The sequence below is a fragment of the Pseudanabaena sp. UWO311 genome, from assembly GCF_006937785.1.
Taxonomy (GTDB): domain Bacteria; phylum Cyanobacteriota; class Cyanobacteriia; order Pseudanabaenales; family Pseudanabaenaceae; genus Pseudanabaena.
On the sequence record NZ_SJEE01000011.1, the window covers coordinates 1 to 57,671 of the forward strand.

55 protein-coding genes and 1 pseudogene (1 of these 56 running past the window's edge) are annotated in these 57,671 nt (G+C 41.9%); 31 read left to right on the forward strand and 25 right to left on the reverse strand.

Annotated features, from left to right (window positions below; all coding sequences use genetic code 11):
• Positions 1 to 268 precede the first annotated feature (268 nt).
• From PseudUWO311_RS10275 to PseudUWO311_RS10310, 8 genes are all read right to left on the reverse strand, one after another.
• Complete coding sequence (locus PseudUWO311_RS10275; RefSeq protein WP_142655162.1) at positions 269 to 757, reverse strand: hypothetical protein; 489 nt, start codon at positions 755 to 757, stop codon at positions 269 to 271.
• Positions 758 to 860: 103 nt separating this feature from the next.
• A complete protein-coding gene (locus PseudUWO311_RS10280) occupies positions 861 to 1,085 on the reverse strand; it encodes a DUF1816 domain-containing protein (RefSeq protein ID WP_142655163.1) in 225 nt (74 codons plus the stop codon).
• 216 nt (positions 1,086 to 1,301) lie between these two features.
• Complete coding sequence (locus PseudUWO311_RS10285) at positions 1,302 to 1,691, reverse strand: response regulator (protein ID WP_142655164.1); 390 nt, start codon at positions 1,689 to 1,691, stop codon at positions 1,302 to 1,304.
• Positions 1,692 to 1,768: 77 nt separating this feature from the next.
• Positions 1,769 to 2,143: a response regulator gene (locus PseudUWO311_RS10290; RefSeq protein WP_142655165.1), complete on the reverse strand. Its 375-nt coding sequence runs from the start codon at positions 2,141 to 2,143 to the stop codon at positions 1,769 to 1,771.
• Positions 2,144 to 2,247: 104 nt separating this feature from the next.
• On the reverse strand, positions 2,248 to 4,719 hold the full coding sequence (locus PseudUWO311_RS10295; protein WP_142655166.1) for an ATP-binding protein: 2,472 nt from the start codon (positions 4,717 to 4,719) through the stop codon (positions 2,248 to 2,250).
• Between the two features lie 4 nt (positions 4,720 to 4,723).
• Positions 4,724 to 6,271, reverse strand: a complete 1,548-nt coding sequence (locus PseudUWO311_RS10300; RefSeq protein ID WP_317843011.1) for a response regulator — start codon at positions 6,269 to 6,271, stop codon at positions 4,724 to 4,726.
• Between the two features lie 66 nt (positions 6,272 to 6,337).
• Complete coding sequence (locus PseudUWO311_RS10305; RefSeq protein ID WP_223807528.1) at positions 6,338 to 6,919, reverse strand: Uma2 family endonuclease; 582 nt, start codon at positions 6,917 to 6,919, stop codon at positions 6,338 to 6,340.
• Between the two features lie 75 nt (positions 6,920 to 6,994).
• A complete protein-coding gene (locus PseudUWO311_RS10310) occupies positions 6,995 to 7,201 on the reverse strand; it encodes a hypothetical protein (RefSeq protein WP_142655168.1) in 207 nt (68 codons plus the stop codon).
• Between the two features lie 97 nt (positions 7,202 to 7,298).
• Between PseudUWO311_RS10310 and leuS the strand changes: the two genes are divergently transcribed.
• The 5 genes from leuS (at position 7,299) to PseudUWO311_RS10335 (ending at position 12,637) form a co-directional block, all read left to right on the forward strand.
• Positions 7,299 to 9,878, forward strand: coding sequence for a leucine--tRNA ligase (gene leuS / locus PseudUWO311_RS10315; protein ID WP_142655169.1), 2,580 nt, complete (start codon positions 7,299 to 7,301; stop codon positions 9,876 to 9,878).
• 143 nt (positions 9,879 to 10,021) lie between these two features.
• A complete protein-coding gene (locus PseudUWO311_RS10320; RefSeq protein WP_223807529.1) occupies positions 10,022 to 10,270 on the forward strand; it encodes a CopG family ribbon-helix-helix protein in 249 nt (82 codons plus the stop codon).
• The gene (locus PseudUWO311_RS10325; protein ID WP_142655171.1) at positions 10,260 to 10,532 is read left to right on the forward strand and encodes a type II toxin-antitoxin system RelE/ParE family toxin; all 273 of its coding nucleotides are present in this window, start codon (positions 10,260 to 10,262) and stop codon (positions 10,530 to 10,532) included. Before PseudUWO311_RS10320 ends, PseudUWO311_RS10325 begins: the two co-directional genes overlap by 11 nt.
• A 135-nt stretch (positions 10,533 to 10,667) precedes the next feature.
• Positions 10,668 to 11,951, forward strand: a complete 1,284-nt coding sequence (locus tag PseudUWO311_RS10330) for an AAA family ATPase (RefSeq protein WP_142655172.1) — start codon at positions 10,668 to 10,670, stop codon at positions 11,949 to 11,951.
• Complete coding sequence (locus PseudUWO311_RS10335; RefSeq protein ID WP_142655173.1) at positions 11,948 to 12,637, forward strand: retron system putative HNH endonuclease; 690 nt, start codon at positions 11,948 to 11,950, stop codon at positions 12,635 to 12,637. The genes PseudUWO311_RS10330 and PseudUWO311_RS10335 overlap by 4 nt, the downstream gene beginning before the upstream one ends.
• A gap of 46 nt (positions 12,638 to 12,683) precedes the next feature.
• Here PseudUWO311_RS10335 and PseudUWO311_RS10340 read toward each other — a convergent pair whose 3' ends face one another.
• Complete coding sequence (locus PseudUWO311_RS10340; RefSeq protein ID WP_223807530.1) at positions 12,684 to 13,388, reverse strand: Uma2 family endonuclease; 705 nt, start codon at positions 13,386 to 13,388, stop codon at positions 12,684 to 12,686.
• 320 nt (positions 13,389 to 13,708) lie between these two features.
• Here PseudUWO311_RS10340 and PseudUWO311_RS10345 point away from each other — a divergent pair, with 320 nt between their 5' ends.
• From PseudUWO311_RS10345 to PseudUWO311_RS10355, 3 genes are all read left to right on the forward strand, one after another.
• The gene (locus PseudUWO311_RS10345) at positions 13,709 to 16,459 is read left to right on the forward strand and encodes a phycobilisome rod-core linker polypeptide (RefSeq protein ID WP_142655174.1); all 2,751 of its coding nucleotides are present in this window, start codon (positions 13,709 to 13,711) and stop codon (positions 16,457 to 16,459) included.
• Between the two features lie 205 nt (positions 16,460 to 16,664).
• Positions 16,665 to 17,678, forward strand: a complete 1,014-nt coding sequence (locus PseudUWO311_RS10350; RefSeq protein ID WP_142655175.1) for a type I glyceraldehyde-3-phosphate dehydrogenase — start codon at positions 16,665 to 16,667, stop codon at positions 17,676 to 17,678.
• Between the two features lie 125 nt (positions 17,679 to 17,803).
• A complete protein-coding gene (locus PseudUWO311_RS10355; RefSeq protein WP_142655176.1) occupies positions 17,804 to 19,771 on the forward strand; it encodes a CHASE2 domain-containing protein in 1,968 nt (655 codons plus the stop codon).
• Between the two features lie 27 nt (positions 19,772 to 19,798).
• Here PseudUWO311_RS10355 and PseudUWO311_RS10360 read toward each other — a convergent pair whose 3' ends face one another.
• Complete coding sequence (locus PseudUWO311_RS10360) at positions 19,799 to 21,667, reverse strand: hypothetical protein (protein ID WP_142655177.1); 1,869 nt, start codon at positions 21,665 to 21,667, stop codon at positions 19,799 to 19,801.
• A gap of 177 nt (positions 21,668 to 21,844) precedes the next feature.
• Between PseudUWO311_RS10360 and trpC the strand changes: the two genes are divergently transcribed.
• The 6 genes from trpC (at position 21,845) to PseudUWO311_RS10390 (ending at position 25,987) form a co-directional block, all read left to right on the forward strand.
• Positions 21,845 to 22,714: an indole-3-glycerol phosphate synthase TrpC gene (gene trpC, locus PseudUWO311_RS10365; RefSeq protein ID WP_142655178.1), complete on the forward strand. Its 870-nt coding sequence runs from the start codon at positions 21,845 to 21,847 to the stop codon at positions 22,712 to 22,714.
• A 27-nt stretch (positions 22,715 to 22,741) separates the two neighbouring features.
• Positions 22,742 to 23,395, forward strand: coding sequence for a type I restriction endonuclease subunit R (locus tag PseudUWO311_RS10370; RefSeq protein WP_142655179.1), 654 nt, complete (start codon positions 22,742 to 22,744; stop codon positions 23,393 to 23,395).
• Positions 23,396 to 23,397: 2 nt separating this feature from the next.
• The gene (locus PseudUWO311_RS10375; RefSeq protein ID WP_142655180.1) at positions 23,398 to 24,276 is read left to right on the forward strand and encodes an alpha/beta hydrolase; all 879 of its coding nucleotides are present in this window, start codon (positions 23,398 to 23,400) and stop codon (positions 24,274 to 24,276) included.
• A gap of 102 nt (positions 24,277 to 24,378) precedes the next feature.
• A complete protein-coding gene (gene ruvX, locus PseudUWO311_RS10380) occupies positions 24,379 to 24,780 on the forward strand; it encodes a Holliday junction resolvase RuvX (RefSeq protein ID WP_142655181.1) in 402 nt (133 codons plus the stop codon).
• A 244-nt stretch (positions 24,781 to 25,024) separates the two neighbouring features.
• Positions 25,025 to 25,468, forward strand: a complete 444-nt coding sequence (locus PseudUWO311_RS10385) for a photosystem I reaction center subunit II PsaD (protein ID WP_103669609.1) — start codon at positions 25,025 to 25,027, stop codon at positions 25,466 to 25,468.
• A gap of 372 nt (positions 25,469 to 25,840) precedes the next feature.
• Positions 25,841 to 25,987, forward strand: a complete 147-nt coding sequence (locus PseudUWO311_RS10390) for a chlorophyll a/b-binding protein (RefSeq protein ID WP_142655182.1) — start codon at positions 25,841 to 25,843, stop codon at positions 25,985 to 25,987.
• Positions 25,988 to 26,041: 54 nt separating this feature from the next.
• On the opposite strand, the gene PseudUWO311_RS10395 is transcribed toward PseudUWO311_RS10390, so the two are convergent.
• From PseudUWO311_RS10395 to PseudUWO311_RS10435, 9 genes and pseudogenes are all read right to left on the reverse strand, one after another.
• A complete protein-coding gene (locus tag PseudUWO311_RS10395) occupies positions 26,042 to 26,878 on the reverse strand; it encodes a RimK family alpha-L-glutamate ligase (protein WP_142655183.1) in 837 nt (278 codons plus the stop codon).
• A gap of 58 nt (positions 26,879 to 26,936) precedes the next feature.
• A complete protein-coding gene (gene alaS / locus PseudUWO311_RS10400) occupies positions 26,937 to 29,573 on the reverse strand; it encodes an alanine--tRNA ligase (RefSeq protein WP_142655184.1) in 2,637 nt (878 codons plus the stop codon).
• Positions 29,574 to 29,999: 426 nt separating this feature from the next.
• The gene (locus PseudUWO311_RS10405; RefSeq protein ID WP_190303459.1) at positions 30,000 to 30,845 is read right to left on the reverse strand and encodes an AAA family ATPase; all 846 of its coding nucleotides are present in this window, start codon (positions 30,843 to 30,845) and stop codon (positions 30,000 to 30,002) included.
• Positions 30,846 to 31,421: a Uma2 family endonuclease gene (locus tag PseudUWO311_RS10410; RefSeq protein ID WP_142655185.1), complete on the reverse strand. Its 576-nt coding sequence runs from the start codon at positions 31,419 to 31,421 to the stop codon at positions 30,846 to 30,848. It lies immediately after the preceding gene.
• A gap of 490 nt (positions 31,422 to 31,911) precedes the next feature.
• A pseudogene (gene minE / locus PseudUWO311_RS24870) lies at positions 31,912 to 32,169 on the reverse strand (cell division topological specificity factor MinE); the annotation flags it as partial.
• A gap of 8 nt (positions 32,170 to 32,177) precedes the next feature.
• A complete protein-coding gene (minD, locus tag PseudUWO311_RS10420) occupies positions 32,178 to 32,981 on the reverse strand; it encodes a septum site-determining protein MinD (RefSeq protein ID WP_103669614.1) in 804 nt (267 codons plus the stop codon).
• Positions 32,982 to 32,983: 2 nt separating this feature from the next.
• Positions 32,984 to 34,069 (reverse strand): septum site-determining protein MinC, encoded by a 1,086-nt coding sequence (gene minC, locus PseudUWO311_RS10425; RefSeq protein WP_190303460.1) that lies wholly within the window; start codon positions 34,067 to 34,069, stop codon positions 32,984 to 32,986.
• A gap of 91 nt (positions 34,070 to 34,160) precedes the next feature.
• Positions 34,161 to 36,650 (reverse strand): ATP-dependent Clp protease ATP-binding subunit, encoded by a 2,490-nt coding sequence (locus PseudUWO311_RS10430; RefSeq protein WP_103669616.1) that lies wholly within the window; start codon positions 36,648 to 36,650, stop codon positions 34,161 to 34,163.
• Positions 36,651 to 37,049: 399 nt separating this feature from the next.
• Complete coding sequence (locus PseudUWO311_RS10435) at positions 37,050 to 38,012, reverse strand: sulfite exporter TauE/SafE family protein (protein WP_223807531.1); 963 nt, start codon at positions 38,010 to 38,012, stop codon at positions 37,050 to 37,052.
• A gap of 33 nt (positions 38,013 to 38,045) precedes the next feature.
• On the opposite strand from PseudUWO311_RS10435, the gene rimI reads away from it, so the two are divergent.
• From rimI to PseudUWO311_RS10450, 3 genes are all read left to right on the forward strand, one after another.
• On the forward strand, positions 38,046 to 38,585 hold the full coding sequence (gene rimI / locus PseudUWO311_RS10440; protein WP_142655188.1) for a ribosomal protein S18-alanine N-acetyltransferase: 540 nt from the start codon (positions 38,046 to 38,048) through the stop codon (positions 38,583 to 38,585).
• Positions 38,586 to 38,728: 143 nt separating this feature from the next.
• Positions 38,729 to 39,331, forward strand: a complete 603-nt coding sequence (locus tag PseudUWO311_RS10445) for a hypothetical protein (RefSeq protein ID WP_142655189.1) — start codon at positions 38,729 to 38,731, stop codon at positions 39,329 to 39,331.
• An 18-nt stretch (positions 39,332 to 39,349) separates the two neighbouring features.
• A complete protein-coding gene (locus PseudUWO311_RS10450) occupies positions 39,350 to 40,615 on the forward strand; it encodes a peptidoglycan-binding domain-containing protein (RefSeq protein ID WP_142655190.1) in 1,266 nt (421 codons plus the stop codon).
• A 75-nt stretch (positions 40,616 to 40,690) separates the two neighbouring features.
• Here the strand turns inward: PseudUWO311_RS10450 and PseudUWO311_RS10455 are convergent, their stop codons facing one another.
• Both PseudUWO311_RS10455 and PseudUWO311_RS10460 read right to left on the reverse strand, forming a co-directional pair.
• The gene (locus PseudUWO311_RS10455) at positions 40,691 to 41,269 is read right to left on the reverse strand and encodes an L-threonylcarbamoyladenylate synthase (protein WP_142655191.1); all 579 of its coding nucleotides are present in this window, start codon (positions 41,267 to 41,269) and stop codon (positions 40,691 to 40,693) included.
• 77 nt (positions 41,270 to 41,346) lie between these two features.
• Positions 41,347 to 41,922, reverse strand: coding sequence for a DUF2854 domain-containing protein (locus PseudUWO311_RS10460; protein ID WP_142655192.1), 576 nt, complete (start codon positions 41,920 to 41,922; stop codon positions 41,347 to 41,349).
• A 583-nt stretch (positions 41,923 to 42,505) separates the two neighbouring features.
• On the opposite strand from PseudUWO311_RS10460, the gene rpoD reads away from it, so the two are divergent.
• The 7 genes from rpoD to PseudUWO311_RS10495 all read left to right on the forward strand — a co-directional run bounded on the left by rpoD (position 42,506) and on the right by PseudUWO311_RS10495 (position 47,406).
• A complete protein-coding gene (gene rpoD / locus PseudUWO311_RS10465) occupies positions 42,506 to 43,693 on the forward strand; it encodes an RNA polymerase sigma factor RpoD (protein ID WP_142655193.1) in 1,188 nt (395 codons plus the stop codon).
• A gap of 241 nt (positions 43,694 to 43,934) precedes the next feature.
• Positions 43,935 to 44,075 (forward strand): 50S ribosomal protein L34, encoded by a 141-nt coding sequence (rpmH, locus tag PseudUWO311_RS10470; protein ID WP_103669622.1) that lies wholly within the window; start codon positions 43,935 to 43,937, stop codon positions 44,073 to 44,075.
• 85 nt (positions 44,076 to 44,160) lie between these two features.
• Entirely contained in the window at positions 44,161 to 44,511 is a 351-nt protein-coding gene (gene rnpA / locus PseudUWO311_RS10475; RefSeq protein ID WP_142655194.1) for a ribonuclease P protein component, read from the forward strand.
• Complete coding sequence (locus tag PseudUWO311_RS10480; protein ID WP_142655195.1) at positions 44,501 to 44,899, forward strand: PH domain-containing protein; 399 nt, start codon at positions 44,501 to 44,503, stop codon at positions 44,897 to 44,899. Before rnpA ends, PseudUWO311_RS10480 begins: the two co-directional genes overlap by 11 nt.
• 102 nt (positions 44,900 to 45,001) lie before the next feature.
• The gene (gene yidC, locus PseudUWO311_RS10485; protein WP_142655196.1) at positions 45,002 to 46,303 is read left to right on the forward strand and encodes a membrane protein insertase YidC; all 1,302 of its coding nucleotides are present in this window, start codon (positions 45,002 to 45,004) and stop codon (positions 46,301 to 46,303) included.
• A gap of 81 nt (positions 46,304 to 46,384) precedes the next feature.
• Positions 46,385 to 46,903 (forward strand): protein jag, encoded by a 519-nt coding sequence (locus PseudUWO311_RS10490; RefSeq protein WP_142655197.1) that lies wholly within the window; start codon positions 46,385 to 46,387, stop codon positions 46,901 to 46,903.
• A complete protein-coding gene (locus PseudUWO311_RS10495) occupies positions 46,903 to 47,406 on the forward strand; it encodes a YceD family protein (protein WP_142655198.1) in 504 nt (167 codons plus the stop codon). Before PseudUWO311_RS10490 ends, PseudUWO311_RS10495 begins: the two co-directional genes overlap by 1 nt.
• Before the next feature lie 110 nt (positions 47,407 to 47,516).
• Here PseudUWO311_RS10495 and PseudUWO311_RS10500 read toward each other — a convergent pair whose 3' ends face one another.
• Positions 47,517 to 49,046: a tetratricopeptide repeat protein gene (locus PseudUWO311_RS10500; protein ID WP_142655199.1), complete on the reverse strand. Its 1,530-nt coding sequence runs from the start codon at positions 49,044 to 49,046 to the stop codon at positions 47,517 to 47,519.
• Positions 49,047 to 49,376: 330 nt separating this feature from the next.
• Between PseudUWO311_RS10500 and PseudUWO311_RS10505 the strand changes: the two genes are divergently transcribed.
• The gene (locus PseudUWO311_RS10505; RefSeq protein WP_094534911.1) at positions 49,377 to 49,529 is read left to right on the forward strand and encodes a chlorophyll A-B binding protein; all 153 of its coding nucleotides are present in this window, start codon (positions 49,377 to 49,379) and stop codon (positions 49,527 to 49,529) included.
• Positions 49,530 to 49,606: 77 nt separating this feature from the next.
• On the opposite strand, the gene rpsF is transcribed toward PseudUWO311_RS10505, so the two are convergent.
• Positions 49,607 to 50,005 (reverse strand): 30S ribosomal protein S6, encoded by a 399-nt coding sequence (rpsF, locus tag PseudUWO311_RS10510; RefSeq protein ID WP_142655200.1) that lies wholly within the window; start codon positions 50,003 to 50,005, stop codon positions 49,607 to 49,609.
• Positions 50,006 to 50,789: 784 nt separating this feature from the next.
• Here rpsF and PseudUWO311_RS10515 point away from each other — a divergent pair.
• Positions 50,790 to 51,926, forward strand: a complete 1,137-nt coding sequence (locus PseudUWO311_RS10515) for an ATP-binding protein (RefSeq protein ID WP_142655201.1) — start codon at positions 50,790 to 50,792, stop codon at positions 51,924 to 51,926.
• Positions 51,927 to 52,804: 878 nt separating this feature from the next.
• A complete protein-coding gene (locus PseudUWO311_RS10520) occupies positions 52,805 to 53,578 on the forward strand; it encodes an SDR family NAD(P)-dependent oxidoreductase (protein WP_142655202.1) in 774 nt (257 codons plus the stop codon).
• A gap of 182 nt (positions 53,579 to 53,760) precedes the next feature.
• On the opposite strand, the gene PseudUWO311_RS10525 is transcribed toward PseudUWO311_RS10520, so the two are convergent.
• The gene (locus PseudUWO311_RS10525; protein WP_142655203.1) at positions 53,761 to 56,193 is read right to left on the reverse strand and encodes a GUN4 domain-containing protein; all 2,433 of its coding nucleotides are present in this window, start codon (positions 56,191 to 56,193) and stop codon (positions 53,761 to 53,763) included.
• Between the two features lie 16 nt (positions 56,194 to 56,209).
• Between PseudUWO311_RS10525 and PseudUWO311_RS10530 the strand changes: the two genes are divergently transcribed.
• From PseudUWO311_RS10530 to PseudUWO311_RS10545, 4 genes are all read left to right on the forward strand, one after another.
• On the forward strand, positions 56,210 to 56,434 hold the full coding sequence (locus tag PseudUWO311_RS10530; protein ID WP_142655204.1) for a DUF433 domain-containing protein: 225 nt from the start codon (positions 56,210 to 56,212) through the stop codon (positions 56,432 to 56,434).
• Positions 56,431 to 56,763: a DUF5615 family PIN-like protein gene (locus tag PseudUWO311_RS10535; RefSeq protein ID WP_142655205.1), complete on the forward strand. Its 333-nt coding sequence runs from the start codon at positions 56,431 to 56,433 to the stop codon at positions 56,761 to 56,763. The genes PseudUWO311_RS10530 and PseudUWO311_RS10535 overlap by 4 nt, the downstream gene beginning before the upstream one ends.
• 122 nt (positions 56,764 to 56,885) lie before the next feature.
• A complete protein-coding gene (locus tag PseudUWO311_RS10540) occupies positions 56,886 to 57,104 on the forward strand; it encodes a hypothetical protein (RefSeq protein WP_142655206.1) in 219 nt (72 codons plus the stop codon).
• Complete coding sequence (locus PseudUWO311_RS10545) at positions 57,097 to 57,366, forward strand: type II toxin-antitoxin system YafQ family toxin (RefSeq protein WP_142655207.1); 270 nt, start codon at positions 57,097 to 57,099, stop codon at positions 57,364 to 57,366. The genes PseudUWO311_RS10540 and PseudUWO311_RS10545 overlap by 8 nt, the downstream gene beginning before the upstream one ends.
• Before the next feature lie 57 nt (positions 57,367 to 57,423).
• On the opposite strand, the gene PseudUWO311_RS10550 is transcribed toward PseudUWO311_RS10545, so the two are convergent.
• On the reverse strand, positions 57,424 to 57,671 hold the final stretch of the coding sequence (locus PseudUWO311_RS10550) for a Uma2 family endonuclease (protein ID WP_142655208.1). Its footprint extends 328 nt past the window's final position; only the last 248 of its 576 coding nucleotides appear in the window; the start codon falls outside the window, past its right edge; its stop codon occupies positions 57,424 to 57,426.

Genomic DNA, 57,671 nt, shown 5'->3' on the forward strand with positions numbered 1-57,671 from the left:
TTGTTTTTTTTTATATAGGACGCGGCGCCCCGAATGTACTACACGAAGGGGGTCGGCGGCAGCTTCAGATGTTAAAAAGAAACAGATCCCCCCCCTGAGATTTACCGCCGAGATCAAATATTAACAGATGAGATTTTTCTTGATTTGGCAGTGACATCAGAGCATTTTTTTGTGAAGGCAGGATTTTAGCCCGTTTAGTGATTAAAACAAAAAGGGGGTGGCGGTGCTTTGCACCGCCACTCTCTTTTGGTTTGCAATTATTTTGCAATTATACAGAGAGATAGTGTGGTGTGGAATCTTTTAGTTCTTGCAAATAGGAATTTTTTTGTAGAAGTCGCGAATGGTTTGTGAATAAATGGATTTTGTTCCAAGAGTCGCTATAGTCGGTATCTGCGATTAAGGAATCAACTAGCTCATTGGAGATCGCTTGCCAATGTGGGTTAGTGGCGATGATCGCTTGTTTCCATTGAAATGTGACCTCACTATACTCTGAGCAAATTTGTCTGCTGGCATAGTTAGGGTCATGCTCAATCCAAGTTAGGCGATTAGGATTAAGCTGAAAATCCTGAATAATCTGTGTGGCAAGCTTTTCAATCTGAGATGGAATAAACCAACCAATTTCACAGTTTTGGGGTGAGACGATCACGACTTGCTGTCCAAACTGTTGATAGATAATGCGTAAATGGCATTGCAGTTGCCAAATTGCAGAATCCTGACCAGTAACGTGACATTGATAAAAGAGATTGATTTTTTTCATAAAGTTAAAATGTGTGACCTAAGCTGCAATATCAATCAACAGAGCTTGATTTAAATCGGAATGAGGCAGGTTTTTCGATGAGAGAAAGTGCGATCGCAGATCGTCATCTTTTCAAAGTTAATTGGCTAGGTTGACAAAATCGAATATTAGCCGAAAGAATTGTGGCGCTCTCTAAAAGAAGATCTTCAATAAATCCTGCTTTTAGTTGTTGGACTTCTTGATGGCTTGTAAATGCGCCAAAGTAATATAGGCACAGAGGCTGTGCAGTCAATATTTCAATGCACCAACCTAATTCAGAGCCTGAGCTATTTAGTTGAATTTGATTCATGCTTTTGGTGATTTATTTCAATAGCTAGAAAAGGCTTTTTGCCCACTCAGTCAGTCCAAGTTTTTCAAGATGTGCCCGCACTACCGCTTTAAAGATTAAAAATAAAAAATGAGGAAATTCTGTAGGTAGTGAAATATTTTCTGAAAATGCTTTGTGCTGAAATAAAAATCAATATTTTTGGAAAAAGTATTGCCATGCGATTTATAGCCAATGCTACTACCAGCCTAAAATCTTGGTGATTTGACCGACGAGCTTAATCGCACTAAAGGGTTTGGCGATCGCGCCTTTGACTCCCAGTTGAGAGAGTTTTTGGGTTTCAAGCAGATCTAAACGAGCGGTAATAAGTACTATAGGGATATCAGCAAGTTGAGGATCGGCTTTTAAATTTTTGAGGAAGGTAAACCCATCCATATTTGGCATCATCATATCCAGCAAAATTGCATCAGGTTTAGCCTTAGCTACTGCTGCTAATCCTTCATCGCCAGAAGCTGCGAGTGCTGGTCGCCAATTGCTGAAATTTTCTATACAAGCCTCTACAATTTGGAGAATGTAATCTTCATCATCAATCAATAAAATCGTTTTACTAGATGCCTGTTGCGTTTCCATGTTGAAGCCAATGTTGTCTTCTAATTACTAATCTCTAGTGTAAAAAATAAAAATGAGGACAATCTGAGAGAGCGTAATTACCAACCGAGCATCTCGGCAATTTGATCAGAAATTTTGAGCGGCTCAAAGGGCTTCGCAATTGTCCCTGCTACGCCTAATTGGGCAAAACGTTCGCGATCGCTTACTTGTACCTTCGCGGTTAAGAAGATTACGGGAATATTTTGAGTAGCTGGATTATTTTGTAAGTTTTGATAGACAGTGATGCCATCCATTATGGGCATCATCACATCAAGGAGAATTGCGTCAGGCTTGAGGGTTTCCACAATGCTAAGTCCTGCTTTGCCAGAATTAGCCACTTGCACCTTCCATCCTTTAAAGCTTTCTAGACATACAGCAATAACTTCCGCAATATTTGGCTCGTCATCAATAAGTAAAATTGATTTGGTAGTCATAAATCTAGAACCTCCTCTTAGGATTGCAAATCAAATAACTTATGTGATTTAAAGCCCAATAATTGTTGAGTCGAGCGAAGCTCGACTCAACAATTATTAGTTCCTTAGCTTATGCGATGGGGAATGGTAAACGAAAAAGTACTACCTTCTGACAATACACTCTCTACCCAAATCTTGCCACCATGTTGTTGGACAATGCTGCGACAGATCGCCAAACCTAAACCTGTGCCTCCCATTTGGCGGGAATCGGAAGCATCTACTTGGTTAAAGCGCTCGAAAATGCTTTCTAGATGTTCTTCGGGAATACCACGACCGCGATCGCATACTCGAAACACTATCTCATTGGCAATGTGTTCGGCTTCAAGTTGCACTTGACTTTGAGGTGGCGAGAACTTAATGGCATTGCTGAGTAAATTAACTAAGGTTTGGACAAGGCGATCGCGATCGGCAAAGACTTGCTGTGGCTGGACATTACATAATATTTCGATCTGGCTTTCGGCAGCGAACGCCTGCATCGTTTCGAGCGTCTGCTGACATAGCTCAACCACATCATACCAATTGCGATCGAGCGTGACTTTGCTGGATTCTAAACGCTCTAAGTCCAGAATGTCATTGACTAGACGAACTAATCTTTCGGTGTCTGAGGAGGCAATATTGAGCATGTTTTTGGCGGTTTCAGGTCGATTAGCTAATACACCCGAAGAGAGCAAGCCTAAAGCGCCCCGAATTGAAGCTAAAGGAGTTCTGAGTTCATGGCTAACAATAGAAATAAATTCACTTTTGATGCGTTCAACTCTCGATTTCTCCGTAATATCTTCACCAATGCTCAGTGACCCAATAATTTCGTTTTTTTGATTCCGAAGGAGCGTATTATTCCAAGCAATTATTCTTTCGTCACCCCCTTTCGTCACAATCGCATTTTGATAATATTGATGAAAGTCCTTATTCAACATATCGGCAAAATCTTCTTTGATCACGACTTGATCAATCTGAGGTAAAAAATTCGAGTGCCAATCTTTTCCAATTACTTCATCGAGATCATAGCCTGTAACATTCAGGAAAAAGGGATTGACATACTCCACTTCTCCTTGACAATTCAATCCAATAATGACTAAGCGAACATCATCCAGTAACGATTGCCAACGACGGTTTGATTCTAGGAGAGCTATTTCATTTAGTTTGTTCTGCGTAATGTCATAGAAGATCGATAGTATCGTGGCAATTTCGCCATCTGGAGCATATTCAGGAATGAGATGAGCGCGATAATATCCCATGCCCTGATCTTCTGGGAATGGATAATCGATTTCATATCGCTGGTCTTTACCTGTTTCGAGTAATTTTTGAACAGCAGATTCCAGCATAGATACATTCTTCTCAGGGAATCCCATTTCTCGAAGGGTTTTGCCCAGAAATTCCTCAGCGGGAATACCTGTAGCTCTTTCTATGGCTCGATTAACGTAGAGGTGTCGCTGTTGTAGGTCGAGGCGCATAGTCACGTTTGGTGAATTCTCAGCGAGAGCAATAAATTCTTGTTGACGTTGAAAAAGCTCGGCAGTACGCTCAATCACACGATTTTCTAATTCAGCATTGCTTTTTTGGAGATTTTGATAGAGTTCAGCTTGTTGCAATGCGATCGCAAGTTGTACCGATAATTGCTGAAGTAAGCGAATATCTGACTCTTGCCAAATCCGTGGAGACTCACATTGATGGGCGATGAGCAAGCCCCATAACGTATGAGTTTGATTGTCTGTGATCAGAATTGGCAAGACTAAATTTGCCCTGATCTGAAACTGTTCCATTAGTTTCAGATGGCATTCATGTAAGTTAGCCGTATAAACATCGAAAGTTGAGAAAACTCGTCCCTCTCGGTATGCCCCACCGAGATTTTCTTGAAAACAGCACTCGTCAATGTGTTGATTGAGACAGGATATCCATGGCGAGAGAACTGACTCTGCGACAACCGTTCCACTCATATCAGGATTGAACTGATAAATAATGGAGCGATCGGCATTTAAAAAGGCTCGTACTTCTTGAACAATTGAGTTGGCAATATCTCCTATATTCAGATATTTCCGAATACGGAGCGCAATGTTGGCAATTAAAATTTCCTGCTGTTGCGATCGCTTTAATTGGCGATCGAGGGTAAGGCGATCAGCAACTTGATTAACGCGATTGATCATCGCAGCCACAGTAATCGATCCTTTTACCAGATAATCTGAAGCCCCTAATCTCATTGCCTGTAAAATCTTTTCATTTTCAGAACCTGTGAGCGCGATCGTGCCTACCCCCAAATTTTCTGAGGTTATTGTTTGTAATAGTTCCAATCCATCGCCATCGGGAAGTTCGCAATCAATAAGGACAATATCGGGATTTTGCGATCGCCATAGCTCTAATCCTGCCTCTAGGATGTCTGCTTCCAGAAAATGATAGAGATGCGATTTATCCGATTGCAGATAGCCCATGTAGGTAGCGCGATCATCATCCACGATCAGCACAGTTAAAATCGCGGCTGATGATTGAGAAAAGTCAGCATTTCTATGGATTTGGGAAATTGGGAGCGGCGAAGATGGTGGCATGGGTTCAGGAAATATTGCTAGAAAATATTTTTGGTGATTGGCGACGGCGTTCTAAACGGCTGAGAATGCGAGTATACAAATCTTCCTCCACAATTGGCTTGCTGAGATAATCATCAGCGCCAGCGATAAACAATTGACGGATTGTTTCCCGATCGCTATGGGCTGACAAAAACACAATCGGTAAATCTTGCCATAGCGAAGAGATTCGCATGGATTGACACAAATCCATACCATTACAGTCTGGCATGATCAAATCCAAAATTAGTAGGTCTGGAGAAGTTGCTTCCAAAACCTGCCAAAATTGTTGGGGATTTTGCAAAGTGATCACCTCAAGATCCCAACGCTCCAGTAAAACCCGCAAAATATTCAGGATATGAGGATCGTCATCAACAATCATTACTTTCGAGCGATCGCCTTGCTGTTGTCTCAGGTAATGAGGTTGGGGCTGAGATTTAGAAAGGATAGGAGTTGCGCTTTTAGATGAGTCACAAACACTTACTTCTAAATTGGTAATCAATTGCAGCAACATCGCCGTATCGGACTGAGCTAAAGTAAAATCACTTTTGAGCATCTGCTCGATCTGAAATGCGATCGCCGATCCTTCTGGAAAACCTAATGAACCCATCGATCCAATGAGCCGATGCGCCTCCATATATCCGTCATAGCGCAAATCTGGATCTAAGTTGCCCTGATTCAAAGCGATCGCTACTCGCTGTAAAAGGGCGATCGATTCTGGCAAAATTGCGATTAACTTCTTAGTCACAATCGCAATTACCTCCAGCACTCGCGTTTTATCTATCTGCGGTAAGGTTTCATCAGGTAAAGGATTTGACACTACCGTGTGAACGATAGGTAGATCCATAGCTTGAACAGGCGCAGGTTTGAGGCGATATCCCAATCCATATAATGTCTCAATTGGATCTATAGGCAGTCCTGCCACCTTCAGCTTTTTACGTAATCCCTTAATGTGCGTAGTCACTGCCTCCTCACCAGGAAACTCTCCTGCCGACCACACCTGATCGATCAAACCACTACGGCTAAATACTTGTTGGGGATGTCTGAGAAACAGCTCTAATAGCCGATATTCCTTGTGAGTGAAGCGCAAAGGTTTCTGCTTATAAGTAACTGTATTCGTTCTAAGATCCAGAAGGAGATGCTCCCATGTTAATTCTTGGGAGAGCGTATCGCGATCGCTATAGCGACGTAATAGCGCCCGAATCCGTGCAATTAACTCCTGAAATTCATAGGGCTTAACCATATAGTCATCGGCTCCTGCCTCCAACCCCATCACTCGATCGTTTGTACTATCCTTTGCTGTTAGCAATAGCACGGGGGCATTGTGACCAGCGGCGCGAAGCTTGGTACATAGCTCGATACCATCGCTATCAGGCAACATAATATCGAGAATGATCAAATCGTAGGTATAGGTCTCGATGTATTGCCACGCAGTCTTAGCATTGAGAGCGGAATCAATTGTGTAATGCGACTCTGCTAGTAGCTGCGAAAGTAGCTCCGTAGAATGTAGATCGTCTTCAACCAGTAAGATTTTCAAAATTTTTTCCTGTAAAACATGAATCTGCATGACTGGTAAGAATGCTTTATAGCAAAGCAAAGCGTCTTAAAAAATGTCTTCCCAGCTAAATACTATGTCAGGGAAGACAAGCATTGCCAAAGTTTCATTTTGTTCATAGCGCTGCATCCGCTTATATCCTGATACAGATGGTTGTGAATATCCTTCTACTACTTTTTTATTCACATCGAATAGCCACATCTCTGGAATCCCATTCGCTGCGTAAAGAGTGTTTTTGACATCACGGTCATAGGCGAGAGTGCTATCTGCCACCTCAATAATCAACAAAATATCATCAGACGTAGGCAAAGCCTCAGCATAAAAATCATCACGCCATTTGAGGATCGCCAAATCGGGCTGCGGTTCAGAATGATCGCCAAGGCGAATTGGATTCTGTGTCCAGATAAAAGCTTGATTACCTAACTTGATTTGAAAAGCTCTAGATGTTTTCGCCACACAAGCTGCATGTTTCCTGCCAATGGGCGACATTACTCTGATTTCTCCGTTAATTAGTTCAAGGCGATCGCTTTCAGCAAATACTCCTGCTTCGAGCATCAGCTCATATTGCTGCACCGTGAACTTATGAACATTAGACGTAAAGCTTGGCGTAATTAATTGAGCTGTCATCATGTTTCACCTAGGATTGGTGGATTTTTATTGGACGAAAGGTGCGACAAGCGCACCCTCTTGGTTGTTGCATAAACTTTATTGCATAGATTTTCGAGCAAGACTGACTGCTTTGACAAAGCTATAGACACCTACAGGTAAGCTGATGAGCAAAATTGCCCAAGTCAAAGCAAAGCCAAAATCTGGCGCACCGTATGACAATTCATAAATACAACCAACAAAGGCGATCGCCGCCACAATCGAGATAAGCAAGATTAATTGAGCTTTTATATAATCGGGTGACATAAGTTAGATTAGGGCTTGATGTTTAGTATTATTAAGTATGAAGGTGAGCAGCGCATAGCGTTGCTCACCTTCATATTCGCATATAGACTGATACGTGATGGAAACCAGATATAACCCCCAGCAGATCGAACCCAAATGGCAAAAAGTTTGGGCAGAGAAACAACTTGACAAAGTAAGCAATGATGCAATTGGTGCAGACAAAAAGAAATTCTATGCGCTGTCAATGTTTCCCTACCCATCGGGTGATCTGCACATGGGGCATGTCCGCAATTACACGATCACCGATGTAATTGCCCGTTACAAAAGAATGCAGGGCTATCAAGTGTTGCACCCGATGGGCTGGGATGCTTTCGGGTTGCCTGCGGAAAATGCAGCGATCGATCGCAATACCCATCCTGCGAAATGGACTTACGCGAATATCGACAATATGCGATCGCAGCTTCAGCAAGTGGGTTTGTCCTACGACTGGGATCGCGAATTAGCAACTTGTTCGCCCGACTATTACAAATGGACACAATGGATCTTTTTGCAATTTTTGGAAGCGGGTTTGGCTTATCAAAAAGAAGCAAAAGTTAACTGGGACCCGATCGATCAAACCGTAATTGCGAATGAGCAGGTGGATAGTGAAGGCAGATCTTGGCGATCGGGTGCGATCGTTGAGAAGCGCAAATTGCGTCAATGGTTCTTAAAAATTACTGACTACGCCGAACAACTTTTGCAAGATTTGGACAAGCTCACCGACTGGCCCTCTAATGTCAAGATCATGCAAGCCAACTGGATCGGTAAATCCACAGGCGCAGAGCTAAGTTTTCCCATTGTTGGCTGTGACGAAAAAATCACTGTATTCACCACACGCCCTGACACAGTTTACGGTGTGAGTTATGTCGTGCTTGCTCCAGAACATCCACTAGTTGAGACATTGACCAGCAGTGCTCAAAAAGAATCCGTTGAAGCATTCATTCAAGAAGTCAAAAATCTTAGCGAAATCGATCGCACCTCAGATGATCGCCCTAAACGTGGCGTAGCGATCGGCGCAAGTGTAGTTAATCCATTTACTGGAAAAGAAGTCCCAATTTGGATTGCGGACTATGTTCTATTTGAATATGGAACAGGCGCAGTTATGGGAGTTCCAGCCCATGATGTCCGCGATTTTGCCTTTGCAAAACAATACAATCTTCCTATTCAAACGGTAATCATCTCTAACTCCCCTCTCCCTATGGGAGAGGGGCAGGGGGTGAGGGAATCCGCTTACACCGAAGCAGGAATCATGACCAATTCGGGCAGCTTTGACGGATTGGATTCCGTAACTGCGAAAACCAAAATCATCGAACTCGCGGAAGTAAACCAATGGGGAACCGCCAAAATCACCTATCGCTTGCGTGATTGGTTGATTTCCCGCCAAAGATATTGGGGCTGTCCAATTCCCGTAATTCACTGTCCTAGTTGCGGCATCGTTCCCGTCCCTCATGCTGACTTACCGATCGCCTTGCCAGAGGATGTCGAACTTACAGGTCGTGGCGCGTCACCTCTCGCCCAATTGGACTCTTGGGTAAATGTCCCTTGTCCTAAATGTGGCACAGCCGCCAAGCGCGAAACTGACACGATGGATACCTTCATCGATTCCTCTTGGTATTTCTTGCGATTTGCCGATGCGAGGAACGATCAAGAAATAGGCGATCGCGCTGCTATCAATAACTGGATGCCCGTCGATCAATATGTGGGCGGTGTAGAACATGCGATTTTACACTTGCTCTATTCGCGATTTATGACTAAGGTTTTACGCGATCGGGGATTGCTTAATTTCGATGAGCCATTTGCGCGATTGTTGACTCAGGGGATGGTGCAGGGCTTAACCTACATGAACCCCAACAAAGGCGGCAAAGACAAATGGATTCCATCTTCACAGGTCAATCCCCAAGATCCCAAAGATCCCAAAACGGGAGAACCTTTGCAAGCGCTCTTTGCCACGATGTCTAAATCTAAGGGGAATGGGGTATCTCCTGAAGTGGCGATCGCTAAATATGGAGCTGATACTTTGCGAATGTTCACGCTCTTTAAAGCGCCTCCTGAAAAAGATTTGGAATGGGAAGATGCCGATGTCGAAGGTCAACAACGCTTTTTAAATCGCGTTTGGCGCTTAGTTACTAGCTTTGCGGAAACTAAACAGAACGGCATTTCTAAAAAAGTTGATAAGAATCTGCGTCGCGCTATCCACATCGCGATCAAGGAAGTTTCCGAAGATTTCGATGGTGGCTATCAACTGAATACTGCCATTTCAGAAATGATGAAGCTTAGCAATGCTTTGCAAGATGCCGAAGATAAGAGTTCCGCAACGTTCCTAGAAGGAATCGAAACTCTCTTAACTTTACTTGCTCCCTTTGCGCCACACATCGCCGAGGAACTTTGGTCACTCATTGGATATGAAGACTCAATTCATTTACAGCCTTGGCTGACCCATGATCCAGAAGCGCTTACCGTTGATGAGATTACGCTCGTAATTCAAATCAATGGCAAAGTGCGTGGCAGTCTTCAAGTGCCGTCTAGCGCTAGCAATGATAAGCAAGCCTTGGAAGAGTATGCTCGTAGTTCAAGTGCTGCCCAGAAGTATCTCGAAGGTAAGGAGATTAAGAAGGTGATTGCAGTTCCCGGAAAGTTGGTGAATTTTGTAGTTGTCTAGGCTTTTACATCTGAACTTTGCCTAACCAATCCCAATAATTTTAAAAGGTTTACAGAGTAAGCTTTTTAAAATTATTGGGATTTTTGCGTTTTAAAAACTCTCATGTATAATGTTTGTATTACAACGCATTATTTGATAATACGATGTCAACTATAGCTAAGGAAACGATTACCTTTCGGCTCGATCGCACAAAGCGTGAAGCATTAGATGCGATCGCTAAGGAACTAGATCGCGATCGCTCTTACCTGTTGAATGAGGCGATCGAGAACTATATTGAAATTTATAAGTGGCAGATTGCGGAAATTAATTTAGCGATCGCTGAGGCAGATGCTGAAGATTTTGCCAGTGATGAAGATGTAGATATTATGTTTGGGCGCTTGAATGAAGGTTAGGTGGTTACGCAAAGCCCTACATAATCTAGAAGTGATTCATGAATATATTGCTAGAGACAATCCAGAGGCAGCTTTAAAATTGGTAATCAAGATTCGCAGTGCCGTGAAGCAATTGGAAACTTTTCCAGAAATGGGACGTGTTGGGCGAGTAAAGGAGACAAGAGAAATTGTGGTCAATCCTTATTTCATCGTGTATCGAGTTAATGGAAGTTTTGTCGATATTTTGCGAATATTACATTCAGCGAGAAAGTTTCCAGATTAGATCGCGATGAGATTTTGGCAGATGCGTTAAAATTAATTGAGCAGGAATCAGTTAATTAAATTTCAACTTTATTATGTGCATTACATAGACAATTTTATACTTTATGTCCGCAATAAATTACTCTAATAAGTAAATATGAAAATCAAACAATTAAGAATGCAATCATTTCGTGGTATCAGCGATCTCACTCTATCCTTTGACCCACAACTTAATATTCTAATTGGTAATAACGGTTCAGGAAAATCTAGTATTCTTGATTGTTTAAGTGTTTTCCTCAATCACATTTCAGACGAAATAAAGTTTTTATATCAAGCTGGTTACCATCCTAATCGATTTATATCACCCCAAGTTAAGGATATTTTTTTAGATGACGATATCCCTACTGGTAGTAAAGAAAAGATTGAAACCCAATTGGAATCTACTCTTAATTCTTTAAACTTTCAACACATCATAAAAAAGGATAGAGGTGATACATCTAAATTATCAACTCAAATAGATGATTTACACCTAGCTACTCCTATTTTACAGGGGATTGTTAATGCTAAAAATATTCCAATAATGATTTACTACTCGGTTAAACGAGATCTTATTTTTGATGATTTGGAACCCTCTAAAGAGGTTAATACGAGTAATAGTATTCTTGATGTTTATAATCGTGCTTTTACAGGTGGGCAAGTTATTTTTAAAGGGTTTTTTGAATGGTTTAAATTGCTTGAAGAATTAGAAAATGAACTAATTAGAGACAACCCAAATTATAGAGATAAACAATTAGAATCAGTACGCCAAGCAATTTATACTTTTCTACCAGAATTTAAAGATCTCAGAATTCGTCGTCGTCCTGAACTACGCATGACTGTTACGAAAAATGATGCTGAACTAACGATCAATCAATTGTCTGATGGTGAAAAAAACTTACTAGCGATGGTTGGGGACTTAGCGAGAAGATTGGCGATCGCTAATCCTGAGATGGAAAAACCTGAACAGGGTAGCGGTGTAGTTTTAATTGACGAGATCGAGCTACATCTGCATCCTAAATGGCAACGCATGGTTATCCCTGCATTGCTGCGAACCTTCCCCAACTGCCAATTTATAATTACAACCCACTCACCACAAGTACTAGGCGAAGTCAAAGATGGAAAAATCTATCGACTTGCTAATACAGAATCAGGCGTTACCGCAGAAATCGTTAGAACCTACGGCAGAGATAGCAATCGCATTCTTGAAGATGAAATGGGAGTTCCCAAACGGAATCAAAAAATTAAAGATGATTTATTAAATCTATTTAGATTGATTGATGATGGTAATTTAACTCAAGCAAAAGAACTACAAACATCTTTGAAAGAAGAGATTGGCTTTGATGAGCCAGAATTTGCTAGGGCAGATGTATTAATTCATCGGAAAGAAGTTTTGGGAAGATGAGATATATCAAGATAGGTCAAGAACCGCAAAGTTTCACTGACTGGAAATCACAAGAAAATGATGACTGGAAACCAACTTATAAAACATTGCGAGGTCAAATTAAAGCTGAAGTACATGATGCCTTATTGGCAGAGCAAGGTTATACCTGCTGTTACTGTGGTATGAGCATCACTAGCGACATTAGCCATATTGAACATCTACAACCTCAGAACGAGAAAGATCCAGATTTGTCCACAGATCTATCACTAGCAATAGATTTCAATAATCTCTTAGCATCATGTGGCTTTTCGGATAAATCCAAGATGACTGCCCCAGAATATGAAAAAGCTCTGCACTGCTTGCAGCATTGTGGCTGCAAAAGAGGAAATAATCCACTTTCAGTCTCACCATTGCAAGTAGATTGTGCTGATTTCTTTCGATATACAGGTTCTGGAGAAATACGTCCTGCCGAAGAACCTGATAAACATCAATCTGCTTCAGAAACTATCCAGACACTAAATCTCAACTATGGAAATCTAGTTGCCATGAGAGAAGAGGCTATTGATCAAGCCGTACAGGGCTTAGAAGAATTAACAGCAGAGGATCTAGCAATTCTGATTAAATCTTATGAACAGCCAAATCAACAAGCTTTTAGCTTTGCGATCGCCTATATCCTCAAGCAATTTCTAAACCCGAAATCAACATGATGTAAATTTGCTTGAAGGGTAGGCGATCGCACCCAAATTCAAACATTCAAACATCCCCTTGCTGTGAATAATTTGCCCTCACCCATCCCCGAAACTCCTTTAAAGTCTTGCTTTCGCCTAAGAGCAGTCGCTTCTGTACATATTCCACAATAACCGCTGCGGGTAACGTCGGAAACGACAAACTATTTTCTATCGCCATATATTCCCCATTCTCTAAACCTAAAAACTCTAAACTATAACCGTCATAGGGCCAGACTTCAGGCACACCGAGGAGAGCGTAAATTGGCAAACGGCGATCGCTAGGATTAGTGATATCCACCTCTAAAACCAGATCGGGCGGAGGATCTTGTCCGACAATGACATTTTCTTTCTCACGGATCACCAATTCATTTTTAACGTAATAGCAAGAGTCAGGTTCTGCTCCAACCTTTAACTCTGGTATCTTCATTAATAGAGATCCTAGTCGTCTCATATCTATCTCTAATTCATCAACAAATACACCGAGTAAAGCCTCAATAAATCTATTGCTACCTTCATGCAGTAAGAGAGGCGACATAATTTCTAAAGTACCGTTAATATAATTGAATAGAGTTTTACGGCGATCGCCAACATCTGCTAGTAAGCACTCAAAAGTTTCCCAACTCACCCCATGCAACAAGACCCGATTTTCAGATAATGGTCTGGGCTTCTCGATTTTTTCACTTACTGATGTAGCAGCTTGCTCTCTTGGTAAGGTTGGAGTATTCATCATGATTGTTTAGAGAAAAATACGGGCAGTTGTAAACCTAGATCTTGAACTCTGAGATGAGATCTAAAAATTTAAAACCAAACTTAGCTTAACAAAGATCGCTATAGCGATCGCCAATACGCCCTACTTACAGCTATATATAAATACATAGCGCAATCAACATACGTGCTTTACAAAACTTATCGTGTCTTTCTGGTTGAAATACCTGTAAATGCGGCATTTTCTGATGAGATAGAGATATATATTTAAGTTGGAAAACCCTATACTTGGGTAGATATTATTTCGACTTTTTACATACCCTTTAAAGATCTCAAGGCAGACACATGAGCGTAACAGCGTCAAGTGGTGCAGTAAATGCCCGCCCCAGTCTATATCAGACCGCTTTAACTTCCACAATTTCTCAGATAGAGCAACAAGATCGCTTTGCGACTCGTAGCGAATTAGATGATTTATCCACATATTTTCAATCTGGACTAAAACGCCTCGAAATTGCAGAAATTTTGACAAAAAACTCTGACAATATCGTATCCAAGGCTGCTAGCCGTATTTTTACGGGTGGTTCAGCGATGGCATTTTTGGAAAAACCCAAAAATTCCGAAGCTTTGGAGGTCGATCGTGCTGGTCGAGTAGTTGATGTCAAGATCGGCATGGAGCTTGGTACAACTACTTATACTGAGGCAAGCGAAGGTGGCTTTTTAGGGACAATCAAGAATTTCTTCAGTAATACAGGCATTACTGGCGTTGTTGATCCTGTGCCAGCTAATTTCCGCCCCATTAACATTTCTCGTTATGGCGCAGACCGCATGAAGAAGTCCCTGCGTGACTTGTCATGGTTCTTGCGCTATGCCACCTATGCAATCGTTGCAGGTGACCCAAATATTCTTGCTCAAAACGTGCGTGGCTTGCGCGAAATCATTGAAGCAGCTTGCTCTACTGAGGCAACCATCGTTGCATTACAGACCATGAAGCAAGCCGCAGCAGGTTATTTCCTTAAAGATCCTGCGGCGATCGAAATTATCAAGCAATACATGGATGTAGCGATCGCTGAATTCAAAGCAGCTACCCCTTCACCTAAAGTTCGTCAGCGCAATTCCCCAGACTTGCAAGGACTTGCACTGCCTCAAATTTACTTCAACACCGCTGAGCGTCGTCAGAAGTTTGTAATGAAGGCTGCCATGACGGGAGCCGAGAAAAATGAAGTAGTTAAGGCTGCTTATCGCCAAGTTTTCGAGCGTGATATCGCCCGTGCTTATAGCCAAGGTGTCTCTGACCTTGACTCTAAGGTAAAAAATGGTGAAATCTCGGTGCGTGAGTTTGTGCGCCGATTAGGTTTATCGCCTTTATACCGCGATCAATTTTTCCTGCCTTTCATCAACTCCCGTGCGGTTGAGTTAGCCTTCAAGCATTTCCTTGGACGCTCACCTGAGAGCCGTGAAGAAGTGGCCGCTTACTTTGCGATCGTCTCCAAAGGTGGTCTCTCAGCTCTAGTCAATGCGCTAGTTAACTCCAGAGAGTACAGCGACTACTTTGGCGAAGAAACTGTCCCTTACCAACGTGGATACGGACAGGAAGCTCAGACTGCTCGTAACTGGGGCGCACAGTTTGACTTGTTCAACTATTCAGCTCCTTTCCGCAAGGTTCCTCAATTCATTACCTTGTTTGCTGCTTACGAGCAACCATTGCCCGATCAGCATGTTTACGGTGCTGGTAATGATCCGCTTGAAATCCAATTTGGCGCGATCTTCCCTAAAGAAACTCGTAATCCTAGCGCGTCCCCTGCGCCTTTTGGCAAGGATACCCGCCGCATCTTGATCCGCAATGGTGCTGGTATCACTAACCAACTTGGTAATCCATCGGCAACTGGCTCGATTGATTCAATGAGTCCCAAGGTATTCAAGCTCGATCAAACCCAACGCGATAGCGTCAAGATTGGCAAAGGAGCTAGAATCAGTTCGATTAAAGGTCAGAGTGTTAACAACTCGGAAAGCTCTACCCAAGCTGTGATTCGCGCAATTTACTTACAAGTCACTGGCTACATTCCTTTTGCAGGTCAGCGCCTCACGGCAGCCGAGAGCAAGTTGGAAAATGGTCAAATCTCGGTACGCGAATTTGTCCGCATCTTGGCTAAGTCGCCTTTATTCCGCGATCGCTATTGGACGAAGCTTTATGTATGTAAAGCGATCGAATATACTCACCGCCGTCTATTAGGTCGTCCTACCTATGGTCGCCCTGAAATGAACGCTTACTTTGATCTTGCATCCAAGAAAGGCTTCTATGCAGTCGTTGATGCGATCCTTGAGACCAAGGAATACGAGCAAGCCTTTGGCGAAGATACCGTTCCTTACGAGCGCTATTTGACTCCCGCAGGTGTATCATTGCGCAACAATCGCAACAGCACCTTGGGCGAAGAAAAAGGCACTAAGGTCGTGGTTGAGCCAACAGCTAAGTTCATCGAACTTGGTCAAGTCACCGAAGAGCGTTCTTCTGTATCCATCCGCGATCGCATCAACCAAGGTGTTGACAAGAAACGCGAACAACGCAAGATCTTCAAGCTTACTACCACCGACCCTGTGGAAACAGGCGCATTGGTACGTGCTGCTTTCCGTCAAGTGTTCGAGCGCGATATGGATGCCTATGTTGCTGACTCACAATTCAGTCAATATACTTCCAAGCTTCTCAACGAAGAAACCACAGTCAAAGAATTCATCTTGGCGATCGGTACATCCGATCTCTATATCAAGGAATTCTATGCCCCATTCCCCAACACCAAGGTAATCGAATTGGGTACAAAGCATTTCTTAGGACGTGCGCCACTCGATCAAGCTGAAATTCGCAAATATAACGTGATTTTGGCAACTAGTGGTATCAAGGCAATGGTCACGGAAATGGTTAACAGCCGTGAATTCCTCGATGCATTTGGCGAAGATGTAGTACCTTACAACCGCTTTGAAACTTTCCCTGCGGCTAACTACCCCAACACCCAAGTGCTATACGATCGCCTCACCAAACAGGATAAATCGATCGTTGTACCTAGCTTTGCAACTGTTAAATCAAAAGTTCCAACAACTGTTTAGCTAATAAAAATCACATGAAATACGCTGTGTGTGTTTCATGTAAAACCCAGAAAGGTAGAGGCAATTCATAAATTGCCTCTACCTTTCTGGGTTTTATTAAGATTCAAAATTTTGCTTCAAGAGAGAATAAATTGGTGACGGTTTTTCGGTATCATAAGCATCAGATTAAAGTAAAAAGTTAAATTTATATAAAGGGCGATAAGAAGTGACTATCAGGGTAGCGATTAATGGATTTGGGCGCATCGGACGTAACTTTCTCAGATGCTGGGCTGGTCGCTCAGAGACAAACATAGAACTAGTTGGACTGAACGATACGTCCGATCCCCGTACCAACGCTCACTTGCTTAAGTACGACTCCATGCTCGGCAAATTTGCGGGCGAAGTTAGTGCTGATGACACCACAATTACTGTTAATGGCAAAACCATCAAAACAGTTTCCGATCGCAATCCTGACAATTTACCTTGGAAAGATTGGGGCATTGATTTAGTCATCGAATCTACGGGTGTATTTATCGATAAAGTTGGCGCTGGCCGACATATTGGTGCAGGTGCTAAGAAAGTTCTAATTACTGCCCCTGGTAAAAACGAAGATGGTACGTTTGTAGTTGGTGTGAATGATAAAGATTACAACCATGATATTCACCACATCATCAGTAATGCTAGTTGCACCACCAACTGTTTAGCACCTGTTGCCAAAGTCTTGCTAGAAAACTTTGGCATTGTCAAAGGTGTAATGACTACCACCCACAGCTATACTGGTGACCAACGCTTGCTTGATGCTAGCCACCGCGATTTGCGCCGTGCTAGAGCTGCTGCTTTAAGCATTGTTCCAACCTCCACAGGTGCAGCTAAGGCTGTTGCGCTTGTATTACCACAACTAGCTGGCAAATTAAATGGCATTGCTTTGCGAGTGCCAACTCCTAACGTCTCAGTTGTTGACTTTGTGGTCGAAGTGGAAAAAGCCACGATCGCTCAAGAAGTTAATGAAGCATTCCGCGTTGCAGCCGAAGGCTCAATGAAAGGCATTTTGGAATATAACGAATTGCCTTTGGTGTCAATCGACTATCGCGGTGTTGATGCATCTTCAATCGTTGACTCTTCTTTGACTATGGTCATGGGTGGCAATATGGTTAAGGTTGTTGCTTGGTACGACAACGAGTGGGGCTATAGCCAACGTGTTGTTGACTTAGCTGAAATTGTTGCTAAAAACTGGAAATAATTTTTCAAAAAAAGAGGCGGCACTTTGTGCCGCCTCTTTTTTTTGTTCACGCAATTTCGCTGATGTATGAGTATCCAGCGATGTAGATAGAATATTGTGAAGTCAATGTTCTTATAGCGATCGCAATGAAACTTCCTGCCACTTTGGTTAATTTCGGAGCTTTTTGTAAACGTAATCATCAGCAATTAGTGGCTGGATTGATTACGTTTTCATTGTCTTTGGGCGTTTTAGGCTTAAGAGAAAATGGAGCTTTTAAGGAAGTGGAGCTTTGGGTTTATGACAGCTTGATGCGATCGCAACTTAACGAACCACCCGATCGCCGTGTTGTTATTGTCGAAATTTCTGAAGCTGATATTCAAGATTTCTCTAAGCTATATTTTGAGCGATGGCCAATTTCGGATCGCTTATTTGCCAGACTGATTAACCAAATTTCCGTTGCCAAACCTGCTGCGATCGGCATTGATAAATATCTGGATTTACCAGTTCTAGAAGGACGTAGTGAGTTGGTTAACGCCATTAAAAATGCTGGTAATGTAGTAAATGCTAAATTTATTGCAACGGTCGAAGGTCGCAGTGGTGTTGATCCTGCGAAAGATCTAGAACAAATTAGCAGCTATGGATATGTGAATTTACCCACAGACAAAGGGGCGCTGGTGCGGCGAGCTTCAATCGTTGGCGATTCAGGGTCTTTAGCCTTTGAGATTGCCAATTTGTATTTAAAAAATTTGCATGGTAAACAGCTTGTATTTGACCCAGCTGCAATTCAATTTACGGCTGGCAAACAAATTATTCCAAGGATAACGGCAAATTACGGTGCATATCGTAAAGAGGATGATAGCGGATATCAAATGATGATTCGCTATCGAGGAAAGGCAAGATTCTTTGAGCATATTCGAGCAACTGATGTACTTGAGAAGCGTGTTGCTCCTGAGAAACTGCGCGATCGCGTAGTCCTAATTGGTGTGACTGCGGAAAGCCTCAAAGATAGCTTTCCCACTCCTGTTAGTGTTGATGGCGAAGTGATGTATGGGGTGGAAATCCATGCAAATATTGTCAGCCAGTTGATTAGTAGTACTTTAGACGATCGCAAATTTATTCAGGTTTGGTCAAACGAGATTGAAAATATTTGGATTTTGTTTTGGGCGATCGCTGGTGGTGCAATGGCAGCATTTATTGCTCATGCTGGTAAAAATATAGGGCTTTTAGTTCTCTCCTCTGGTGGTTTAGTTTGGGCTAGCTATTTTGCCTTTGGTCAGGCTCTGTGGATACCATTATTTCCAGCCTTGTTGGGTTTAATTTCTTCAAATGTACTAGTCATGGCTTATCAGCTTGCAATTCAGCAATCAGAACGCAAAGTGCTGATGGGATTATTTTCACGACATGTCTCTAAGGAGCTAGCCGATATTATTTGGTCAAATCGCGAAAAATTTCTGCTAGAGGGGCGGATAACTGGACAGGAGGTTTATGTCACTGTTTTGTTTACGGATATGAGAAACTTTAGTACTGCGGCGGAGGCTCAAGCCCCTGGTGAGACGCTAAATTGGCTCAATAATTATTTGGGAACGATCGCTAATGAAGTTTTAGCTTATGGCGGTATGGTCGATAAGTACATTGGTGATGCGGTGATGGCAGTATTTGGAGTGCCGATTCCCCATAGTAATGAAATTGAACGTACCCGCGATGCTCAATCTGCTGTTGCTGCGGCTTTAGCGATCGCCCATAAATTAGCGGAAATGAATGAGGTCTGGGTAGCCCAAGGATTACCACCCGTCTCGACAGGAATTGGCATTAATTCTGGTCTGGTGATTGCAGGAAGTTTAGGTAGTTCGGAGCGATTGGAATATTCTGTATTAGGAGATGCGGTTAATGTTGCGTCGCGACTAGAGAGCTTTAATAAAGAAGTTGATGGTGGACCACATCATATTTTGATTAGTGAAGAGACATATCAGCGATTAGATAACAATTTCCAGACCGAGTTTGTGGGTAAATTTGCACTCAAAGGGAAAACACAGGAAACAGGAATTTACCGAGTTTTGGATGTCCAAAAGAAGCTTAATCAACTTAGTTCCACAAGCTCATTTGAAAATAAATAAAAAGCGGCGCTTAGCGCCGCTTTTTATTTATTTTTTAGTCAACTCTTTAACAGGTGAGGTTGAAGTTGTAGACAAATCCGTTAATGCTGGAGGCTTGTCTGTTGATTTAGCCTCAGCTTTATTCTCTGAAGTTTCTTTTTTCTCAGAAGACTTATCTACAGGTTTTGTTTCTTCAGTTTTGGCTGGGAAAAATTTACTTGTATCAAAGTTGAAATTTTTGAATACATCTGTTGGAGCAGCATTTGGTTTGAACTTCTTCGGTTCCTTCTCAGGCAAAGCATCTTTGGGTGGTTCAGATTTTGGTGTTATCAGAGTTGTATTTTTAGAGACTTCTTTGGCGGCTTCCTGAGGAGCTTCTTTAGGTGTTGTTACTTGAGGTGAGACTTTGGGTGCGATCGGTCTTCCTGGTATTGCAATAGGGGCATATTTACTCCTAATTGGAGCAGGAACGCTCTTGACTGGTTCTACAACATTTACAGGCTTAGCCTTGGCAGATTCTGAAGTAACCTTTTCTGACTCAGTAACTGGCGTGTTTTTAGCCTTGATGGGCGCAGTTTTTACAGGTTCGGCAGACACAGGAGCATCTTTGACTTTAATTGGTTCAACCTTGACTTGTTCTGGGACTGGAACTGCCTTAGTCGGGATAGGTTCAACCTTGACTGGCTCAGCTACTGGTGATGATTTTGTAATAATTGGTGCGGCTGGAGCAACAGGAACTACAGGAATTACAGGAACTACAGGAACTACAGGAATTACAGATGATGCTTTATCAACAGGTTTAGTCTCTTCCTTGGGCGCATCTGCTGGCGTAGATGTGGGGCTAACAACCTCAGTTTTAGATGATTCGGTTGGCTTTTCCGTAGGAGTGACGACAGGTGCGACAGACTCAACAGGCGAAGGTATAACTTCAGGAGCAGGTGGTACATAGTCTGGGTTAACGATCGCATCGATATTTGCAATCTTTTCGCCACGGACTAGACGCGCTAGGGTGTCAGTACCATTGGGTTGATAGTTAATGACATGGGCAGTGCTGTTAAATACATTCGCGATCGCATCTCCGTCTGGTTCTAGTAATTCTAGCTTCACCCAATTTTGTCCAGTTTTGAAGCCTTTGAGATAGATTGGCTCCCAACGATCAAAGGTAAAGCTTTGTCCATCAATGGTGGCGCGAACCTGCCAATCATCGATCGCCTCATCATCTTTGCCGAGTAAATGCAAAGGTGCATTTTGGAGATAAAAATCAAGCATGATTGGCTCAGCACCATAGGTTCCAACAGGACGGCTGTAGGTTAGCAAAGGTGTTTTTGCTTCGGGAGTATTTTCGCCAGTTTTGGTCAATACATTAAAGGTAGTCTGTGCATACGCACCTTGGTTTTTGAAGCTTTCATGCCAAGGTCGCGAAGCAAAGGCTCGAATTGTATGAGTTCCCGCGCTGAGGTGATCAAATGTTGCGGTTTGATTTAGGTCGTAAATTGCTTTGTATTCTTGGTTATCCAAAGTCACATGGATATGGGGCCCTAAACCGAAATCAGCATTTTTGAAAATTGGCAAATTTTTGACATCAAACTTCACCGACACTTGAGTGTCATTTAGTATTTCATCAGGTTTTGGGCTGATGATAATGACCTGTGGGGCATAGCTATCAAGTAGGCGACTGAGGCGTTGAATTTCCTTGGGTGGAGAGACTTCGGTGATGTTAATGCTCGATACGACTTTTTTGTCTGGAACTTTACTGACTGGCTTATTGTCACCACCGCAAGCTGTGAGGTAAAAGCACAGGGCGATCGCCATGACCAAACTGGATAACTTTTTCCAAGGGATATTTCGCCAATAAGATTGAACTCGCGAAGTCTTTGGCTTGTCTTCGGGTTGGTTAGAGTTTGCGATCGCGCTCATAAAAACTATGCTCAACTCACATTACACAGGCAAATATACCGAAAAATGAGCGCTTTGCTTGTAAAGAAACCTCATAATTTATAAAGTAATTTGCTAAAAAGTAACTATAGGTGGCTTTTTGATAAATTGCTTTATGCTAAAAGCTATATCTTTACACGATCAACCAAGTTCTCATCAATGCAAGTACGCCGCCAATCTGAAACCGCTAGTAGCAAAGGCTATGCGATCGCTGCCCTAACTGAAGCACCCCAAAACATTTTAGAAAAAATCGTTTGGCATAAGGAGCTAGAGGTTGCGCAGATGTATGCCACTGAGCCGATTGAGTCAATTAAAGCTAAATTAACTAGCGTTAGTCCGCCGCGAGATTTTTATGGCAGTTTGCAAAATTCCCCGATTAAGCCTGCCCTAATCGCCGAAGTCAAAAAAGCCTCACCTAGCAAAGGGTTATTTCGTAAAGATTTTGATCCTATAGCGATCGCCCAAGCCTACGAACGCGGCGGTGCGAGTTGTCTCTCGGTACTAACTGATCGAGAATTCTTTCAAGGCGGTTTTGAAAATTTGCAACTGGTGCGCCAAGCTGTTGAATTACCGTTACTTTGCAAAGAATTTATTATTGATCCCTATCAAATTTATCTAGGGCGATCGCATGGTGCGGATGCAGTTTTATTAATCACCGCAATTCTTACTGATACTGAATTAACCTCACTGCAAGCATTAATCCATGAGTTAGGCATGGCTGCACTAGTTGAAGTGCATACTCAAGCTGAGCTAGATCGTGTTTTACAAATTCCTGAGGTGCGCTTAATCGGGATTAATAATCGCAATTTAGAAAATTTTGTTGTCGAGCTTGAGCAAACTAAAATTTTAATGGATAGACTAGATCCAGTAACTAGAGATAAATATCTTTGGGTGAGCGAGTCTGGCATTTATACCCGTCAAGATCTAGATTTTGTACAAAGTTGTGGAGCGAGATCTGTGCTAGTTGGCGAGTCTTTAATCAAACAAGAAAATATTGAAGATGCAATCACAAATTTGCTAGAAAAATAAATCCCTAATCTTAAGAGCTAGGAATTAATGGTCACAACATTAGCAATTTCTAAACATGTTAATAGTTTGCTGGAAGTAGAAAATAGATTCTCAGCACAACAAGCTATCGGCGATCGCTTTTTCAGTGAATGCTATGAAGACTTGCCAGAGTTGACGGAACTTGAAAAAGAACGCTGCGATCGCCTGAAGGAGCGATATCTTTACCATCGTCATCATGGACATATCAGTGAAGGGTTAATTAATCAAATTGCGATCGCGCCTTTATTGGAAATGGCAAAATTTTATGATCCACCTTTTGATATTAGATCTGAGTATCCTGTTCAAATTGAATCTATAGAATTTGATGTAGACGAAAACGAACAAACTATTTATCAAGGTCGTATTGATACGCTTGTGATTCACAAAAAACTATGGGTGCTGGTAATCGAATCTAAAGGTCAATCGTTTAGTATCGAATCAGGCATGGCGCAGGCGCTTACTTATATGATGAGTAGTCCCAATCAATTGCAGTCAACCTATGGATTTATTAGCAATGGTGGGTTTTCGATTTTTCTTAAGGTGACACAAGGAGAGGTTTTTCAATATCAATTCTCTAATGATTTTTCGCTATACAATCGCAATGCAAATGAATTTTTGACTGTACTTCAGATTCTTAAAAAAATCGCTCAGTTATTTCAGTAAAAATGAACCCGAATTTACAGTCAGTATTGCAAATATTACAAAAGTTTTTATTGCCAGTTGGTCGTATTCTGGTGCTTGCTTACATTGGCTTGGCGATCGCTTTATATCTCGGACAATCAAACCTAGTCTATATGCCGAGTCAAGAGCTAATAGATACGCCTGCAACCATAGGCTTAAAATTTGATGATGTACAGCTCACAACTAAAGATAATGTCAATTTAGATTCTTGGTTTGTGCCAGCTAAAGATAACGATCAAATTGGTAAAGGTGTGATTTTGTTTTGTCATGGCAATGGTGGCAATATTGGCAATCGTGTTAGTTATTTACCAATTTTTAAAGATTTGGGGCTTGCTACTTTCCTGTTTGATTATCGAGGCTATGGCAAAAGTGAGGGTAAACCCAGCGAAGAAGGAACCTATAACGATGTCGAAACTGCGTGGCAATATCTCACTCAAGAGAAACAAATTCCACCTCAAAAAATTATTATCTACGGTGAATCATTAGGAGGTGCGATCGCCTCTTACTTAGCTCAGAAAATCTCACAACAAGATGGTAAAAATTCAGCAGGTGGTTTGATTCTTGCTTCAACATTTACCTCGATTAGCGATCGCGCTGCTGAGCTTTATCCATTTTTGCCAATTCGGTTTCTCTCTCGATTTTCCTACAACTCCATTGATCGCTTACCCAGCATCAAAATTCCTGTTTTAATTATTCATAGCTCCGATGATGAAATCATTCCCTTTCATCATGGCGATCGCAATTTTCAAGCAGCCAATCAGCCCAAAAAACTAGTTAAACTACGTGGCGATCATAACGGTGGCTTCCTAGACTCTCTCGAAACCTATCGCAAGGGGCTTAAGGAATTTATCCAAAGTATATAATTGTGGACATCGTAAACAAAAATTACGAATTACGAATTACGAATTATCAAAGAGATTTCAATTCGTAATTCGTAATTCGTAATTATCAATTCAGGAATATCCGTGCTGTTAGGTTTCGATCCAGGAAAACAAAAATGTGGTGTCGCTGTCATGGGCTTAGATCGCAAGATTCACTTTCAGGCTGTTATTCTAAGCAAAGATGCGATCGCTAAAGTTGGTGGCTTATTAGATAGCTATCCCATTTCGCTGATGGTGATGGGTGATCAAACTGCCTCTAAGCAATGGAAAGCTGAACTACAGTCAACATTCCCAGATTTGCGAATCATCACCGTTGACGAGCGTTATAGCAGTGAAGAGGCTCGCCTACGATTTTGGGAGATTTATCCCGCACAAGGCTTAATGAAATTAGTCCCACTTGGAATGCGATCGCCTGATCGCCCTATTGATGACATTGTTGCCATTATCCTAATTGAACGATATCTCAGTCGCCTAATTAGCTCATAAGTACTAAATTGCCCAAACCCGTAAAGTTGCGCCCCGCAGGGGCGCAACTTTACGGGTTTGGGTTTGTAATTAATTATGCCTAGCTACTCAGACAAGAAAATATCTTGCTTCACGAGATATTTTCTCTAAAAGTTTTGTCAAGCTTCGTAAAGTAACGTTAAGTAAGCTTGAAGCAGGGGTATATAGAAATGATATCTTTGCTCTTGATATCAAAAGCATATACGCAATTTGGGAGAACATCTCAATGTCAGAAGAAACAGCAACCTTTACTGCACCTGCCCCTAAAGGCAAAACCCCTATCTGGGGTGGTAGCACAGGTGGTTTGCTCAACTCCGCCTTCACCGAAGAAAAGTACTTAATCTCTTGGAATAGCCCAAAAGAGCAAGTATTTGAAATGCCCACAGGCGGCGCTGCAACTATGGTCAGTGGCGACAACTTGCTTTACTTAGCTAAGAAAGAGCAAGCCCTTGCTTTGGGTACACAGTTGCGTAAATTTAAGATCACCAATTACAAAATTTGGCGCGAATTTCCTAATGGCGACCAAGTTTATCTACATCCTAGCGATGGTGTATTCCCTGAGAAGGTGAATGCTGGTCGTGTTGCCGCTAATAGCGTCAGCCGCAAGATTGGTGATAATCCTAATCCTATAAGCGTCAAGTTTACAGGTAAGGCAACTTACGATGTCTAATTAATGGCCTTGGCTATTAATACCGCTCTCATTTATTTTTATTTTCACAAAAGCTAATGCGATCTAGCGATCTCATTAGCTTTTGTTTGTCAAGGCGGTTTTCGATCAAGCGAACCACAATAAATTTGTGAACGCATTGCTTTGCAACACCTTCACAAATTTATTGGTTTGCTCATGATTCCAAAGCACTGCGAGTCTCATTAAAATAGGTAGATGGCACTTGTGCCATCTACCTATTTGCTTTTGTAATTAATCTCATAACTTTGTCGAATCTACCTTTAGCGGTATAGCTTATTAAGAAATATAAAGTAATATTAATTCAAATAAAGATTCTTAACGTTTAGAAATCAGAACACAAAGGAGACAACTGCAATGTCCGATTCTACAGAGCCTAAATTTGGTTTTAATAACTTCGCTGAAACTTGGAACGGTCGTCTTGCAATGCTAGGATTCGTTATCGGTTTGGCAACAGAATTAATCACTGGACAAGGCATTCTTACTCAAATTGGCTTGATGTAATTTCATCACATAAGTAAACAAAAAGGGAGCACTTAGCGCTCCCTTTTTGTTTGCTTATGCGCATTCCAAATATCTTAAAATCTTTTGGAAAAGCCCTATGATCGGCTCTTCTCCATTATCTCGAATAAAAATATCAAAATTTGGATGCGAATTCGCCTCAATCAGCCAGTAAACACCGCGATCATCTATTGCAACATCTAGCCCTACATAAGCGATCGCTGGCATCTTCTGGAAAATTGGTTTGATAAACTCATCGATCGCTGCAATAGTTTCGTGATTACTAACTTGTTTCGCGATCGCCCCTTCCCAATGCAAAGGACTGAGATTTCCTGTAAACTCAGCCTGCGAAATATCTTTGTCATACAGAACTATTTGCTCATGATTGAGACATACGGAGCGATATTCTTTAACGATATTAATTGGCTCCTGTACTAGAGCAACATAGTCATAGTTTTTGCTATTAACATTAAAAATCACATCTAAAGCACTCCGAATCTGTAGCAAATCAAAACACTTAAAGACATTATTCCCCCCCGATCCCCGATTCCGCTTTACAATGATTGGCAACTCAAAGTTGCTTTCAATCTCTGCAATAATTTCCTCGATAGTCGAGAATTGTAAGTACTCTTTGTATTTCTGATCACAATAGGGTGAGATAAAAGACAACGTGCGAGGCATCTTCACGATATCTTGAAATACCTGATAAAAATATTGCTTATCCTTAAAGATTTCCGCTATAGATTGCGGCGTGAGAGGGGTTGAATAGTTGGTAAAGTAATATTCGCGATCGCTGAGTTTAATCTTAACTAGATTCTGATTCGGATGCAAAATCTCATATTCAATGGATAGCTTTTTACAAGCTTCCAATAACATTTTGATGTTTGTGAGCATATTTACTTGATTCTATTTCAAAAAATAGAGGAGGCTCAAAGTGCCTCCTCTCCAACTTTTAAGCTAGCGTATTTCTGAGCTGAGCTTCAGCAGCTTCTAGAGCTTCGGGCAACTTACTGGCATCTTTACCACCTGCTTGAGCGAGGTTGGGGCGACCGCCGCCGCCGCCACCGCAAATTTTAGCGATCGCACCAATAAATTTACCAGCTTGTAAACCCTTAGCAATTACTTCCTTACTGAAAGAAGCAACCAGCGTAACTTTGCCATCATCAGTAAAAGAACCTAGTACTACTGCACTATGTCCAAGTTTTGCAGAGAGCTTTTCGGCAGCCGCTTTGAGAGCTTCTGCTTCGATGTCAGGAAGTTGAGCAACCAGAATTTTAAATTCGCCGACGGGTTCAGCTTCATGAATGAGAGTATCAGCCTTGACTAGAGCTAATTCCTGTTTGAGATGTTCGACTTCCTTCTGAGCAGTTTTTAGCTCATGTTGCAAACCTGTAATCCGATCGCTAATTTCTTCAGGCTTGATTTTAAAGCGATCGCTTAAATCCTTAGCAATATTGTCGCGCAGAGTTAGATATTCCAAAACTGCCTGACCTGCGATCGCCTCAATTCGACGTACACCAGAGGCAACACCTGCTTCAGAAATGATTTTGAATAGTCCAATTTCGCTCGTGTTTTTTACATGCGTTCCTCCGCAAAGTTCCATTGATACATTAGGAATATCCATAACGCGGACTTCTGCACCATATTTTTCACCAAACATCGCGATCGCACCTTTGGCTTTTGCTTCGGCGATCGGCAATACTTCGATTACTGATTCATGGGCTTCGGAGATCCAGTTATTGATCTGCAATTCGATTTGCTGAAGCTCTTCAGTAGTGACCGCTCGATTGAGATTAAAGTCAAAACGCAGGCGATCGCTATCAACTAAGGAACCTGCTTGAGAAACATTAGGATCAACGATTTTCTTTAGGGCTGCTTGTAACAGGTGTGTGGCAGTGTGGTGCGCCTGAATGCGCCGACGTTCAGATACTGCAACTTGAGCATTGACGTTATCACCAACAGCAATTTCGCCACGTTCTACTTGTCCAATGTGAATGAATAGATCGGCTTGCTTCTGGACATCATTAACCTTAGCGATCGCTTCACCAATAGCGAGATAACCCGTATCACCAACCTGTCCACCTGATTCGGCATAGAAAGGAGTGCGATCTAAAACAATTTGAACTTTGCTACCAGCGATCGCTGTTTTTACCAATTCACCATTAACGAGAATTGCTTTAATTGTGGTGGTGCTACTGAGTTCCGTATAGCCAAGAAATTCAGTAGCACCAATTTCTTTAGCAATATTCACCCAGCTATCTTTCGCCATTAGATCAATATCTTCATGGGCAGCTTGCGATCGCTCCTGTTGCTTCTTCATTTCCGACTCGAAGCCGACCGCATCAACAGTAAAGCCTTCTTCTTCGGCGATTTCTTGGGTTAATTCAAGTGGAAATCCGTAAGTATCATAGAGAGTGAAAGCATCTACGCCCGAAATCGTCTTGCCAGATTGCACTTCAGCTTTTGTAAGAATCTCTTCAAGCAGCTTTTCTCCACGTTCTAGGGTTTGTAAAAAGCGAACTTCTTCGATTTTGATCTCATCTTTGATTATTTGCTCTCTTTCGCGAGTATTGGCATAAACGGATTCTGAAAGTGCGATCGCCACTTCGGCAACTTCAGACGCAAATGTGCCTGAGATACCTATCAACCGCCCATGACGAACTACGCGACGCAAGAGACGACGCATAATGTAACCTCTTCCTACATTCGATGCATTGATGCCATCGGCAATCATATGGACAACGGAGCGAACATGATCGCCAATCACCTTTAGCGAAGTTTTTACTTTTTCATCGCTCTGATGATAATCAATTCCTGCAATATCCGCAGCTTTTTTGATGATTGGGAAGATTAAATCTGTCTCGTAGTTATTGGGAACAGCCTGCAAAACCTGTGCCATGCGCTCTAAGCCCAAGCCTGTATCAATATTTTGCTTCTTTAGTTTTGTAAGATTGCCAGCCGCGTCACGATTTAACTCCATGAACACGAGGTTATAAATCTCTAAAAAGCGTGAATCATCTTCCAAATCAATCGCATCGTCACCCAATTCAGGATGAAAATCATAATAGATTTCTGAACAAGGCCCACAAGGCCCAGTCGCACCCGAAGCCCAGAAGTTATCATCGCCCATTCGTTGAATTCGATGAGCAGGAATGCCGATCGCATCGCGCCAAATCGCAAAGGCATCTTCATCGGTGTGATAGACGCTGACAACTAGGCGATCGGGTGGTAGTTGAAATACTTTAGTGACTAATTCCCATCCCCAAGCGATCGCTTCTTTTTTGAAATAGTCGCCAAAACTGAAATTCCCTAACATTTCAAAAAATGTGTGGTGACGCGCCGTTCTACCGACATTCTCGATGTCATTGGTACGAATACATTTTTGAGAGGTGGTAGCGCGAGGAACCTCAGGCTCTTGTTGGCCTAAAAAAATCGGCTTAAATGGTAGCATTCCCGCGATCGTTAGTAGCACTGTAGGATCAGCAGGTACGAGTGATGCGCTAGGCATTACCTTGTGACCGCGCTCCTCAAAGAAATTGAGAAACTTCGCGCGGATTTCAGCACCAGTAAGAGAGGGAAGGCTAGCCATAAAAGTTTGAATTAATGCAGACAGTAATATAGATTCAGGAAAACTCAACAAGTTTGCAACATGAAATGAATATATTGGGCAAACCTAATATAAATTCTTACAAATTTTAACAATTTTCTACTTGTATTATAGCGATTAGGGCATCCTTGCCCAAAATTTTGGCGATAATACCAATCCTCTAAATGGTGTTGCCATTTAGTTGAAATTAAACGTAGGATGGGTTAGCGATAGCGTAACCCATCATTGCTGACTACTTGATGCGTTACGTTGCACTAACGCATCCTACATTTAGTTATAACAATTCACAGAAGTGTGACAACACTTCTGTGAATTAAAAACCAAACCCTGCAAGGGTTTTCAAAGCACAAAATGGCTACGCCATTTTGTGCTTTGATATGATGCCTTCCTACTGATTAGCGTGAAAAGCTAGAAATCTCCGTAGTCAACTTGTAGGCAAGTTAAACCCAGATCTCGCCAAACTTTGACAACCTGATCGCGATCGTCTAATACAAACGACACATTGTATTTATCAAGAATAAATTCATCATAAATCTCTCTCTTAACAATGCTGTCTTTTCTCATGTCACCAGACTTTCGCATATGCAGAGCATCAAAACATATACCATGCTTCTCTAGCCATGCTAATGTCTGAGGTTTGGACTTATCCTCTCTCCCCGAAACAAATACGATCGCCTTTCCTGATGTCTGCAAAATTGATCGCACGGGTTCATTAACCAAATCCTTCTCACAGCTAGCGCCATCATAGGGACTGCGATCGCCAATCAGAGCAAGCGTTCCATCCAGATCACAGATGATCGCATCAGGGAGGTCTGGATTATGAGCAGGTTTTGGGTTTCTAGGCGGTGCGATAAATTGGTTATACATATCGCGAATCACCTTCTCCCCAACCGAATTAAAACGCTTCAAATCCCGCTCAATGCAAGTCTCTAGAGACACATGCCGAAAGTCCACTATCTCTAGTACCGCCAAGCCCTTGATTAGTTCTCTAATTCTTGCCTCGTGTTTGGGTGCAAGGTGAGTATTATCAACAATTACGTGCTTTCCTTCTTCTAAAGCCGCTTTAATAATCTGATCTTGTATATTTAAAACAAATTTCTCATTACCTTTGGAGAAATAAGAATTATCTAGCATGGCTCGAAGTTCGTCTTTATTAACCCGTTTAATTCCATTGGGTGATTTATCCACTTTTGCCTTCGCCCATGTGGATTTGCCAGAAGCGGGCAAACCAATCGTGAAATAAACTGTCAGCATTTATTCAAAAATCTCGGTGAGCTTACAGATAAAATCTGGTAATAGAGGCGAAGTTATATCATCATTCTCAAACAAAGTTGCCACTAAAACAAGCGCCGCATTCTCTCTTCGGTAGACTTGGATAGACATCTTTCTCCAATCTACAATCCAATATTCAAGTACACCCTGAATTGAATAAAGCTTTAACTTCAACTCGCGATCGCGTCTTTCTTGATCCACCCCTTCCGAAAGAACTTCTACCACCAAATCAGGCGCAGCCGTGAAATGACCCTGATTATCAAGGATATTGGCTAAGCGTCCTTGACTAACCCACACCAAATCAGGAATGACATTATCACTATCGGCAAAAATGACACGTGGAGTTATCACTACTTGACCAAGTCGAGAGTAACGAGACCAAACAGTAAGTTCCGTAGTTAAATTACGTATTACATTTTGATGTTTGTAATGCGGCGCTCTAGTCACTAATAATTCTCCATCAATGATTTCATAGCGAGTATTATCATCTGGGAAAAGCTCTAAATCAGAAGCTGTCCAGCGTACTTTGGCGATGTTAGCCTCTGTCGTTACTGCCATGATTCTCTTCCTCTTGGTTATAAAGTTTTGGAGATTCTTCAACTACCACTTCTTGAGATTCTAGGGAGTTAGAAAAACCTAAAGACAACTCTAACTGATCGCCTGCTTGCTCATCTAATTCTTCTAATTTTTTATTGATAGAATTTTCTAATGATGCATCAGACGAAACTAAATCAGAATTATTGGAAACATCTGTAATTACAGTGGGAGCTGTATCAGTTTCTACTACGTTGCGATCGTTGATCCCCTCATTTTGATTCTTATTAGCAGCTGTTCTTATTTTGCTGGTTACTTCGATAGTCCGCTCCGCAATTACAGCAATACGCTCTGGAGAAATATCTTCAGTTGAAGCTTTGATGTTTTCTTTGGATAGGATCGCATCAAGAGCATCTTCTGCCGACTGATCCATTTCTAAGATATTAGAGTTATTTGCTGAATCTACTTCTTCAGCGGGCTCATCAAAAAGACTTACTAGATCAGGTAACTCTTCGCGCACCATCCGAATTGGCAAGTTGGCAATCAGTGCCGTCATCCGTTTGTCAGACTCTAAACGAATATCCAATGAACCTTCATCAAGTTCTACATACTTAGAAACTACACGCATAATCTCATGGCGCATATTTTCAAATACCTGTGGCTCGATCGCAGCTCGATCATGGGCAAGGATAAATTTCAAACGCTGCTTGACTTTTGCCCCACTAGGGACATTACTTCTTTGAAATAGGCGATCTAGCAGTGTTGAAATCATCACAAACCTCAGGAGTTCCCACTAATCCAACTTGACAGACGGGCAAAAAATCCTTTAGGAGGAGCTTCGAGTTTTAAAAACTCAATATTTTTTCCTTCAAGTCGTTTTGCTACGTTTTCATAGGCAGTGCCTGCCAACGATGGCTTATCTGACAACACCAATGGTTCCCCTTTATTTGTAGAAACGATCACCTGTTCATCATCAGGAATTACACCAATCAATTTAACTGACAAAATATCCAGCACATCCTCGACGCTCATCATGTCGTTGTTTTGTACCATCGCAGGACGAATACGATTCAGAATTAATTTAATATCCGTAATTCGATTGGCTTCGAGTAACCCAACTACGCGATCTGCATCTCGCACAGCCGAAATTTCAGGAGTCGTTACTACGATCGCTTCTTTTGCCCCAGCGATCGCATTTTGAAATCCTGACTCAATGCCTGCGGGGCAGTCAATCAAAACGTAATCAAAATATCTGCCTAAAACCTCTACTAGAGCCTTCATATGGGCTGCTGTAATAGCCGTTTTGTTGCGCGTTTGCGGAGCTGCCAATAAAGATAAGTTTGGTTGGCGCTTATCTTTGACTAGGGCTTGGTCGAGTTTACATTCTCGCGCAATAACTTCTAGAGCCGTATATACGATGCGATTTTCTAGTCCCAATAAAAGATCGAGATTGCGTAAGCCAAAGTCAGCATCCACCAAGACTACTTTGCGTCCTAGTTTGGCGAGCGCCATGCCGAGATTTGCTGAAGATGTGGTCTTGCCGACACCACCTTTACCAGAGGTAACAACGATAATGCGACTCATGTTTACGAATTACTGATTAACGAGGGATAGTTGAGCGAATAATGATTAAATGCTGAAAAATCAACAACTTGGACAATTTTAATGGCAGGCGTGCCTTGTGTACTTACAAATGCGACTTCTGGACAGAAAGATGTACTCGGACTCTCAACACGGGCAATAAAACTAGCAATCCTAATTTGGGTTGCATCTAGGTGCAAAGCCATGACTACCGCTTGGGCGTTGCCTTTCACACCTGCATGAGCCATGCCTTTTAGCTTGCCACACACAATAATATCGCCTTCAGAGATAAGCTCTGCACCAGCATTAACATCACCGAAGATAATAATACTGCCAGAATGACGAATTTCTGTGCCAGATCTTACCGTCATCTTAATGTATAGAGGATCATCCGTCGGTGCATTAGGAATTGGATTAAACCCTAACAGCTCGCGAAAGACAGTACCTTGCTCTACACAGAAGCCCATGCTAGCAGCATTAACCGCAGTTTGGCGACGATTGGTGACAATACAATGTAGCAAAAGCTGATAATTTTGCAGTGACTCAGATAACTCTTGGAGTTGGCGCGTATCCAACAGGCGATCTCCTGCTTGCAAATGCACCTGTGTGCGCGGCTTCCAATCATGACCACTCGCTGCCATGCGCTGCTCTAACTGAGAAAGTATTTCTTCCCAGTTTAAAGTTAGAAGCGAAGTCTCAGAATTATTTGACTGACTACTATCTAAGTCAAATGATTTAAATTCGCCATCATCGTTTGATTTACTAAATGGCAACTTGACTTTTTTATCAGTTGGTAAAAGCAAATTCAGTTTCCCTTCAAGCGTTTTAAAACGAACCTGCGAGATCTCTGGATCGGGTACTGGATCGGGCTGAGATCTCGCAGGTTTGCTGATAGGAATAGGCTTAAGTTCACCACCTTCGACATCTGCGACAGTTAGAGGTGCAGGCACATTACCGACATACTCGTCATTTTGAGTTACGACAATGACTTCAGGCATCTCCGCAGATGACAAATCCCCAGCGACCGACTGTAATTTTGTAGGATGCGGAGGATTAGATTTCACGGCAATATTACGCTGGTTGGCATTCATGAAGCTTGTTTTAAATTTAGCGCTATGCAAATTACCTACATCCATATAAAGGTAGACCCTGCGCTTTGCGTAGGGTCTACCTTTATATGGCTTAAGCTGAAGGCAGCAACTGAAGGTTATTTTCAGAGCCGCTTAGAGCTTCTTGTTCAATAACTTTGACCTTGCCATCGTCATCGACATCCACTTGTACAGATGCGCCTTCACGCACTTTACCTGTCAGGATCTCTTCTGCAAGAGAATCTTCTAGTAAGCGCATAATCGCTCGACGTAATGGACGTGCACCGTAGCTAGGGTTGTAACCTTCTTGGACAAGCAGATCTTTAAATCGCTCAGTTACCGTAAGGACTATATCCTTATCGAGCATCCGCTTGAAGAACTCATTGAGCATGAGATCGGCAATCTCTTTGACTTCGGGCTTAGTCAACTGACGGAAGACGATGATTTCGTCGAGACGGTTGAGAAACTCTGGGCGGAAGTATTGCTTCAGCTCTTCATTAACTAGCGATCGGATGCGGGTATAAAGTGCATCTTCTTGGCTAGCCGCGAAGTCAAAGCCGAGTCCACCACCACCTTTTTCGATTACCTTAGAGCCGACGTTGGAGGTCATAATCAATAAGGTGTTCTTGAAGTCAACGGTGCGACCCTTGGAGTCAGTCAAGCGACCATCTTCAAGTACTTGTAAGAGTAAATTGAAAACATCGGGGTGAGCTTTTTCGATTTCGTCGAATAGCACCACGGTGTAAGGACGACGACGCACAGCTTCAGTAAGCTGACCACCTTCGTTATAACCAACATATCCTGGGGGTGAACCGATCAATTTAGATACGGTGTGGCGCTCCATATATTCAGACATATCGAGGCGGATCATCGCATCTTCAGATCCGAAGAAGTAAGCGGCGAGAGCCTTAGTTAGCTCAGTCTTCCCAACGCCTGTAGGCCCTGAGAAGATAAAACTAGCGATCGGACGGTTGGGACTCTTAAGTCCAACACGAGCCCGACGAATTGCACGAGAAATAGCTTTAACAGCTTCATCTTGTCCGATTACGCGGCTATGCAGGGTTTCTTCCATCTGCATGAGCTTGACAGATTCAGATTCAGTGATTTTGAGGACAGGTACGCCAGTCCAAGAACTGACGATATAGGCGATGTCTTCTTCGGTTACATGGATCTCAGGAGCATCTTCGGCAGGTGTTTCCGCCTTTTTAGTTTGGCTGAGGGCACGAATTTGTTGCTTGAGATCAATTTCCTTATCGCGTAATTCGGCGGCTTTATCAAAGTCCTGTTTGCGAACTGCGTCATCCTTATCTTTGAGAGTTTGACGCAATTCTTTGTCTAGTTCTTTGGCTGCGGGAGGTAACTGTGAGTTGATCAGTCGTACACGAGAACCTGCTTCATCCACCAAATCAATCGCTTTATCTGGCAAGAAGCGATCGCTGATATAGCGATCGGCTAGTTTTGCTGCGGCAACTAATGCTGCGTCATCGATCTTCAGCTTGTGATGCTCTTCATAACGCTGGCGCAGACCAATCAAAATTTCGATGGTTTCTTCGACGCTAGGCTCACCAACCATGACAGGTTGGAAGCGACGTTCTAGAGCCGCATCGCGTTCGATGTGTTTGCGATATTCATCAAGGGTTGTTGCGCCGATGCATTGTAGTTCGCCACGAGCAAGGGCTGGCTTAAGAATGTTAGCGGCATCAATCGCACCTTCAGCTGCACCAGCACCGATCAAGGTGTGAACTTCATCAATTACCAAGATCACATTGCCAGCAGTGCGAATCTCTTCCATGATCTTTTTGAGGCGTTCCTCAAATTCACCCCGATATTTTGTACCAGCGACTAGCAAGCCAATATCTAAGGTGACAACTCGCTTTTCTTGAAGGATATCTGGTATATCACTGTTAGAAATACGTTGTGCTAGACCTTCAGCGATCGCGGTTTTACCTACACCAGGTTCACCGATCAAAACAGGGTTGTTTTTGGTGCGGCGACCGAGGATTTGAATTACTCGTTCAATCTCTTTTTCACGACCCACAACAGGATCTAGTTTGCCATCTTGGGCTAGCTGGGTCAGGTTTGAGCCAAACTCGTCAAGGGTTGGTGTTTTGGTGCGTCCCGATGAACCGCCACCTGCGGAGACCTCAGCAGTCTCACCTAACATGCGGATTACTTGTGTGCGGACTTTTGACAAATCAACGCCCAGATTTTCTAAAACTCTAGCGGCAACACCTTCGCCTTCGCGAATTAGTCCTAGCAATAGATGCTCAGTACCGATGTAGTTATGTCCCAACTGGCGAGCTTCTTCTAAGGACAACTCTAGGACTCTCTTGGCGCGAGGCGTGAAAGGGATTTCTACCGCGACAAAACCAGAGCCGCGTCCGATGATTTTCTCAACCTCAATCCGTGCATCTTTGAGGTTTACACCCATCGACTTCAGTACTTTGGCGGCAACGCCAGTTCCTTCTCCGATCAGACCCAATAGAATTTGCTCTGTGCCGACAAAGTTATGACCGAGGCGGCGAGCTTCCTCTTGAGCCAGCATGATGACTTTAATTGCTTTTTCTGTAAAGCGTTCAAACATGGCGTTTCCCCATACTTTGCTGCGTTCTGGTTAAAGTTAATACTAGCACAGCCTTAACAGCATTCTGTGTGTACGGATCTCACACCTTTTTGAGTGAAATTTATAGATACCTCTTAGGGATAATTTTTGCTTTTTATGGTAGATCTTGCCATTCATTTTGATGTGTTTTGTCTGTTTTTGTGACTCAGAAAACAGATTAAATGGCAAGTTAATGAGTTAACCAAAAAGATCGGATTGACTTGCTTGTGGCTGTTGTAATTTTGAAAGATGAGATGCAGCGCGACAGCAATTCTCGTTATGAAACCAATTGTGGGCTTTCCAGCACCACAGCCGCTAGAAAACTAAGGATAAAAGAAGAAAGACGACGCAAAGCGCCAACTTTCTTCTTTTATCTGGCAACTATAAAAAATTAGTAAACAAATCTCTTTGCCCCCATAGCATCCAAATTCCGCCGACTGCCATAAATGCTAAGACAACCTGACGAAATTGATGTGGACTCATCAGCTTGAGGAGAGCTTTACCGATGAGATTGGCAGGAATAGCGGCTAAACCGATCGCTAGTCCTGCAATCACTTGTTCCTTTGACATCGCCGCTAAGGCGCCATAGGTAAGAATTTTGACTAGATGAATGATCGTCATATGGGTAGCTTTAGTGGCAAGCATTTTCTCCTTGACTAAGCCATAGCGGAGATAAAAAGGATTTAACACAGGACCAGTTGTGCCGACTAAACCTGATACATAGGCTTTGAGGAAGCCCGCAGGCATAATATGCCAAGCTTTGAGTTGAAATTTGAGCTTTACTTCTTTAGGAATTAACTCTGACTGCTCTAGATCACTCAATTCGCTCAATTCGCCTAACTGGTTGATCTCAATGAGTTCCTCTAACTCTTCCAACCCTTGAGAATTATCGATTAGTTTTATACTTTTTGCCTTGTCTTCTGCAACGGTTTTTTCGGGACTTTTTTCTAGTTCAAATAAAACCGCACTTACAATCAGAAATATGGCAATCACGATTTGCAGCCAATCCAAATGAATTTGCGTAAAAGTATACGCCCCCAGAACCGCACCTAAGATCGCTCCTGGTGCATACCAAGCTGTCAATACCCAGTCAATATCACGCCAAAACAGTAAAACTCGATGGGCATTACCAAAAAACATGCCAATTGTAATTACTGGGGGAACTGCGACGGCTCCCATAAGTAGGTTAACTAACGGAATTAAAATGAATGGACTGCCACCACCCGCCAGTGTGCTAACGATCCAAGCAAAAAAGCTAACCACGCTGAGATATACAATTGGCATGAATTCTGACATTGGTTGATAATCCGTTTTGATCAGGTTCGGATGTGTGGCGCACACCATACATCCTCATAAATCTTTAGATAATTACAACACATGAGCCTCTCGACGCGAATCTATCTAAGTGAGATCGATCAAAAATTTTTATCGCAACTACGGGCGATCGATTGTGCATGTCTCGGTGATTTTTGGAGCTTAGAAGCCTATCAACGTGAAATCGAAAATCCCAGTAGTCTTATATTGGGCTTAACTACTGAAAATTATGAACTACTTGGTTTTGGCTGTTTATGGTCGGTTCTTGAAGAAGCCCATATAACAGTATTGGCAGTGCGTCCCGAATATCAAGGTCAAGGTTTGGGTAAGTCGTTGGTATGGGGCTTGCTTAAAAAAGCTCGCGATCGCAACTTAGAATGGGCGACCCTCGAAGTACGTGAATCTAATCATGTGGCTATCTCTTTATATGAAAGTTTTGGCTTTAAGGAAATTGGTAGAAGACCCAAATATTATGAAGTGACTGGCGAAGATGCCTTGATGTTATGGTGTAAAGGTCTCCATACAGAGGAGTTTGGGGCATTTCTAGAGCAATGGCATGAGTCCATTTCAGAGAATTTATTAGCTAAGGGCTGGAATTTGTAATTTTAGAAACCCTAAAAACTGTACCGCCTGCGCAGCAGGCGGTACAGTTTTTAGGGTTTTTAATTATGCCAAGGTACTTACGATAGAATTAGCTTAAGTTCATGAGCAATTAAGTCGCTTTAGGGTTAAAGGTCTAAACAACGATGAAGATATCAGACTGGGCAAAACAGGCTATCAGCTTAGCGATCGCAAGTTTGGGATGTTGGAATATAGAGATCGCAAATGCTAATGCTCAATTAGGCAATGTTGTTGTCTATATAGCTGGCAATAATCCTGTAACCCTAAATATTGCAAGACAAGTTGTCACTAATCCTGTAGTTGCTTCAGTTAATGGACAGACCGCCATTGTAGCTGGAGCATTCGATGCTACGACCGCAGATTCTGTGACTAGAGAATTACAACGACGCGGCGTAGCCGCACAGCAGGCTTATCAAACCTCTCAGACTTTTCAGCCGACTCAACCTACTAATACTTCACCCTATGTAACCTTACCAAGTTATTTACCTAGTAATTCTTCTACAAATAGCATTGAAAATTCGGCTCAATATCGCTATATCACCGCAGTTCCCATGCGATCTTTGGCAACTTTAGACCAAGTAAGACAATATATTCCTAGCGCGTTTGTTGCAAAGTCGGGGCGTGGTGACTATATCTATGCAGGCGGATTTCCAAATCGAGATGCCGCCGAATCTTTGAAACATTTCTTGCGATCGCAAGGACTAGATGCTCGTGTACTCTATTTCTAACTTTAATTTGGGCTAACTATGGACTCGATATTAAGACAAGGTAGTAAGGGTAGTGCTGTCTCTGAGTTACAGCAACTTCTCCAAAGTAAAGGATTTTATAGTGGCAAAATTGACGGCGATTTTGGTGCTGGTACAACAAATGCTGTCCTGAAATTTCAAAAAGAGAATGGATTAGTACCTGATGGCATTGTTGGTAGTTCTAGCTGGGCTAAACTGCGTGCGGGGATACCGACTTCAGCTCAAGGCTTGCCAACATTGTTGCCAGGCTCCAAAGGGGCTGCTGTTTCTCAAGCGCAACAACTACTCAAAGACAAAGGCTATTACCAAGGTCGCATTGATGGAGATTTTGGCGTGGGTACAAGAGATGCGATCGCTGCGTTTCAACGCGCTAATGGATTGACTGTTGACGGTAAAGTGGGCGAGCAAACATGGAAAAAATTGCAAGCGCCAGCGATCTCTAACGTGACACCGCCAGTAACGGTTGTGGAGATTGTCCGCCCTTCATCGCCAACCCCAACACCCGTAACTCCATCGCCAACACCTTCGATTTTTGTTCCTTCTCCAACAATCCCTGTAACAGCTAATAATCCAAGTGTTAGCACGCCATTACCAGTTCCATCTGCAAGTGCGATTAGTCTAGTCGATGCGGCGAATAGTTATAGCCGCGCTAGATTGCCCAATCAAACTGCCGCGATTAACAACTTACAAGCAAGTGTTACCCCAGAAATATTGCAACAATTTTTTCAGCGTTGGCAAATTGCTTCGGGACAAGCAACTACCTCTACATCTTTACAAGATGCTCTCGGTGGTTACAACAGCGCCCAAATGCTCAATCAAAATCTTGCCTTGCAGTGGTTACAGAGCCAACTCTTGTCACAGGCGCTCGCGCAATTTCGTCAAGATTGGTCAAACCTTAATGCTGGAACAGGTACAGGTACAACTACTCCATTTACGCCAATACAACCTACTCCATCTCCAACTAACAATCCTCAACTCCAACTCATCAATTTGACTGCTGCTGTAAAAGCTTATACGCGCACTGCAAACCAGCTAACTGCTTTGGAAAATCTTCAAGCTTCTTTACCATTACAGACTATGCAGCAGTTTTTCCAACGTTGGTCACTTGCCTCAGGACAAACTGCGATCACTATTTCTCTGGTGGATGTGTTTCAAGACTACGACAGCCAAAAATTTCCTAGCCAAGTTACAGCCTTGCAAGAGCTAGAAAAAGAGCTAACTACAGCTAACCTAGAAAAATTCTCAAAAGATTGGCAAACAATCTAATCCCAATTAACAAAAGTGTCGTTATACACTTTTGTTATCACCTAATAAAAAAGGGCGCTCAGCGCCCTTTTTTATTTAAAAACTAACAGCACCTTGACGGCGAACTACCCAACCAGTTTGTGTCCATTCCACAACAGTTGACGGTAATCCGCTACCAGATTGCTCATTAATGTCGATCGCATCGCCCAAAGTTATTACTGAGGGAAAAGCATCATTAATTTCGAGCATTTTGCGTAAGGGTGGCTCGTTACTTTTATTGGCACTTGTGGTTAGCATTGCTCCTGTCTGCTGCAAAATGGCGATCGCTGTTTTACTATCAGGAATTCTTATACCTAAAGTTGTAAAGCCTTGATTTAAAGTACATCCGCGATCGCTAGCTGGCAAAACCAGAGTCACCGCGCCTGCAAAATATTTCTGAGCAGTTTGTTGCCAAATCGCCAAATCAGGATGAGCTATATCTAGAAATGGGAGAAATTCTTGCCAACTCGCAGCCATCAAAATTAACGGCTTATCAGGCGATCGCTGCTTGAGTGTAAAAATATCAGCGCTGCGATCGGGACGCACCGCCAAAGCTGGCACAGTATCTGTCGGGAAACTAACTAATTTCCCAGATCTTGCGCTCGCTACCAAAGCTGCTAAAGAAACTAAAGCCACTGAATCTTGCTGTCTCCAAGGAAAAAGGAAAAAGGAAAAAGGAAAAAATAGTTGCTAAATTGATTGCCAATTGCCAATCAACCATTATCTATTACTGTAATTAATTTCAAATCAACTTCCTTGTTTTCTAATTCCGTGACAACTGCTAATATCCCAGGACCAAAAAATCGCGTTAGTTTGTCTTGTTTTTGTTGCCAAGCCGCAAAATCCATCAATGGTGAACGAAAACGTAAAACTAAACTATAGGCATCTTTAGTTTCTGCGGATTGTGAAATTTCCTCGTAGATGCCTATTAAGACGGGACGCTCTTCATCGGTAGGACTCATCCCTAGCTTTTCTAAAATTTCATCTAAATGAGCCTTGATACCGTAACGATAGCGGGTTACATCCTTGCGTAACTGCTTTTGTGTTGAAGTTTCTTGCAAATTACGCAAAGCCATAACTGCTTCAGATTCAGGAACAACTATAGGTATTGGTGTTACTTCTGAAGATTTGAAGGCAAATGCTCCCAATAAAATTGGGAAACCATAGAAAAAACCAATCAGATTTAATGTGGAATTGCCCTTAGCATAAGCCCAAAATCCGGCAGCAAAAAGAATTGTGCCAACATATAAGCCAATCGATGCTAGAGATATTTTATTAGTCTTGGGCATAATCAAAAAATTAATAATACTTAATAAATGTATCTTTTAACCGCATCGATTTTTTGGAGATATTTTTTGGTGATCGCTTTATTTACATAGATATGGTCACTCAATAAAGCCCAAAGATTGAGTGGCAGTGCTTTGCGCCGTCTTTCGATCTTTGGGCTTTACTCTATCTTGCGTCAGCAACTATTCTCATTTCCAAAAAATGATTTTTCATAAATGAGAATTGCTGTTTCGCCAGTTTCGGCAGGGCATAAAACTCAAAAGGGGAGACATAGATCGTCATGCCATACTCGTTTTTGAGTTTTGATTTATCTTAGTATCAAGTGACTATGACTATTAATTTGCCAAAATTCTTTTGACAAACAAAATTTTTTGTAGTCGGGTTTACCATCGTTAGACTATAAATATATAAGTAGGAATTACGCTAGTTTGACTAAATTCAAGAATTGTAAATTAACCCTTAGACAGGTTTTTTAAAATTCTAAGTAGCCCAAACCACCATTTTTATATTTGGCAAGCTACAATCATCTAGGTGTAATTCCCCGTAGCACAAAGTTTTAGACAGTACGGATCTGAGGAATCTGGCATGAGCAAAACAGCCATCGACCTACCTATTGAAATCAAGTTGCCTGTAGGCAAACTTGGCGGAAATCTTGAAGAAATTGAAGAAGACCTTGAAGACCTAGATGATGATATCGAACTCGAAAAGGACGATTTAATTGATGACTCAGATGAAGACGCTGACTCAGATGATGACCCTGACAAAGCTGGCAAAGCAAGGGGGACTAAAAAACGAGCTAGCCAGACTAAGAAAAAGCATTTTACTGAAGACTCGATTCGCCTCTACCTTCAAGAAATTGGTCGTATCCGATTACTCAGAGCTGATGAAGAAATTGAGCTTGCTCGAAAGATTGCCGATCTTTTAGAGCTAGAGCTGAAGCGTGAAGAGATAGCAAATGAGGTTGAATGCCATCCTGATGATGTCAGGGAAGCAGACTGGGCAGTCAAAATGGATATGCCCCTTGGAGAGTTTCGCAAACGTCTCCACTCTGGTCGCAGGGCAAAAGACAAGATGGTGCAGTCTAACTTGCGACTGGTCGTGTCGATCGCTAAAAAGTACATGAATCGTGGATTGTCTTTCCAAGATTTAATCCAAGAGGGCAGTCTGGGCTTGATCCGTGCCGCCGAGAAGTTTGACCATGAAAAGGGTTACAAGTTCTCGACCTATGCGACATGGTGGATTCGTCAGGCTATTACTCGTGCGATCGCTGATCAATCTCGTACGATCCGCTTACCTGTCCACCTTTACGAAACTATTTCGCGGATTAAGAAAACTACTAAGTTGCTTTCCCAAGAAATGGGGCGCAAGCCAACCGAAGAGGAAATCGCCACCCGCATGGAGATGACCATTGAAAAGCTACGGTTTATTGCTAAATCTGCGCAGTTGCCGATCTCTTTGGAAACTCCCATTGGTAAGGAGGAAGATTCTCGACTTGGTGACTTTATTGAATCTGAGGGTGAAACTCCTGATGATCAAGTTGCTAAAAGTCTCTTGCGTGAGGATCTTGAAAGCGTGCTTGGCACTCTTAGCCCTAGAGAACGCGATGTCTTGCGTCTACGCTACGGACTTGATGATGGGCGCATGAAAACGCTTGAAGAAATTGGTCAAATCTTCAATGTCACCCGTGAGCGCATCCGCCAAATCGAAGCTAAAGCCCTTCGCAAGTTGCGACATCCTAATCGAAATAGCGTGTTAAAAGAGTACATACGTTAAAAAGTAAAGGGAGCGCTCAGCGCTCCCTTTACTTTTTAACGTATCAAACCGATTTTGGTGCTAGAAACACCAAAATTAGTTTTTTGAAAGTCAGCCGTAGGCTGACTTTCAAAAAACTGACTTTTATAGTTAGAATTGCTAGCCTTGTTGGTAAAACTATACATAGGCTAAACACAGGTGTTATACTTAGAAGCCTGTGAAAAAATGACATCTTTTGAAACTAAATAAGTAAGTAACGGTTATGACAAAACGTACCCTACGCGGTAGTGTCCGCAAAAAGAAGCGCACCTCTGGATTTCGTGCCAGAATGCAAACTCCTACAGGTCGCCGAGTAATCAGAGCGCGTCGTAGCAGAGGTCGAGTTCGCCTCACAACTGTATAAGCTGTATAAGCGATCTCTAGATCAGCTATTACAAGATTTAATTCATAACCACAATTTGTACGCGATTTGCAATTGTTAATCTCTAGTGCTTCCTAATCAAAACCGTCTGCGGCGGCGTGAAGACTTCGCGAAAGTATATGCCAAAGGTGATCGCTACAGAGGCACTTACCTAAATTTGCGAATTTTTATTGATAGCAATGACCCTTTAACAAGGATAGGCATAGTTGTCAGCAAAAAAGTAAGCAAGTTGGCGGTAACCCGTAATCGATTTAAGCGTCAACTTCGCGCCATTTTTCGTCAACTTCTGTCACAATTGAAGGATGGATTGCAAATAGTTGTAACAGTGACTACTGTTCAGAGCAAGCCAAGTTATCAAGAACTTTGGGATGACCTAAAGAATTTATTAGCAAAGGCGAAGGTGTTGCATGGCAGTTAATGAGGAAGTTTACTTTGAAGGCGCACCCCACATTGGCGATCTAATTATTAGCTTGTTAATGAGTATTTTTGTGATCACGATTCCTTTGGGCATTGCGGCGATCACAAGAGCGCTGTGGGTACGTTATCGCATCACCAACCGACGCATTACCGTCACAGGTGGTTGGAGAGGTCAAACCCGTACAGATATTGTGTACGCTGAAATTGCCAAGATTGTTACGGTTCCCCGTGGTTTTGGTGGTTGGGGTGACATGGTGTTTACCCTCAAAGATGGTTCTCGCCTTGAACTAAAGTCTCTGCCTAAATTTCGAGAAATATACGAATATATCGAATCGAAGCTAAGCCTCAAAGCGCAAGATATAAGCGGCGCGATCGGTAGTAAAGTCTAAAATATTTAAGGATCGTCCAATAACTAACGTTGTAGGGCGATCTTAATTTTCATGAGTGATATTCGTTATCATTCGGATGCAAACCCAACAGTAAAGTAGAAAATGGATTTCGGTGTAGGTTTTCTTTCCAACAACATAATGTTGCCTTTCCTAGATTTTTTCTACGGCATCGTGCCGAACTATGGACTGGCAATTATTGCATTAACGTTGGTTGTCCGTTTTGTGTTGTTTCCCGTTAGCGCTAATCAGCTTCGCAGTATGCGTCGCATGAAAATCGCTAATCCTGTGATGCAACAAAGAATCAAAGAAGTTCAAGAGCGATATAAGAGCGATCCTGCCAAGCAACAAGAAGAGCTAGCCAAGGTCAACTCCGCTAACTTCAAAGAATTTGGAAATCCTTTGTCGGGATGTCTACCTGCACTAATTCAGTTACCAATCCTGTTTGCTTTGTTTGCAACCTTAAGAGGATCGCCATTTGCAGATATTAATTATTCTCTAAACTTTCAGATTGCGACTCCCGAAAATCAAGCAGAGATTCAACATCAGCCTTTTACCTCACCTAGCCAGAACGTTTATTTTGCCGATCGCGTGCATTTCCCAGTTCTTGCAACCGCTGTAAACGGTACTAACTTGGCGATCGGTGATCAGTCAAAGATTGTTTTACAGACTTCTCTAGGAAAAGATTTTAACGCTCTAGCTACTGAGTATCCAGATGTAGAGTTGACAACTAGATGGAAAGTCACCAAGGGACAAGACTTAGTCGAGCTTCTAGATGATGGAACTGTAATTGCCAAGCAAGCTGGTGAAGTTACTGTCCAAGCAACAGTACCTGGATTAGCTTCAAATAAAGGATTCCTATTTATTAAAGCTCTTGGTAAGACTGGTGTTACGAACGCTGATGGCAGCATTAACTGGGATATCGTGATCATGGTATTGGGATTTGGCATCAGTCTTTATGCCAACCAAAATATTTCGAGTGGATCTACTCCTAAGCCCATCAATGCCACACCTGAAGCTTCGCAACAGGACACGATGAACAAACTCACACCAATTATTTTCTCTGGTATGTTTTTGTTCTTCCCACTGCCATCTGGTGTCATGCTCTACATGTTGATTGCAAATATTTTCCAAACTTTGCAAGCTTTTATTGTTGCTAAAGAACCACTTCCTGAAAACTTGCAAAAGTTGGTTGCGGTTTCGGCGAATTCTGCCCCTTCTGCCAAAGCAATCTCTAAGTCTGACGCTAAAACTAGCGTCTCTAGCAAATCTGAAACTACTAAGACTGTTGATACAAAAGCTAAAGTTGTAGTTGACGATAAAGACCAAGATACTAAGAGTCCGACGAAGTCTGCTTTACCATTTGAGCCTAACTCTTCCAATAAGAAAAAGAAGAAAGGTTCTTAATTAAATTGGGTGGCGTTTTACGTCACCCAATTTAGTATTGAAGTTATATTTAATAGAAATTTGATCAGGTAAGTAGGGTTTATGGAAGATACTTCAGCAGGTGCAAATTGGCTGCAAGAGCTTTTAAGTTTGATGGGTTATGCGACTTCGGTTGATATTCGTCTTGCCGAGGTATCTCCAGAACAAGTTACTGCTGGCTCTCGGAACTATTGGCTAGAAATAAATTCTGATGGTTTGCAGGAGCAGCAAATTCAAAGATTGATTGGGAAAGACGGGATAGTAATTGATTCGTTACAGTATTTGTCTAGCATTCTTCTGAATCGTCATTTACCTTCAGAAATAGCAGAAACAGAAAATCGTAATTTTTATACAGTCGAATTAAATGGCTATCGGTCAAATCGTATAGCTGACTTACAGGCTTTGGCAGAAAATGCGGTGCAGCAGGTTCGCGAGACGCAAACTGAGTTTGTCATTAAGCAATTGTCGTCCGCCGATCGCAGGCATATTCACCAGCTTTTAGAAGGTTTTCCAGATATTGAAACCCATAGTCAGGGTCGAGAGCCAAATCGTCATTTGATTGTTAAGTTGGTGCAGAGTTGATGGAAAAGTTATATATACCTCAGATCGCGAGAGCCGTGGATGCGACTGAAACTTTTGATTTCAAAGAATTTATTGAGGGGCTAGAGACATTAACTCCTGTCCAAGGTGTGATTAGTGTCAGGCATGTTGGTTCTTTTCTCGAAGTTAGTTCTAAAGCTTCGACGATTATGACTTTGACTTGCGATCGCACGTTAGTGCAATTTAACTATAGGTTGGCGATTAACAATTCTGAGAGGATTTGTCTGGCTGAGCCTTTGCCAGAAAGTGAGTACCCTAGAGAGCGAGAAATTGAAGCAGATGACTTAGTCGAGTCTATATCTCCTAGTGGTTATTTTGATCCTAAGGCTTGGCTATATGAGCAATTAATTTTAGCTATTCCCTATCCGAAGATTGCACCTGATGCGCCTGCTCTTGAAATTACTGATGCAAATAGTTTTGACGGTTCAACGGCTACCATCGATAAGCGGTGGGAAATATTAAATTCATTAAAATTACCTGAATAAAAAGGGCGTGCTTTGCACGCCCTTTTTATTCAGGTAATTTTTTAAAAGTGTTGCAAAGCAACACTTTTAAAAAATTTTCGGTTTGAGTTAAAGCGCAACGCGCTGTATGTTTATCCAGCGCAGGCAAATAACTTTTCTAATTGTGATTTTTCTGTAGGATTTTCGATAGTTTGAGCAATTTCCTTGGCTTTATCGTGTTGACCGATTGCCCAATAGGTACTGCTGATATCTGAGTAAGCTCTAGATCGAATGTTGGGATCTGGTGCAGTTTTGGCGATCGCAAGACTCTCTTCCAAAATTGGCACTACCTTTTCAGTTAGCCCAAATTCACCATAGGTACTGGCAATAATATTGAAAGCGAAGAGACGATCAATGGGTTGTGGTAGCGCTTTGGCGATTGCTAAGGATTGATCCCAAGCTTTAGTCGCTAAATCAGTCGATTTAATGATTTGATACTGGCGACCGATTTCTACTAGTAGCGTAAAGACATCCATTGAAGGTGCAACCGCACTTAGTCCTTGCAGACTTTGATCAAATAATTTGATAGCCTCATCGTTTTTCTTGTCCTTGGTATAGGCGATCGCGACATTAGCAATACCCACACTTTTTTCAACCGATTTATTATCAAGGTTGCCAATAACTTCTAGGGATTTGTCATATTGCTTTGATACTAGGTATTGATTAGCAACCAAAAAAAGCGATCTCGTCTTTAAGAGTTCAGCATTGGCAGTCGCAGATTGTTCGACAGCTTTAGGATCGGGTATAGCCTTTTCATCTGGCGTATCAGCTTTTAAGGCTTTATTTGCTAGTTTCGGAGCAGTTTTTTTAGTGGTTTTGGCATTCTTGGCTGCTTCTTTTGCTGAGGAGATCGCATTATCACGCATGGCATCAAACTCTTGGAAGACAGCATTTAATGAGGCGATCGCTTTAGCATGATTTCCTGATTGTGCGTAGCTACCTGTAATTTCAACTCTAGCTCTAGTCTTAAGATTGGGATCTTCGATCATTGGTAACAAATCTGTTGCTGCTGAAATCGAAGCTTCAGAATTAAAATCATCACCTATTTCAGTGTAGACATTGGCGATCGCGGCAAAAGCTCGCGCTCGCACATAGGAGTCAATGATTTCAGGTGTTGCCTTAGTTGCGTCAGCTAGTAAGTTTTGAGCATTCTCCTTTTTATCTGCTTCCCCATAGGCTTGAGCGATTTTGATGTTGGCAAAAACTCTATCGACTGGATCAGGTAGTGTTTTGGCGATCGCTAAAGCGTCATTTAGCGCATTCACCGCCAGTTTAGGCTGCTCAGCTTTGGTTAGACGACCTGCTGTATCCAATAGCGCAAAAGCTTGAAGGGATGGCGTAGTGATCGTACTGGCTGTGGTTAAGCTTTTTTCTAAAACTTTTTTGGCTTGGTCGGGACGCTGCAATTCTAAATATTTGCCTGCAATTTCAGTATAGGCTGCAACTTTGGCTTCGGGAGATGTCCCTGCATCTGCCAATGATACGAAGCACTGAAGTGGAACTCCCTGAAATTTTGCTTCTCCAGAATTTTTGGGACTAGCTGCCCATACTGCACTTGTTGTGGCTAGATTGACTAACAATGCTAAGCAGCTAGCCAGCAGCCGCATCCATATTGTTCGCATAGTTAATTTTGTCCTTGCGTAAATTATTGCGTGGGATATCTTTGAGATTCTACCCAATTCGTTAGCGATCGCACCTATAGATATCGCTATCAAAACCTAAGAAGTAAGTGGCGGCGCAAAGCGCCGCCACTTACTTCTTAGGTTTTGTCCCAAACCAGCAGCCTGTCGGAGATATCAAAAATCCTTCTTGTTAGGGTGTGTTAGCCATAGAGCTATCTTTACGAATATCAAGTTTGTCTGTCTAAAGGCAGAAAATATAAAGAGAGATTGCAGATTTCTAAACAATCTGTTACATTACTAAATATAAATTAACTGAAAGGTAATTCGATTATGTCTGACGAAAGCCGTAACGTATGGAATTGGGGTTTCACTTCTGGTGCTGAAAACTGGAATGGACGCTTAGCAATGATCGGATTTGTATCTGCATTGGCGATCGAATTAATTAGCGGTCAAGGTGTATTGCACTTCTGGGGCATCCTGTAATTTTTAATATTTAGCCAATAAAAAAGCCTCGACTAGTCGAGGCTTTTTTATTGGCTAAAAAAAGGTGTACACCTTTTTTATTCGGCAGCAGCAACAGCTACGTCAGCATCAGCTACATCGGTAGCAGCAGCTTCTTCAGCATCAGGAATAATTGCTTCAGCATCTTCTGCGTCAACAGCTTCTGGCTCTAGTTTGATTGTCATATAACGAATTACGTCATCGCCAAGACGCATGGATCTTTCTAGGCTTTCGATGGTCTTAGGAGTCGCTGTGTAATTTACTTGAATGTAAATGCCTTCGCGGTGACCTTTAATGTCATAGGCTAATCTGCGTCTGCCACGATGTTGAATCGTAATATCTTCGGATTCTTGTTGTACTAAGAAGTCTTGATATTTTGCGATCGCGGCATCGGCTTCCTGATCGGGAAGATCGGGACGCAGGATATACATGGTTTCGTACAAACGCTTAACAGTCATTGAATTTTTTCCTTACGGTCAGTATTTGGCTTCTGAAGGTTTAAGTACAGAAGCAAGGATCTATCATCATATCGTGTTAAGGCATTCAGTAAAACAGATTTTTATAAAACACCAGTAATTCTCATTATAAAAATCGTTTTTTGAAAGCCCAGCTTAGGCAGGCTTTCAAAAAAACGATTTTTATGTTTCCAACGCCAAAGGGGTTGGAAACATAAAAATCAGTTTAATAATTAGAATTGCTGATACTTGGGGATTGAATCGTCCTTTTTATATCTTGCGATGCTATAGCTGTTGCCAAATGTAATTAAAACCCAAGAATTGATTGACGGCGCGAAGAGCCGTCAATCAATTCTTGGGTTTTAATTTAGTTCTACTCCCAGTCTAAAAAGAATAATTAGCGGCGCGGAGCGCCGCACCACTAATTATTAGGGGCTAATGAGTACACACAAGTCTCTCTGTCTTCGTTTCAATGTGTCTAAGCTCCCTAAATCCCCCAATTCTGGGGGGACTTTGAAAGAATTTTATTTTCTTGTTCCCTCAGAATTGGGGGTTAGGGGGCAGATAATTTTTGACTAAACTAGGTTTTATGACTTATGTGTACACGGTAGTTATTAGGGGGAAGGGATTAACACAAGCGGCGACAGCCGTATACAAAAAAGATAATGGTTATCGCGGAGAGATAACTTTTGTATTTTGGACTAATTTTATATATTAATCGTACAATTACAGTAAGTGGATCAAAAAGCCATTTAGCTTAGGCGCAATTAGAGACAGAGTGAAAAATATGGCAGTGAAAACTAATACGATCGCGGATGTCTTGATTGTCGAAGATGAACTTGTAGCAGCAAATGCCCTATCAGATGTTTTAGCTGATATGGGCTATCGAGTTCTGGCTATAGCTGATAGTAGTGATGATGCAATTACTTCAATCCGTCATCAGGTTCCAGATATTGTTTTGATGGATATTAAACTTAGAGGCTCAGTTAGTGGGATCACTGCGGCTGATGAGATTCATAAGATCGCCTCTATCCCCGTAATTTATCTAACAGCTTTTAGCGATCCTGAGACTTTAGAACAAGCGATCGCTACTTCTCCCTACGGATATCTTACTAAGCCACTTAGATATGCGGAAGTTAATGTTGCGATTATGCTGGCTTTGAAAAAGCATCATGAAGAAAAAATATTACAAGAAGCGCTGGATAAAGAAAAAGAGCTTCATATTTTAAAGTCTCGTTTACTTGCTATGGCATCCCATGAATTTTCAACGCCAATGTCAGTAATTCGATTATTAATTTGGAAATTACAAACCTTTGAAGAGCAACTGACTAAAGAAAGTAGAGCCAAAAATCTTGCTTCTATTCAATCAGCTATTAAAGATATTAACTGGTTACTTGAAGAGGTAAAATTTATTGCTTGTTCGGAGTCAGGGAAATTCCCATTTAGTCCTGAAAGTGTAGATGCGATCGCCTATTGTCAGCAATTGGTAGATAGCTTTGAGACAGAAGATAGTATTCGTAAATGTCGGATTAAATTTCATAGTCATGGACAATGTAAAAAATTGAAGCTTGACAAGAAACTGCTATGGCATATATTTATGAATCTAGTCTCTAATGCTATTAAATATTCCTACGAAGGGGGGACTATTGATGTGGAGTTGATTTGTGAGTCAAAGCAGTTATTTTTAAGTATTAGAGATCATGGTATTGGTATACCTGACGAGTATTTAAATAATTTATTTTTGCCATTTTTGAGGGCTGAAAATGTTGGATCTGTCAAGGGTTTAGGAATGGGGTTATATATAGTAAAGCAAGCTGTAGAGGCTCATTCTGGCAAGATTGCTGTTGAGAGTGAAGTCAATATGGGGACAAAGTTTACAGTTGTTTTGCCTTCAGCGGATATTGATAAAAGTGTGAAGAATTGAAAAACCCACAAATTAAAATTTATGTATAAAACCAAGCAAAATGCAATATAAAACCCTAAAATCTTTGCTGTCCGCGCAGTGGATGATAAAGATTTTTGATATATTGTTTAATCATTTTGAGGTTCCTATTTAGCCATTTCTATTAGGATATAAAGTGCCAAAAATGAGGGTTAGCACTTTACCAACACTGTCATTTTTTGAGATCTAATCTTTATGGATATTGGTGACTATAGCAATAGTTTCTATTTTTATGTCTTTGGAGATAACTCTTTAGACTTATTTTTATTTCTAGTTTTATGGTGATTATCTCTTGGATTTATAAGAAATAATAACTTGCAAGGTATATGGAGTAAGAATTATTTGGTTTGATGCGGTTGTAAATTGCTTTGTAATCACTGATTAAAAATGTGTTTAACAATACTTTACATATTCTGGAAACAGATGTAAGGTTTTACCCATGTTAAAAGTCTGTATCAATTTTCCTTTATTACTGCATAGACCATGTTTCCTAAAGGAGGTAACGACATGACAGAACTGGGGATGAGCTTCAAGGCTTAATTATCGACTGCTTACTTGTTGTGAGCAACGTGACTAAACAAAAACTTTTTAAAAACTCAACGCATATAGAAGTTTGGTCACAAGTTGTTGGCAACGAGATTATTAACCGTCTCACAAAATTTACTTTGGGTAATACCAATTCTCAAAATTGCAACGCCATTTTGAGAAATTACAATCCTTCTAATGAGTTTGGGTTTTAATTAACTAAAGTGTGACTACACTTTAGTTAATTGGTATAAGTTTTAGTTAGCGGCATAGGCTACAAAACTTGCATTATTAACAAATAGTAAAACTAGTGAGACCTCAATATTGGAGGTTTTATGAATGTTCGTGGAAAAACTGCTCTAATTACTGGAGCTTCGCGAGGTATTGGAAGGGCGATTGCATTGGAACTCGCTCAACAGGGAGTTAAATGCTTGATCCTAGTTGCTCGCGATCTGGAACGCTTAAATTCTGTTGCTTCAGAAGTGGAAGCTTTTGGAATAGAAGCGGTGAGTTTACCTCTAGATCTATCCCAGACTGTTGAAGTAAACATTGCGATCGCCCATGTATGGCGTGATTTTGGCCCCATTGATATTCTGGTTAATTGTGCTGGTGTGGCGCATCAATCTTCTTTTTTGCGATCGCGCTTTCAAGATGTGCAATCGGAAATCGAGGTCAATTTGTTGGGTATGTATGCGATCACGCGGATGGTGGCAAGGCGGATGGCGGTGCTGCGACATGGCAGCATTGTCAATGTCTCTAGCCTGATGGGTAAGGTGGCTGCGCCGACGATGGCGACTTATTCTGCAACTAAATTTGCGATCGTGGGGTTCACTCAGGCTCTGCGTGGTGAGTTGGCTGCTTACAATATCAAGGTGTCGGCGTTACTTCCTTCTCTTACTGATACGGATATGGCGCATGATTTGGAGTGGTTTCGCTGGGTGGCGATGATGACTCCGAAGCAGGTGGCTAAGGCTCTGATTGCGGGGCTAGAGCGTGAGACTCCTGAAATCCTTGTCGGATGGCAAAGTCATCTGGCGGTTTGGGGGCATCGTCTCTTTCCATTCCTAATGGAAAAGGTCTTGCTAATTGCTGCTCCTAAGATTGGATAGAGTTACAGAAAGAGAAAGATACTGTGGCTCTATATTCAAGCACTGGCTAAAAGCTCAAACCCACTGAAACTAGTATCCTATAGTCCACTTCAGTGGACTATAGGATACTTTAAGCACTTGAGCACTTGGGTCGTAGAAATGGGATTGTAAATTAATTAATAGTGAACAGTAATGCTTATCCGCTATTGCTCACAAGCTGCAATGCGAGCGAAGAAGTCACCATCTCCCCTACGTCCGTCTTTTCCAGACATCGGGAGATATCCCTTTACACACATGAGATTGTTCTTAGCTAAGAAAGCTTTGTCGTATTCTACCCACTTACCCTCATTCTTCCATGCTACGCGATCGCAAAATTTATCCCAAGTTTCAGAACTTGGCAAACTAAAATCTAGAATACCACCACACTCGACATAAATATCCTTCTGGACACTAAAGCCGTACAACCCATTGCTATATTCTATCCATAGATGATTAATTGCTAATAGCTCATCACAAGGGAACTCTTTTAAATCTTTATCGCTAAACAATTGCCCCAAATCCTTGCCCACAGACGTAATCAACAAGCGTTGGGTTTCCTGATCTGCCTCATACCATTTCTTGCTTTTGAGATTTTCTTCTAATTTTAGATAGCGCGACTTGGTAACAGATCGCTTAACTTTTTCCAGTGCTTTCTGATCTGGAATTGATAAATTTAATCGCTTCTCAAACTGTTTATAGATGAGATAAGCGAGATCATTGTGCTTTTGATTAAGAGCTTCTTGGATTAGTTTTGTAGGATTAACCATCGCCCCATAAAACAAGATCACATCTTGCCATGCACTAATTGACAAACACTTGTAGAGCAGCTTTTCACCTTCTTCTCGCAACCATACCAGTTCGCAAGCTGCTAGAAATTCTTGAAAACTGAGATGGGCAAACTGATAAACATCATGGGTATATCCATCCTTTTTCACTAACAACTCACTGACATCTTCGGATTGCTTCAAAAACTCTTGAGCTGAGACATCAGGATCGATTTTTTGCAGTGCGGTCTTAATGTAATCTAATAACTCATCCTTAGGAATTTGTTTAAATCCTTCCTTCTCAAAGTCTTCTAGGATTATCGATAAATCCTGTTCAACAAATGATTTCGTTCCGCCACACATCATTTCTAAAGCCACAAATTGCAATACTTCCTGACGCTGATTAATAGAATTGAGAACTAAAAAGACACCTCTAGCACTTGCTCGTCTCCCTAACTGCAACTCGCAAATGCCTTGATATAACTCCACCTTGCGCTGTGGTAACTCCGCCCCCTGCTTATTATCTCTATGAAACCTTGCCATCATATTCAATAGCAACGCATTACCCGCAAGATCCTTCAGTTCTGGACGAGCATCAATTTGTTCTAATAACTTCTGTGCCTTTTCCTTTGCTTTAGCTTCCACATCAGGCGTATTCCGTCCACCCCTCGCATAGCGCTCCTGACAGAGATACCACTGCTCCACAAACTGTTTGCGCTGCTCTGGATTAAAATCCTGAATCCAAAAACTCGCTGTTGGTCTTTTTGCTATGTAGTCCTCAGTGTATGCAGTAGGGCGCGATGTCAAAATAAATACAGATTCGGGATATTGGCGCATTTCATCACTCAGCCAATTGCTCAACTTTGCCCGTTCCGCAGGTGGCACTTCATCAAAACCGTCAAACATGACCAAAGCATCACCACGCCTAAGAATATTCAGCGCCCAATTATTCGGCACAGGATCAAGAGGTTTTATCTTCGTCAATCTGCCAATGTGATAGTCAGTCAGGAGTTCGGGCAAATTGGGAGGATTTTCTTTAGTGATTTCTTTCCAGCAACCTCCCAAAATCAATAAAAAGGGAATTAAAGTCGGTACTTTGTATTTTTTATAACTTCCCTTGCAATATTCCTGTCTGCTGTAGATATAGGCAAGATGCTTTAACAGTGTTGATTTACCATAGCCGCCCCATGCCCTAATCGCGATTTGTCGCAGGCGATTATCTTCTCTTACCCGTTCTAGCAATTGCCAGATTTGCAGTTGTTCGCAGGCTTCAGTGCGATCGCGAAATTCATAATCTCTAGTCAACGAGTCAGCGCTCAATTCTAAAGGGACAAACACCTCCCGCAACAAAGGACTATTCACTGGTAGATCGTCTTCTTCGCGCATTCCCACCACATTATCCTCATGGCAGTCCCACTCTTGACACTTGAGATATTTCTCCGTAAATCCTAGCGATCGCCAAGATGCCGTTACATTTTCGCCAAGTTGTTCTATACCCTGATTTAAAGACTCTCCTAAATCTTTAGATCGCTTTTTATTTCCTTCATGAATTGGTTGAAGCAATGCCGCGCCATAGGATATACCCGCACCAATTACCGCCGATGCGATCGCCTTGGGAATATCGCTCACTATAAATAGTTGCCAAACTGCACCAATCCCACCGCCAGCAATGCCGCCAGTCTTGATCGTTTTCAAAACAATATCGGTGATCTGCTCTTCGATAGATAGCTTTGGTTTCGGTTCTGGTTCTTGAGTCATGGTGCTTAGAGCGATCGCATTGTCAGCATTATAAACCGATAAAATAAATTGGTATGATGAAAAGCGAGAAATCAAAAAACGATCTAAAAATATGAACTATCGCGATCGCATCACCATCGAATCAGGAAAACGTAGTGGAAAACCTTGCATCAGAGGAATGCGAATCACCGTTTATGATGTTCTGTCCTATCTAGCCTCTGGCATGACCTATCAAGAAGTCCTTGAAGACTTCCCATACCTCACCCAAGAGGATATTTTTGCCTGCCTTAGCTATGCCGCCGACCGCGAACAACAGACCCTCCTGATTCAAGCATGAAGCTACTCTTCGATCATAATCTTTCGCCAAAATTGATTCATCGCTTAGCAGAATTGTTTCCAAATTCCAATCATGTTTATCATTTGGGATTAGATCGAGTGGAAGATCGGCAAGTTTGGCAATATGCAAAGACAAATGATTTCTTGATTGTCACAAAAGATGGCGACTACAATGAGTTGCTAATCTTGTTGGGATTTCCGCCAAAAATAATTTGGATTCGCCGTGGCAACTGCTCAACCAACGAAATTGAGAATATTTTGAGAAAACATTATCTTGACATTCAGGATTTAACCAACACAGAATCTTTGGGGCTGTTGACCATGTACTAAATTTTCTCATTTAGATTTTGAGTCATGGTGCTTAGGGCGATCGCATTCCGAGCATTATAAACCTATAAAATAAATTGGTATGATAAAAAATGAGCATTCAAACAATTAATTGATTCAATCCTATGCAAATATCAACAGTCGGAAGCATCTTAGAAGCCATCTCTGTTCTCGATCCTGACGATCAACTCTTCGTCACTGAGGTTCTTAACAAAAGAATGATCGAGATCCGCCGCAACCAAATTTTAGCCAGAGCTAAAGAAGCCGAAGAGAACTATAAAAATGGTAATACTCAGACAGTTACAGTTGCAGAACTAATGATGTTGAGTGCTGACGATGATTGAACTGATTCTAAACGAGTCATTTTTACGCATTTTAAAAAAGTGGCGTAAAAAACATCCCGAACTCGTCAATCGATTTGAACAAAAACTTACGCTCTTTACCGATGAGCCGTTTCATCCTTCATTAAAAACACATAGTTTGAGTGGTAATTTTGCTGGATATTGGGCAATTAGTATCAATTATGAACATCGACTAATCTTTAAATTTCTATCCGATACCAAAGTTTTGTTAATCGATCTTGGTACTCATGATGATGTTTATTAGAGTCAATGCGCTTTTGAGTCATGGTGCTTAGGACGATCGCATATTCAATGTATCTTATTACCAAATTTCCGCAAGGCTCAAAACAAACTCAGGTAAAACATCTTCCCCAGACAGAGAAATTGGATTTTGCAAAACTTCCTTAGACTTCCCAATGCGATAAACTTCCACTTCCCGATCTTTGCGATTAATCAGCCAGCCAAGCCTTGCGCCATTATCCTGATATTCCTGCATCTTCGCTTGCGTAGCCTTCAAATTATCGCTAGGCGACATCAATTCAATTACAAAATCTGGACAAATTGGTGCAA

Excerpts from the sequence above, each read along its gene's own strand:
- PseudUWO311_RS10275 (WP_142655162.1), bottom strand. The coding sequence starts at position 757 with ATGAAAAAAATCAATCTCTTTTATCAATGTCACGTTACTGGTCAGGAT.
- PseudUWO311_RS10280 (WP_142655163.1), bottom strand. The coding sequence starts at position 1,085 with ATGAATCAAATTCAACTAAATAGCTCAGGCTCTGAATTAGGTTGGTGC.
- PseudUWO311_RS10285 (WP_142655164.1), bottom strand. The coding sequence starts at position 1,691 with ATGGAAACGCAACAGGCATCTAGTAAAACGATTTTATTGATTGATGAT.
- PseudUWO311_RS10290 (WP_142655165.1), bottom strand. The coding sequence starts at position 2,143 with ATGACTACCAAATCAATTTTACTTATTGATGACGAGCCAAATATTGCG.
- PseudUWO311_RS10295 (WP_142655166.1), bottom strand. The coding sequence starts at position 4,719 with ATGCCACCATCTTCGCCGCTCCCAATTTCCCAAATCCATAGAAATGCT.
- PseudUWO311_RS10305 (WP_223807528.1), bottom strand. The coding sequence starts at position 6,919 with ATGATGACAGCTCAATTAATTACGCCAAGCTTTACGTCTAATGTTCAT.
- PseudUWO311_RS10310 (WP_142655168.1), bottom strand. The coding sequence starts at position 7,201 with ATGTCACCCGATTATATAAAAGCTCAATTAATCTTGCTTATCTCGATT.
- leuS (WP_142655169.1), top strand. The coding sequence starts at position 7,299 with ATGGAAACCAGATATAACCCCCAGCAGATCGAACCCAAATGGCAAAAA.
- PseudUWO311_RS10320 (WP_223807529.1), top strand. The coding sequence starts at position 10,022 with ATGTCAACTATAGCTAAGGAAACGATTACCTTTCGGCTCGATCGCACA.
- PseudUWO311_RS10325 (WP_142655171.1), top strand. The coding sequence starts at position 10,260 with ATGAAGGTTAGGTGGTTACGCAAAGCCCTACATAATCTAGAAGTGATT.
- PseudUWO311_RS10330 (WP_142655172.1), top strand. The coding sequence starts at position 10,668 with ATGAAAATCAAACAATTAAGAATGCAATCATTTCGTGGTATCAGCGAT.
- PseudUWO311_RS10335 (WP_142655173.1), top strand. The coding sequence starts at position 11,948 with ATGAGATATATCAAGATAGGTCAAGAACCGCAAAGTTTCACTGACTGG.
- PseudUWO311_RS10340 (WP_223807530.1), bottom strand. The coding sequence starts at position 13,388 with ATGATGAATACTCCAACCTTACCAAGAGAGCAAGCTGCTACATCAGTA.
- PseudUWO311_RS10345 (WP_142655174.1), top strand. The coding sequence starts at position 13,709 with ATGAGCGTAACAGCGTCAAGTGGTGCAGTAAATGCCCGCCCCAGTCTA.
- PseudUWO311_RS10355 (WP_142655176.1), top strand. The coding sequence starts at position 17,804 with ATGAAACTTCCTGCCACTTTGGTTAATTTCGGAGCTTTTTGTAAACGT.
- PseudUWO311_RS10360 (WP_142655177.1), bottom strand. The coding sequence starts at position 21,667 with ATGAGCGCGATCGCAAACTCTAACCAACCCGAAGACAAGCCAAAGACT.
- trpC (WP_142655178.1), top strand. The coding sequence starts at position 21,845 with ATGCAAGTACGCCGCCAATCTGAAACCGCTAGTAGCAAAGGCTATGCG.
- PseudUWO311_RS10370 (WP_142655179.1), top strand. The coding sequence starts at position 22,742 with ATGGTCACAACATTAGCAATTTCTAAACATGTTAATAGTTTGCTGGAA.
- PseudUWO311_RS10375 (WP_142655180.1), top strand. The coding sequence starts at position 23,398 with ATGAACCCGAATTTACAGTCAGTATTGCAAATATTACAAAAGTTTTTA.
- PseudUWO311_RS10385 (WP_103669609.1), top strand. The coding sequence starts at position 25,025 with ATGTCAGAAGAAACAGCAACCTTTACTGCACCTGCCCCTAAAGGCAAA.
- PseudUWO311_RS10390 (WP_142655182.1), top strand. The coding sequence starts at position 25,841 with ATGTCCGATTCTACAGAGCCTAAATTTGGTTTTAATAACTTCGCTGAA.
- PseudUWO311_RS10395 (WP_142655183.1), bottom strand. The coding sequence starts at position 26,878 with ATGCTCACAAACATCAAAATGTTATTGGAAGCTTGTAAAAAGCTATCC.
- alaS (WP_142655184.1), bottom strand. The coding sequence starts at position 29,573 with ATGGCTAGCCTTCCCTCTCTTACTGGTGCTGAAATCCGCGCGAAGTTT.
- PseudUWO311_RS10405 (WP_190303459.1), bottom strand. The coding sequence starts at position 30,845 with ATGCTGACAGTTTATTTCACGATTGGTTTGCCCGCTTCTGGCAAATCC.
- PseudUWO311_RS10410 (WP_142655185.1), bottom strand. The coding sequence starts at position 31,421 with ATGGCAGTAACGACAGAGGCTAACATCGCCAAAGTACGCTGGACAGCT.
- minD (WP_103669614.1), bottom strand. The coding sequence starts at position 32,981 with ATGAGTCGCATTATCGTTGTTACCTCTGGTAAAGGTGGTGTCGGCAAG.
- minC (WP_190303460.1), bottom strand. The coding sequence starts at position 34,069 with ATGAATGCCAACCAGCGTAATATTGCCGTGAAATCTAATCCTCCGCAT.
- PseudUWO311_RS10430 (WP_103669616.1), bottom strand. The coding sequence starts at position 36,650 with ATGTTTGAACGCTTTACAGAAAAAGCAATTAAAGTCATCATGCTGGCT.
- PseudUWO311_RS10435 (WP_223807531.1), bottom strand. The coding sequence starts at position 38,012 with ATGGTGTGCGCCACACATCCGAACCTGATCAAAACGGATTATCAACCA.
- rimI (WP_142655188.1), top strand. The coding sequence starts at position 38,046 with ATGAGCCTCTCGACGCGAATCTATCTAAGTGAGATCGATCAAAAATTT.
- PseudUWO311_RS10445 (WP_142655189.1), top strand. The coding sequence starts at position 38,729 with ATGAAGATATCAGACTGGGCAAAACAGGCTATCAGCTTAGCGATCGCA.
- PseudUWO311_RS10450 (WP_142655190.1), top strand. The coding sequence starts at position 39,350 with ATGGACTCGATATTAAGACAAGGTAGTAAGGGTAGTGCTGTCTCTGAG.
- PseudUWO311_RS10460 (WP_142655192.1), bottom strand. The coding sequence starts at position 41,922 with ATGCCCAAGACTAATAAAATATCTCTAGCATCGATTGGCTTATATGTT.
- rpoD (WP_142655193.1), top strand. The coding sequence starts at position 42,506 with ATGAGCAAAACAGCCATCGACCTACCTATTGAAATCAAGTTGCCTGTA.
- rpmH (WP_103669622.1), top strand. The coding sequence starts at position 43,935 with ATGACAAAACGTACCCTACGCGGTAGTGTCCGCAAAAAGAAGCGCACC.
- PseudUWO311_RS10480 (WP_142655195.1), top strand. The coding sequence starts at position 44,501 with ATGGCAGTTAATGAGGAAGTTTACTTTGAAGGCGCACCCCACATTGGC.
- yidC (WP_142655196.1), top strand. The coding sequence starts at position 45,002 with ATGGATTTCGGTGTAGGTTTTCTTTCCAACAACATAATGTTGCCTTTC.
- PseudUWO311_RS10490 (WP_142655197.1), top strand. The coding sequence starts at position 46,385 with ATGGAAGATACTTCAGCAGGTGCAAATTGGCTGCAAGAGCTTTTAAGT.
- PseudUWO311_RS10495 (WP_142655198.1), top strand. The coding sequence starts at position 46,903 with ATGGAAAAGTTATATATACCTCAGATCGCGAGAGCCGTGGATGCGACT.
- PseudUWO311_RS10500 (WP_142655199.1), bottom strand. The coding sequence starts at position 49,046 with ATGCGAACAATATGGATGCGGCTGCTGGCTAGCTGCTTAGCATTGTTA.
- PseudUWO311_RS10505 (WP_094534911.1), top strand. The coding sequence starts at position 49,377 with ATGTCTGACGAAAGCCGTAACGTATGGAATTGGGGTTTCACTTCTGGT.
- rpsF (WP_142655200.1), bottom strand. The coding sequence starts at position 50,005 with ATGACTGTTAAGCGTTTGTACGAAACCATGTATATCCTGCGTCCCGAT.
- PseudUWO311_RS10515 (WP_142655201.1), top strand. The coding sequence starts at position 50,790 with ATGGCAGTGAAAACTAATACGATCGCGGATGTCTTGATTGTCGAAGAT.
- PseudUWO311_RS10520 (WP_142655202.1), top strand. The coding sequence starts at position 52,805 with ATGAATGTTCGTGGAAAAACTGCTCTAATTACTGGAGCTTCGCGAGGT.
- PseudUWO311_RS10530 (WP_142655204.1), top strand. The coding sequence starts at position 56,210 with ATGAACTATCGCGATCGCATCACCATCGAATCAGGAAAACGTAGTGGA.
- PseudUWO311_RS10535 (WP_142655205.1), top strand. The coding sequence starts at position 56,431 with ATGAAGCTACTCTTCGATCATAATCTTTCGCCAAAATTGATTCATCGC.
- PseudUWO311_RS10540 (WP_142655206.1), top strand. The coding sequence starts at position 56,886 with ATGCAAATATCAACAGTCGGAAGCATCTTAGAAGCCATCTCTGTTCTC.
- PseudUWO311_RS10545 (WP_142655207.1), top strand. The coding sequence starts at position 57,097 with ATGATTGAACTGATTCTAAACGAGTCATTTTTACGCATTTTAAAAAAG.